Origin of the sequence: Photobacterium iliopiscarium, from assembly GCF_003026395.1 — a bacterium.
Taxonomy (GTDB): domain Bacteria; phylum Pseudomonadota; class Gammaproteobacteria; order Enterobacterales; family Vibrionaceae; genus Photobacterium; species Photobacterium iliopiscarium.
In genome coordinates this window covers 1-57,671 of record NZ_PYOO01000018.1, presented here as the reverse complement: position 1 = coordinate 57,671, position 57,671 = coordinate 1, and the positions used below count along the sequence as shown (strand labels likewise).

Genomic DNA, 57,671 nt, shown 5'->3' with positions numbered 1-57,671 from the left:
TGACACTATCATGGATTTTGAAAAAGGTATTGATACTATTGAATTAGGTGATTCATTACACGTAAAAAATATTCAGTCTTTAGCTGATCTGAATAATCATTTGAATATTATTGAGCAACAAGACAATACTGAAATTCAGATTTTTGATGATCATCATAAAGTGGTTCAAAACATCATTTTGAACGGCGTCAGCCATAATGATCTCTTTGGTGATAATGCCGCGAGTATGACTAACGAAGATAAATTAGATTCGTTACTTAATAGCGGTAACCTAGAGTTGAGCGATAATTTTGGTAATCAACAGGCCAATACTTTAACCGCTGATAATCAAGGTGAATCATTATTTGGTTTTGATGGTAATGATATTCTAGTTGCTGGACAAGGTAATGATATTTTAACGGGTGGTAATGGTAACGATATGTTCACATGGCATGAAACGTCGCTTTCTACTAAAACTGATACTATTACTGATTTTGAGTTAGGTAAGGATAAGATCGATATTAAAGATCTGTTATCAACTGAAGATGATAATCCTCGATCTGATATGGATATGTTATTAGATAATGTGAAGGCTAGCGCGGACGATAAAGGCAATATTACGTTAAATATTGATCATGGAAAGCAAGATATTATTTTAGAAAATATCAATCCACATCATGAGTTAGGTTTAGCTGATAGCGCATCTTCTGCTGATATTGTGTCATCCTTATTTAACCATAATGCGTTTCTCGTTGATAATACGCATTAACGACTAACCCAATAGAAAAAAGCAGCTTTAAATAGCTGCTTTTTTGTTTGAATAACGAGAAAGTAACATGAAAAAATTATTGATTGGTAGCCTACTTTTAGGTTCTAGTTCTGTGTATGCACAAAGTTGTCCTGTTGATGTGCCTAACCCTATCCATATTGATAAAGGCAGTGTGTCTGTTTATGAAGCAGGAAAGCCTAAGTTATTGATTGATGATAACAATAATTTATTTATTAATGGTCAAGAGGTTGATCTTAATGCGATGCAACAAAAAGCATTAACAGCATACAGTGATAATATGCAAACCTATTTGCCGCAGATGGCAGCGTTAGCCCAACAAGGGACTGGCTTAGCTTTAGCGGTTTTAAAAGATGTTTCTAGTAGTTTTGACTCACAAACAGCATTTTTAAAAGTACAAGATCTTGTTAACCAACTAAGTATGCAAGCCCAACAAAAATTTCATAATCAACAAGGTGAGTTTGTAATGCCTGCTGATGTGTTTAATAGTATGGATACGACGTGGAAAACTGAATTTGAAAATGCAATGCAACAAGTGACGGTTGAATCGATCTCAAGTGTATTGGCAGCACTGGCTGATGAAATGAAAAATGGCGATTTGGATTTTAGTCAGATGCAGACGAAATTTTCACAGCTAAAGGCCCAAATTACCGATACCGTGACTCAGCATAGTGGTGAAATGAAAGTGAAAGCCAATGATTTGTGCGGTTCAATTGAAGGGTTAGCAAAGCAAGAACAACAACTTCAACAGATAATTCCACAATTACAAAATATACCTATGTTTAAAATGTAATTGTGACAAAAGCTTAACCATAGTCAAAAATAGCACTTAAGGGTGCTATTTTTATTGGTATAACCACCTACACTTTATAGATAAGACTAAAAATTCATAAGCGTGAATCATTATTATATCTGTGCGCATACGAGTGTTAACTAAAGCCAAAGGAGTGCTAAATGTTAAAGTTATTGATTATTTTTGGACTATTAGCTTTTGCTTATTGGGTTATTCGTTATTTATCAAAATCGCAGCAAAACCAGATTGTAACGGGATTAGTGGCCGTATTAGGCTCTGCTGCGATCATTTTTATTGGCTTTGAACTGTTTCGTTAGAGCAAATCCGTTAATGCAACACCGATGCCCAGTCGTTGTTGTTTGTGGTTGTAATCAATTAGGTTCTCACCATAACCCGTTGAATATTTAGTATATCCTCGCAACTTACCCCATAAAGGGAAGGTCATACCAAGTTCACCATAGCCTTTGTTCGTCGAAAAATTTTGACGACCAGTAAAACTAAATTCGTAATCTTGCCACTTATAAACAGCATTAACTTCATAATGTCCCATAAAATCAATGATATCTGGGTTATCGTCTCCTTTGGGAGATGCTGGATTGTCTTTTTTATCTTCAGGAATTCGCCACCAAGGGCGTAGTGATAATACGAAATTCCCTTTTTCAACAATCAAATCAGTATAGACCCGGTTCCAGCTACGAGATAACCCTTGAGTACGGCCATTTGATTGATGTTCTATGCCTAACGTTATCCACGTATTGGCTTCAAAAGGTGTCCAAGGGGTTGGTGCGAGGTAAAATAGTTCAGGGCGATAGTTGGTTTCTCTAAATGGACGTGAGATATCTTCAGCATACACTTGCCAATATGATTTCAATGTAAACGCTGCAAATAAACCGTCATTGTGAATAAATAAGTCGTCATAATTTAATGGTGTTTTAAAACTTATTTGAAATTCTGCTTCAGCATTCTTCATTTTACCGCCCCATTGACTGTCCTTATAAGCAGAGTTGTTAATGCTGTCAGTCATTACGATCGGTAATAAATAATTCATGCGATGAGGCGTGATAACAAAGGGGTTTAATGCGTTGTCACGTTCATCTTGCAAACGTTGAGACATAAGTGATGGTGATGATTGCGAAGGGTCTGTAATGGTGACAGGTGCGGCTTTAGCTATATTGTCAGAGCAATGAGAGCGAATGTCACTCAATGTTAGTGTGCCATTTTGTGTTTTCACGGCATTTAGCAGGCAAGCATCATAATCTGGAGATGTACTAGCAATAGCTGTACTTGCTATGAATAATGAAGAAGTAAAGCAAACGGTATAAATGCATCTCACAATGATGGGTTATCCCTAAAAAATGGAAAATAAGACGTTACTAATTCTGTGTATTTTTTTTGTTTCCATTAGTGTACCTAATAAATCTTCCAAAGGAATAACATTAAGTTAGAAATTTGTAAAACAAAAACGCCGTCTTAAAAAAGACGGCGTTTATTATTAAATCATTAGTGTTTTATATTCAGTGCTAATTATGCACCAGTACGACTGCGTGTTGGCTTTCCATTTGGTCGTTGGCCACTAGGTTTGCCATTACGATTTGCTGGGCGGCCACTGCCACTTGCTTGAGTGGGTTTGCCATTACGATTATTACTCGTATTGGTCGTGTTATTATTGCTGCCACCACGATTGCTGTTTGTACTCGTTTGTGCAGTTCCGCCATTACGAGAGCCGTTTGCTTGAGGTTTGCCATTACCAACAGGCTTACCATTGCGGTTACTCTGAGGGCGTTTACCATCAGTGCGAATATCAGGTTGATTTGGGTTCTTGGTTGCAAAACGTTTAGAACCATGACGACCTGAACCACGACGCTCGGCTGGCGTCATTTCTGCTTCACTGCCAGCTTCTGGCACTAAACAGTTAGGACGATTACCGATGAGATACTTTTTCCCCATGGTAATTAACGCATCACGGATAAGAGGCCAGTTTAGTGGATCGTGGTAACGTAATAGCGCTTTATGAAGGCGGCGTTGACGTTCACCTTTAGCGACAAATAAATCTTCACGGCCTTTGTACTTCACTTTCTTCAACGGGTTTGTTTCTGAGTGATACATTGCCGTTGCATTACACATTGGTGATGGGTAGAAGTTTTGAACCTGATCACACTGATAATCGTTTTGTTTAAGCCATAACGCTAAGTTCAACATGTCTTCATCAGTTGAACCTGGGTGCGCTGAAATAAAGTAAGGAATAAGGTATTGTTTTTTCCCTGCTTCTTGGCTGTACTGCTCAAACATCGATTTAAAGCGATCATAAGTGCCCATACCCGGCTTCATCATCAGATCAAGTGTGCCTTTCTCTGTGTGCTCAGGTGCGATTTTTAAGTAGCCACCCACATGGTGAGTCACAAGTTCACGAACATATTCTGGTGATTCTACGGCTAAATCATAACGAACGCCTGATGCGATCATGATCTTTTTAATGCCTTTAACGCCACGAGCACTGCGGTATAAATCAATTAGATGCTGATGGTCAGTATTCAGCTTTTCACAGATCTTAGGGAAGATACATGATGGACGACGACAGTTTGCTTCAGCGCGTGGGTCAGAACAGCCTAAACGATACATGTTTGCTGTTGGACCACCCAAATCAGAAATAGTACCGGTAAAACCTGGAACTTTATCGCGAATATCTTCTAGCTCATGAAGAATTGATTCTTGCGAGCGGTTTTGAATAATACGGCCTTCGTGTTCAGTAATCGAACAGAAAGAACAACCACCAAAACAGCCACGCATGATGTTAACCGAGGTTTTAATCATGTCATAAGCTGGAATTTTTGCTTTACCGTAGCTTGGATGAGGTACGCGAGCAAAAGGTAATCCAAATACAAAGTCCATTTCTTCGGTAGACAATGGAATCGGTGCTCGGTTGATCCACAATTCACGATCAGCGTGTTTTTGAATTAATGCACGTCCAGAATAAGGGTTAGTTTCTAAGTGCATTACTCGGCTAGCGTGCGCATATAAAATACGGTCATTTGCCAACTTTTCATATGATGGCAAGCGTACGACTGTATTTTCAGCATCATGACGAGATGGGCGAACGTGAATAACTTGTGGTTGTTTTTCTTTTTCTTCTTTATTAGAAGCGCATGTCTCTTCGGTGGCATATGGATTTTGCATCACCATTGGACGACCAGGTTTTTCAATGCGTGATGAATCAATTTCCTGATAACGCTCAGGAATATCTTTGATCATTACCGCAGTGCCTGCAATGTTAGTTAATGACTTAATATCTTCGCCATTGGCAATACGGTGTGATACTTCAACTAGCGCCCGTTCAGCGTTACCAAATAATAAAATATCTGCTTTCGCATCCATCAATACTGAACGACGGACTTTGTCTGACCAATAATCGTAGTGAGCGAGGCGACGTAAGCTAGATTCAATACCACCTAAAACAATAGGCGCTTCTTTATATGCTTCTCGACAGCGTTGAGAATAAACTAAGACGGCGCGGTCTGGACGTTTACCACCTTCATTATTAGGCGTGTAAGCATCATCTTTACGTAGTTTGCGATCAGCGGTATAGCGATTGATCATTGAATCCATGTTGCCAGATGTTATACCAAAATAAAGATTGGGTTGACCTAACGCCATGAAGTCATCTTTATTGTCCCATTTAGGTTGGGCAATAATACCAACGCGAAATCCTTGAGATTCTAGTAAGCGACCAATGACCGCCATACCAAAACTAGGATGGTCAACATAGGCATCACCAGTAACAATGATAATGTCACAGCTGTCCCAACCAAGTGCATCCATTTCTTTTCTAGATGTTGGCAAGAATGGGGAGGTGCCATAGCATTCAGCCCAATACTTAGGATAGCTATCAATAGGAGTTACTTTAGTGTGCATGTTTTGACCTCTGTATTTTGAGGCGGGAATTATAGCGGCTCATAAAAAGGCTGGCTAGTGATTATAAATATTGATGTTAAACAAAGTTTTTAATAAATTGGCATTGGAGTTGTAATTATCGCTATTTATTGTGTGATATGAAGCACTAATATGAATGATTTTTTTGTAATAACAGACGTATTGAATGTTAAAAATAATCATCCAATACGTCGAAAACAGCAGTGTTAGGATGCCGCAACACTAGCTTGTAAACTACGTACATCTGAGCCATCAGGGCTTTGATACACGGCAAGCCCAAATTGAGGCAAAATGGCTAACACATGATCAAAAATATCTGACTGAACCGCTTCATAAAAAGCCCAGCGTGTATCATTAACAAAAACATAAATTTGAACGGGTAATCCCTGAGCACTTGGTTCTAACTCGCGTACAAGAAAAGTCATGTCTTGGCGAATTTTACTGTTTTGTTTTAGGTAAGCTTCTAAGTAGGCGCGAAATACCGTTATGTTAGTTAATTGAAGTGCATGTGCGTTACTTGTCGTGATTTCAGCATTTCTCTTGGTTATAAAGTCCGCCACATAAGGGATTTGCGATAATTTTTGTTGTTGCTGTTCATCGATAAATTTAATAGTTTCAATATCAATTAGCACTGAACGTTTAATGCGTCGACCACCAGATTCTTGCATTTGACGCCAGTTAATAAACGAGTCTTGTACTAATGCATAAGCGGGAATATTGGTAACGGTATTATCCCAGTTTTTTACTTTAACTGTTGTTAAAGAAACTTCATCAATACTGCCATTAGCACCATATTTATCCATTTGGATCCAATCACCCACTTTAACCATTTGGTTAGCTGACAGTTGAATACCTGCGACAAAGCCTAAAATAGTATCGCGGAAGACTAATAATACTAAACCTGTCGCAACGCCTAGGCCACTTAAAAAGTAAATTGGTGAGCGGTTAGCAAGCACTGAAATAGCAATAATAAACCCAATAAAAAAGATAATAAGTTTTGATAATTGAACAAAACTTTTTACCGGCAAATTACGGCTGATTTGGTTAATATCGGCCATATCATTAGTGGCATCAAGGAAGGCATAAGTACTTCTTACTAATACAATAATCAACCATAAGCTTAATGTGCGATCAATAAAGCTACTGAGGAGTGCATGTTTATCTAATACAAGTGGTATAACAAGATTGAGCACCATTGCAGGGATGGTTAATGAGAGCTTTTCAAAGACTTTATGCCGTACCATGACGTGTCCCCATGTTGCTTGGGAACGTTTAATAGCGGAGCGCAATATCGCGAGTAATCCCCAGCGAACAAAGACATAAGCTAAGAAAGCGACTACACAACAAAGTATCATAAAGACGGCGGTTGAAATGCTGTCTTGTGGTTGAACATTAATCCCAAGCTGTGACATGCCATTAGCAATGTCTAAGCGTATTTTATGGCTCAAAACGGAACTCCAAACTCACCTGTAAATAAAAATGTAAGTTGCTCGATATTGTCATTGGTTTGAGAACACATTGATAATGAATACGAGTATTTTTTTATAGTGATGTTTATCTTAGCATAATCAGAAAGGTACATTAGTGGTAGAATCTTAGAATACCAAGTCTGTATGTTCGCTTGAGCAATCAGTACGATATTAAAGAGAGTGTGGAGAAACAGGTGGCCAAAAAATATTATGTTGTTTGGAGTGGTCGTGAACCGGGTATTTACAGTGACTGGGCAAGTTGTAAGCAGCAAGTAGATAAATTTGCAGGGGCACGATATAAATCATTTCCAACCCAAGCTGAAGCGGTCACGGCTTTTGGAAAACCAGTGCAAATTTCTGGTTCATCACCACAATTTAAAAAAACAGCAGCAAAACGTACCACAACAAGTAAAGGTTCATTAACCAGTGAACAAGTCCATGCGTTAACGGCTGATGTTAAAATTTTCACGGATGGTGGCTGTGATCCTAACCCCGGCAAAGCGGGATCTGGATTGGCGTTATACCGTAATAACCAGCTAAGTGAGCTATGGTATGGCTTATATGAGCCGATGGGCACCAATAATACGGCCGAGTTAAATGCACTTCATCAAGCGCTGATCTTAGCCGAAAAGGTATTGGCTCAAGGGTCTACCGTGGCGATTTTTTGTGATTCAAAATATTCGATACAATGTATTACCCAATGGGCGATAACATGGCAAAAAAATGGTTGGAAAAAGGCTGGCGGTGAGATAAAAAACCTCGCGTTAATTCAACAAATGTTCACTCGTTACCAAGCATTAAAATCACAACTTATGATTCACCATGTCAATGGTCATGTCGGTATTGAAGGTAATGAACTTGCGGATCGAATGTCAATTTTAGCCGTCGATACTAAAGTTATTGATTTTTGTTTATATCAACCGCCTTATGATTTACCCGCTTTACTTGCACTTCGCGCAGGTTAATAAACCATCGGAATATTTATTGCTCAGTTACAAATTAATCTCTGCGTTAGCGGAATGATTTGCAATTGAGCTATTTATTATTAACGTAGAGCACTATTTAATATTTAGTTGGTTCTTTATTGCACGTTGTAGAAAATCATTTAATAACGTTAGTCGAGACGTTTGTCGTAATGACGGTTTATAAAGCATGAATAGATCAATTTTGGGTAATTGATAATCCGTTAATACTTGGACTAATATTCCCGAATCTAATGCTGCTTGAACTTGAAAGTTAGGTTGTATTGTTATTCCCGCACCTTCCATCGCCGCTGCGAGCATCGCTTGTCCACTATTGATTGTAAATCGCGATGAAATACGCGGTGAAAAATGATCGCCAGCTTGATTTTTAAAGCACCAACAATAGGCATTATAAGCTGTTGTGTGTCTCAAACATTGATGATGCTCTAATGCTTTTGGTTCTCGTGGAACACCGTGTTGTTGTAAATATTCTGGCGTAGCACAAGCAATCATCTCGAAGCTGCAAATTTGGTGTCCGACTAAAAACTCATAACCTTCAATACGATCATGAAAAATAAGATCGTAGCCATTTCGATGAATATCTGGTGGATTATTATCTAATGTTAAATTGATTTCTAATTGTGGATATTTTTGAATAAATTGACCTAATAAAGGGGAGAGTAGGCTAATACCTAAATTTACACCGCAATATATCTTCAATTTACCCATTGGCTCATTGAGATCCAGATAAATGTCTTCTTGGGCGGCTTTCATTTCCGATAAAATGTTAAGGCACCGTCGATGAAATTGTTCGCCAGCGGTGGTTAGCGCTTGAAAACGTGTTGATTTAGCGAGTAATTTAACACCTAATGACGATTCTAATCCGTGAATGTGCTTGCCTACCATTTGTGCGCTGATATCACGTTCTTCTGCGACTGCCGCAAATGAACCTAATTCAACCGCTCTTACAAAAATTTCAATGCTTGTTATACGATCCATTTTGGCAATTCCTAACAAAAAATTGTGATAATTTCTATCATTAGAAACTCACAGTTGTGATTGTATTCCATATTCGTATCTTTATTTAAGTCAATAATATGACTATGATTACACTTTATTGTAAATAAATTTTTTATTACTTATATAAACTCACAGTAGCGGACAACAACCATGCTAAATCTCGTACCTAAAGAGATTGCTATCGGAGAAATTTACTTTCCGCCTCTTCTGATTTCAGGTTTTATCGCAATTATTTGTACCTCTTTAACTGTCCGTCTTTTTAATACGGTTAAATGGTATCGATATGTATCAAACCCACCGTTAGTTGAGTTATCGATTGCAGTTATTTATACCGTGCTCATTAGTACGTTTATTTTTCCGTCATAATGATTTCAAACTATGTTAAGAGATCGTTCTAATACTCTGTAGTAATTTGAATATAATAGAGATAACCATGTTTAAACGCTTATTTATTACTAGTAGTTTTGTCATTATTGCGCTTGCTGCAATTGGCTGGAAATACCAACAATATATTATTAATCCTTGGACGCGAGATGGTTTAGTTCGCGCCCAAATTGTCCAAATTACACCACGAGTTACTGGGCCTATTATTGCATTGAATATAAAAAATAATAGTGAAGTAAAAACAGGCCAAGTTCTTTTTGTTGTTGATCCTCGACCTTATGAAATAGCAGTAGAAAAAGCGAAGGGAAATCGAGATCAAGCAAAAGCACAATTGCAGCGAGCACAAGATGAAGCAACACGAGAGCGTGAATTAATACACCGCCAACCTGGTGCTATTTCTCAAATGACATTAGTGCAGCAAAAAATATCAGTGAGATTAGCTCAAGCGGGCGTTGAAGCGGCTCAAGCGGTATATGATCAAAGTAAATTAGATTTAAGTTTTACTAAAGTGACAGCTCCTGTTGATGGTTATATTACTAACTTAAATGTAAATATCGGCACTCAAGTTGTCGCTAATCAACCCGTAGTTGCTCTTATTGATAAGCATAGTTTTTGGATTGAAGGATTTTTTAAAGAAACAGATATTAAAGATGTGGCTTCAGGTGATAAAGCGACGGTGACCTTAATGGCGTATGGCGATCAACCATTACAAGGCTCTGTTGAGAGTATTGGTTATGGTATTTCTCATAAAAATGGCAGTACAGGACTTTCTTTATTGCCAAATGTGAATCCAACATTTCAGTGGATCCGTTTAGCTCAACGTATTCCCGTTCAAATTCGTTTAGATAATATTCCTGATGGTATTCAATTTCGTATTGGTTCTTCTGCTTCTATTGTTATTCATAAAAACCAACAAAATCAGAGATTAATCGAAATGGTTAAGGGAATGCTATGAGTACAAGACGCTGGGTAATGCCATTAAAAGTTGCTACAGCTTTAACGCTATCCATCGTCATTGCTTTAGCTTTGGGGTGGAATAAGCCTTATTGGGCTGCTTTTGCTGTGATTGTAATGGCTGCAACAGAAACTAATGGTCATTCTTTAAAAAAAGGTCGTCATCGAATCATTGGTACGTTTGCTGGTGTTATTATTGCTTTCGTTTTAATTGATTTATTTGGTCAACAACCTTTAGCTTTTCTGTTGGTTTATTCTTTGATTATTGCTGTGTGCATCTATCAACAGACAAATCCTAAAAATGGTTATGCGTGGACTATCGGGTTGATGGTGTCATGCGTCATTATTGTGATGGGGAATTTATCAGCAGAACAAACCTTTGCTATTGCTGCACTTAGATTACAAGAAACCATTCTTGGCGTTATTTGTTTTAGCTTTGTTTTTAGTGTTTTTAGCCCTGTATCTAGTCGTATTGTGTTACTTAATACGTTACTAAGTAACGCTAAAACTAAGCAAGAAAAGATAGAACAAGCGATTATTGATATTCAATCGAATGAAATGTTAAGCCGTAATGTTTCATGGAGCGATAGTTTAAAATATTTAGCCCGTATCGATGATTTACTGCAAGCAGCGAAAACAGATAGTTATCAAATCAACAGTGAGTTTCCCATTTGGGAGACAATAAGAAATGAGCAAAACCAATGGGTTCTACTGGGTGGACATTTGTCTGAAGCCATTAATCTTATTGACGAAAAGTTTACGACGGAACAAAAACAAGCGTTAATCGCGGTATTAACAGCGCTCAAAAATAGATATATAAATTCAATCACCTTATTGAGTTATGTCGTTGAAAATCCACAGGCGACGAATCACTGCATTCGTCAGCATATGGTTGATAACACTTTATTTGTGGCTCCATTTTCATTGGATTCATTACTTAATTGTAAAGAATTACATCATGGTGCTTTAATGATGTTGGCACAAAACTTAGCCAAGATGGATACGTTGCAAGCGTCGATATACCAACATTTGACTCAAGCGATTTTGAGTGAAAGTCCATCAGATATAACGCTAAAAAAGAAATCATCATCTGCTTTGTTTAATATATCTTTAGATTCCGAACGACTTATTAATGTTTTTAAGATCTTAGTGATTTTTTGGATCAGCGTTGGCTTGTGGCTTTTTATTCCCATGCAAGGGGGAGTAATGATCGTGCTGTTAAGCCTTGTCTTTGGTAGTGTTGCTTTATCGTTACCCTTTGTAAGCCCGCGTTATATATTAATGCATATGATCGTTTGGTCTGTATTAGCATTATTCCAATATATTTTTATTTTGCCTCACTTAAGTCAACTTTGGCAATTAGGGTTATTTTATTTTATTAATGTCTTTGTACTGTGGTTTTATTTTAATCAACCGCAACAGGTATTTCATCGCTTATTGGGTTGTCAGAATTTGATGTTAATGACAACCAGTGCGATTCAATTAACACCGACCTATAGCGTAGGTACGTCACTGTTAACGATTACGCTGCTATCTATCAGTTTGTTGGTTATTTTCTGGGTTTATAATGGCATTTATTCAAGTCAGCCTGAATATGTGTTTTTACGTCAGCTTAGTCAATTTCGAATTCGATTACATTTCGGATTAAAAAAACTGGTTAATGAAAATGCGAATAAATTCCTTTCATTGAGTTTTTCAACACCAGTACAAGCGGTATCACTTGCAGAAATGGCGAGTACAAAAATTAGCTGGGCGAACTATGAGCAGATCGATCAAACGCAAGTAACAACATTACTTAACTTAGGTTATCGATCTTGTTTTTATTACCGTTCATTTACCGATAACTATGAACAATGGCAAGCAACGCAATACAATCAAAGCATTAATACGTTTATTATTGGGTGTGTTCAGGAGCTTATTGCGATCACTGGGGTTACGATGATCTGTGAAAATGTTGCTACAACACATGCTTCTAAGTTAGTCGTATTACAGAATAAGTTAACAGACTACAAAGATAAATTACCATCATTTTATGGTCAACTTACTCCAGATGAAATGGATAAAATTTACCAATTAATCACATCTCTTTTACTCTTAATGGGGTCTCTTGAGAATGTTACTGAACAAGTGATGAAACAGTCTTTATATCAATTAAAGTTTACGCCATTTGGATTATAAACAGCCTTTATCAGCTAAGGCGTGTAATAAACGATAAGTCATATAATAAGGTGTTTTAGTCGTTGTGATCGTTAGCGTAGATCGTGAGTGATGCCATAAAAAAGCCCACTGAGAATATATTATCAGTGGGCTTAACTCGTTAAATTATGGTGTGATAATAATTAAGCGTACATAGGTACTAATACCATCGTACCGATAATGACGGTAACTAAACCACAAAGCACCGGAACCACAGTACGTTTAACGACTTCAAATGGACTGATTTGTGCCATACCCGATGTTGCAACAATAACACCTGATACCGGTGAAATAGTACGACCTAGGTTTGATGCCTGTAGCATTGGAATAATCAAGAATGCAGGGCTTAAACCAAGCTTAACCGCCAACTGTGGTGCTAACTCAACAAAAGCATAGAAAGGTGCATTACCTGAACCTGTTGCAATTGCAGCAGCAACAGTTAACGCTGTTAGTAAGAGCATGAGTGCCACGCCGCCAGCACCTGCTTTGTCAGCAAGAGCGAGTAGGTTATCAATTGCCCCAATTGACATTAAGCCTTGCGCAAATACACCTGCTGCGACCAATAACATCACAACGCCTTTAAAAGCATCGCCCATACCAGCGTAACAAGCTTCAAGATTTTCAAGGGTTTCTTTACCATTGAAACGATTAGTAAAGAAATCAACTACGGCACCAATGACAATAGAAAGTACTACAATAGTATAAATATCAAGAGTTAGACCTGGAATGGTTTCACCGTTAAATAGGAAAACACCAAAAATAGGTAAGAAAGGTAAAATCGCATAATAAGCAGGTGCTTTGACTTCTATTTCAGAAATATCTAGCTTTTCCATTGGCGTATTATTTTTCTTATCAAGGTATTTGTTCCAGAAAAATGCAGCGACTGACATCACGATAATGGCACAGATAGAAACGGGTAATACAGTTTCTACTGCGAAAACATGTAAAGGTAAGCCTGATTTTTCTGCGGCCACAATTACATCACCAGAGGTTGGTGAAAGAATGATTGCGGCAGGTGAGGCACATACAGCAGCGGCTGCTGGACGAGAAATACCCATTGCGGTCATCATTGGGAATAAGGTTGCCATTAATAGCACCCCAAGACCCGTTGCAGAGCTTACTGCTAATGACATTAGACAGGCAACAATATAAGCCGCAACTAATAAAACATAAGGTGACTTAATAAAAGAAAGAGGTTTTGAAAATTGTTTTACAACAACATTGTTAGCACCAATATGGGTCATATATGTTGCGAAACCACATAACAACATAATTTGTAAGCCAAGACCACCGTTGCGGTATTGGAGCATATATTTAACATACTCAAGTGAGTCTGTTAGTAAATTCCCTGTTGATGTAATGCCTTTTGGCAAGACCGTGTGTCCTAAAAATCCAGCTAGAATTAATAGAAGAATACCCGCAACAAGAAGTACACCTGCTGCTTTATATCCTTTTACTATGTAATAGCCAACAGCAATGGTGATCACCAAACCAATTAACAATTCCGTCATGGAAACTCCTCTCCTTAAAACTAAAAAAATATGTATTTATGATGTTTTTTTGCATATTTTTCATAAATTACGTGAGTAATGTAGCGAAAAAAAAGCTTATGAACGACTGTTAAGCAATCAATATATGATCTCATCCATATTTTTATTGGTAATGTTAATTTTTTGGTTTTATTTTTAAGGTTGAATTGACGGATAACTGTTTTTTATCTGTTAAATTTAGCAAGGTAGAATGCGGTTTTACATTAATTGGCTATTGTTGGCATTGTTGTTTTACGTATTCAATGAAAGCTTTATTGGCCAGTGATAAATAGCCTTGTTTACGCCATGCCATTGCAAGGTCTAGTTGGATCGGATCTGAAAAAGGGATGGGGATCAGATGTGGTTCATGATCGGTGACTAATTCAAGCAGTGCTGTAATGGCAAAATCATGACGAACAATTTGTAAAATCATTGGCAATAGATTAGTTTCAAATGAAATTTTAGGCGTTAAATTATGCTGTTCACAGACATGATCGAGCATTTCACGATGGAAATAGCCTGATTTAAATGCCACTAATTCTTCGCCAAAAAAGTCCTCAAAACTTAAGCTTTTTTTCGTTATAAAATCATGCTGTTCACTGACAACAGCCACCATTTGTGAACGTAAAAGATGTTCGATATGTAAACTAGAAGGAACGTTATGATTAATAATAACCCCTAAGTCTAGTTCGCTATCAATGAGCATTTGCCGAATAGATTGAGTGCCTGCTTCTACAATGGTTAATTTTAAATTTGGATAATGACTTTTAAAGCCCATTAATATTTGAGGGAAAAAATACGATCCCAACATGCTGGGTACACCTAGCCGTACCTCTCCTTTTTCTAAACCACGTAACTCTTTCATTGCAAGGGTGGCATCGTCTATTTTTTGTAGAATTTGTTTAGCATGTATCAGTAAAACTTCACCTTCTTGGGTTAGTGTGACTTTGCGTTCATTTCGATAAAACAACGTTAGATCTAATTGTTGCTCTAATTTTTTGATAGCAACACTGAGTGCGGGTTGCGCGATATGCAATTGTTCAGCGGCACGAGTAAAGTTTTTAGTCGCCGCGAGTTGCGTAAAATAAGTCAGTAAACGAGTATCCATAGCTATAGTTTTTGGTTATCACTGTAATATTAATTATATATTTTATTTATTATGCTGCTGTTGTTATCGTTTTGTCACGTTATGTTTGGTTGTGAGAAATAACGCATTGTTATTTTAATGATATAGCACACTCAAATGGATTTTTTAATGGTGAAATCATGATAGAAACAAATACATTGGCCTATAAGAAGACCAGTTTTGCATTGGCATTAGGCTCTTTTATCGTTTTTTGTAATTTGTATTTGTTCCAGCCGATGTTGCCATTAATGGCGACTGAATTTTCCGTCTCGGCAACACAAATCAATTGGGTCTTAGCCGCGGCAACATTAATGTTAGCGGTATGCCTTATTCCATGGGCTATTGCATCTGAAATTGTGGGTCGGCGCATGATTATGGTGATCAGTTTATTGCTGATGCCAATTGTTGGCGTAGTAATGGTTTTTGCTCATGATTTATTTGCACTTACTTTAGCTCGAGGGGTCATGGGCATTTCAGTTGCTGGTTATATTGCCGTTGCTGTTGCTTATATGGCGGAAGAGTTTAGTCCGAAAGCGTTAGTATTAGCGGTGGGGGGCTATATTAGTGCTAATTCATTAGGCGGAATTGCTGGACGATTATATGGCGGAATAATTGGCGAACAACTAGGCTGGCATTGGGCTGTGTTGGGTATGGCTGTTATGAGCTTTATTGGTGCGGTCGTCGTGATTAGATTATTGCCATCACAGCAACACTTTATTCATCACCACCGCCGTCTTCGTATCCATGCTTATCAAGTGATCGCGCATATTAAACAACCGATATTATGGCTAGCAATGCTGATTGGTGGTGTGAATTTTGCTCTGTTTGTTAATCTTTATTCGGTAACAGGATTTAGATTGGTTGCTGCACCGTTTAATTTGCCTTTAAGTTGGGCGTCATTAATCTTCCTTTGTTATCTCAGTGGCACCATAACATCACGTTTGAGTGGGCGTTGGGCAAGCCGATATAGTCCGTTATCAGGTATTATTTTAGGGGGTGTTTTAAGCCTAAGTGGTCTGTGGTTAGGCTTAATTGAATCACGCGTCACCATATTGATTAGCTTGCTATTATTAAGCTCTGGTGCATTTTTCACTCATTCATTAGCGTATGCTTGGGTGAGCCAACATGCCAAAGTCGCAAAGGCAACCGCCACTGCGCTATATTTGGTTCATTATTATGTTGGGAGCAGTTTAGGCGGTTTCTTCTTGATATATTGTTGGCTACATGGTGGTTGGGATACCGTTGTTATTGGTGGCACATTGTTATATATGGTGATGTTTGTTTGTTGTGGATTATTAATTAAAGCGAAACAACAGTCTGTTTTACCGTTACAGCTCAATTAACGTGATTTATAACGATCAATCAATTGTGATGGTTAATTTATAATGACTGCTTTCACCTCGACGAGCAAAGGCACGGTATTGACCAATACGAACACTGTATTTACCGCTGTAAGGTAATATGTATTCACCATTATCATTTAGGTCAGCTGAAAAGGGGGTTAAATCGGCAAGTCTCTCAAGTTTTTTGTCTAAGAGTACAACCCATAATTTGGTGCTTTTAGTATCAAGCGTAACGTTTAAATGCTGGCCTTTTTTGGCATAAAAAACATAGTTATTGACATCATAGCCCGCTGTTGTTGCGACATATTCACCGTTATTGGTGTTTGCTTTAAAATGGACGGTTTCATGGCTATCTGCGGCAATGGCCATGAAAGAACAACTGCTTAAAATGAGTGCTGCAAAAAGTAATCCTAACGGTTTTATGTATAACATAATATGGCTTCCTAAATATTTGATGAACTAATCTCGTATTAGCTATTGAACGAGTTAAAAGTACGCAGTATTTAATCGGGGAAAAATACTGCGTATATGATGAGTATTATCAAAAATAGAAGATTGGTAAAGTGATGTTTAATCAGCGAGTGCCATTGCGAGCAAACTGATCGGGTGAATTGTTGTTAAATCAGTGTTTTCTTCAATTTGCCATTTGCAGGTTTCACAATCAGTAATGGCATAGTCAGCGTTAGCACTGCGTATTTTTTGAAATAAATCCTCACCAATTTTCATAGATGTATCATAATTTTCAGTTTTAAAACCATAAGTACCCGCTAAACCACAGCATTGACTGTCTAATACTTCAAGCTCTAGCCCAGGGATCATTTTAAGTAATTCAATAGTGTATAAACTACCGCCAGTACGCTCAAGATGACAGGGTGTGTGGTAAACCACTTTTTTATTAACGGGTTTTAGTTTAGGAGTCTTGCCGTTCATAAATGCTTTGAGTAAAAAACGGGTAACATATTCAATCCGATCGGCAACTTTTGCGTTATCAATCTTTAATACATGCGGATATTCTTCACGTAAAGTAAAAGCACAGGTTGAAGAGGTTGAAACAATGGTTGAATTATATTTTTCAATAACCGCTTCAAAACTTTGAGTGTTAAGTAATGCATTTTTCTTGGCTTTATCAAAGAAGCCATTTGCAATTAATGGTACGCCGCAGCATTTTTCTTTATCCAATAATTGCACCCCAATATTCATGGCATTCATGACTTTTACAAAATCTTGACCTAACAGTGGATTATTATAATTTACATAACAACCGTGAAAGTAATGTACTTGTTGTGGATAGTGAGTTTGATCCGCACAGTGCTTTTTATACCATTGGCGGAATGTGCCATGAGAATATTTAGGTAATGTTTTATGATCATGAACACCAATGGTTTTGTGCATGATTTTTTTAACGGGCTTTAGGCCTGTAATTGCATTAATGATAGGGGCGAACGGTGTCGCGACAGTACCCATTAAATCGGTATGACTTAATACAAAATCACGGATTGTTTTAATATGAAGTGCGTGTTTCGCATGTTTACTGCGTGCAACTGCAATCATGTCACCGATTTTTACACCAGAAGGGCAAGCGGTTTCACAGCGTTTACAGTTGGTGCACAACTTAAGCATATCATCATAAAATTCAGCACTTTTAATTCGTAATCGTTCACCATCTGGACCACATTGTTTAGGGCCGGGGTAATTAGGATTTGCTTTAGCAACAGGGCAATAAACGGTACATACGGTGCATTTAATGCATTGGTCAAAACTGGTATCTTGCTTGAGCATTAGATATTGCCCTCTGCTAATGATGGAAAAATTGCTGTGGATGTGTGTTTGTCGTGTAAGGCGATCATTGATTGCGCAGCATGAAAACCCGTGCTGATAGCAACACCACTGCCACTACCTTCAAAAACAGGGTTGTAATGGGCTAAAATAGCGCCTGCACAGTAAAGGTTAGTAATTACATTGCCATTAAGGCTTGGTTGTAATTGTTGATTCGTTTCAACACCCATTCCTAGAAATTGATGCGGTTGGTCACTGAAAAATTGCGGTTGATACCAGTGCTGGTGGTTAGTTGATGCTAATGGCGCAATGTCTAACCCAAAAATAGCTTCCTCAATATGATGACGTTCAGCGTGTAAACCACGGCTAAAGAAGCTACCACTGGCTAATAAATAATGATTAGCGACTAACGGCATATCACCGTGATGACGCGTAAAAATACGCTGGAGTTGGTTATTTTCAAATTCGCCATGAGTGACTTCATCACCGGCAAGGATCAATCCACCTAATGATTTATAATAACCTTTCATTGCATCTTCCAAACGTATACCCAGTAATGATGGCGGCATCGTTGGAATTTCACATAATGTGTAACCAGTTAATTGTTCAAGTTTGCTAATAACTTTAAGACCTGTCCCATTACCAAACACGGCAGGAAGAACCACTAAATCAGCCTCACCAATGGTATTTTTCATGGCTAAGGCAAAACGTTGTAATTTAGTGTCGTCAGCTAAGACACGAGAAATATCAATTGAACGATACTCACACGGATTACGTTGCATTAATTCTGCTTCAGGCAATGCAATGGCGGCAGTGGTAATGTCCACGTTAGCAAAGTGGGGCAGTAGACGTAAATTATCAGCCGCCAATTGGGGTTGAAAATCACGGAAACCATCAATTGTAACTAATGCTAATTTACGCAATGACTTAGCGGGCTCAAACATAGGAAAAGGGTGCACTGTTGCTTGTGATAACCATGTAGCCTTAAAGGTTCCCATTGGGGTAATACGCAAATGGTTACAATTATCCGTTTGATGGTGCAGTTCAATGCCAATATTCGCCATTGTTTGCTGATACCAATCAATGGCTTGGCGAGTAATATCACCCCCTAATTTACTGTAAGGATGTAGCGGGGATTGATGGGATAAAGTATCAAATTCATCAAAAGGGTAATGTGTTGTTGTGCCATTAGGTAAACGACTTAATACATCAATTGAGCCTGAAGAAAAATGCAGCGCACTTTGACCTGCGGCAATAACAGCAGTTTTGAGTCCAGCTTGAGCACAACGAATAGCGCAGGTTAAGCCAGCAACACCACCACCAATAATTATATTATCAAATTTCATTATTTTTCCTCGCAGATTGGATTGATAGTGTTGGTAGATGTAGATGCTGGTGGAATATCACTCACACCAAATAAACCCTCATAGATCCAATAAGAGAACTCACCTTCGCGCAGCGCATCACCCCAAAAAACAGGTTTAATACCTTTCCAGCGTTCTTCAAGAAAATCACTTAGAATATGGCTGGCGTGGTTGCCATCAGTATTACCATATTCAGCAAATAAACCAGCAGCACGATAAGAACATAATTCACCTTGGCAAGGTCCCATCCCGACACGGGTACGGCGGCGTAAATCGACTAAATTATGCACATCCAGTTGCTTGATGGCATATTCAACTTCACCACAGGTCACCATTTCACATTCACAAATAATGGCTTGGCTTTTTTTGCTGTCAGTTAAAAATTGCTCAGCACGTTCTCCATGACGGTAATAGGCAGATTGATAGACAGGTTTAGCTAAACTAGCGGTATGCCTAATGGCTTTGGGTTGTTCAGAACCGGGTAATGGTTGTTGATGAGTGGTGCAAGGGGTGGTGTTACCCAGTTTTTTAGCGATAAGATCGGTTGTCCATTCAGCCATCATGCGGTAAGTCATTAACTTACCACCCGTGATAGTAATAAAACCGTCCATACTATCGCGTTCAGCATGATCTAATAGTACGATCCCGCGGCTAATATTACGCCCACTAGTATCACCATCAACAGCAACTAATGGTCGCACGCCCGCATAAGCCCGTAATACCCGAGTATTAGCCATAATCGGCGCTAGTTTGGCGCCTTCTTTTAAGAGAATATCAATTTCTCTGCTAGTGACATGTAAATCATCAATATCTTTATAATCAATACGTTCAGATGTTGTACCAATTAATGAGATGGTATCACCAGGGACTAAAATATCGGCATCAGAAGGTTTACGACAACGGTTGATCACTAAGTTATTAATTCGATAATCTAAGATCAATAATGATCCTTTAGCTGGGAACATCGTGATATTAAGATCGCCATATTCACAGATTTGTTGTCCCCAGATCCCGGCGGCATTGATAACTTGTTGAGCTCTAATTTCAAAGTGGGTATTGGTTTTTAAATTTAAACATTTAACCCCTTTAACGACGCCATTGTGTTGAATAAGCGCGGTGACAAAAGTGTGATTAAAAAGTTGTGCACCGTGTTCAATCGCATCAAGCGCATTGGAAGAAGCAAGGCGAAAAGGGTCAATTGTACCGTCGGGGACCTTTACCGCACCAATAAGCTGTGGATTACAGTTAGGCTCTAATCGTAATGCCTGTTGTGGGGTTAATTGTTCAACGTCAATATCGGCACTTTGACAGGCACTGATAAATTGTTGTTGAAATTGCAGATCGTCATCGGGGAGGGAAATAAATAATCCCTGCGTATCTTCTACACAATGGCGGGCAATATTTTTAAGAATACGGTTTTCAATGATGCACTCTTTAGCTGATTCTGGATCAGTAACCGCATAGCGAGCACCTGAATGAAGTAAGCCATGATTACGGCCGGTTGTACCAGAGGCTAAATCGTCCTTCTCAATTAAGATACATTTGATACCGCGCAGGGCGCAGTCACGCATTATTCCTGTTCCTGTTGCGCCACCACCGATGATCACAACCTCTGTTTCTAACCAAGTCGTCATGTTCGCTTCGCTTATCGTTATTGAATATATTGTTAGCGTTGATAACGCCCACTATTTTAATAGGGATAATATGCCACTAAATTACATAACGTTTGGTGAGCGATCGCACACAAATGAGCGAACGAACATTTTTAGCGTTCCTTTTTGTTCATTGAAGTGTTGTTTTGATAATATAAAGCCAATGGCTGTCAATGAATTGTGGGTAATTGTTAACAGAAGGCTATCATTCGCATCTTGCTGTGACTTGAGTATAATTGTGATCCTTTTATTTTTAATTGATGCTTATTATGATCGGCTATCTCGCATTTTTAATTCCAGCACTGCTTGGTGCGCAATGTATTCTTACGTTAGTACTCACCAAAGGGGAGATTTGCCCTGGCCAACGAGGGCGAGTGCATAAAATGTTGCCAGTACTGCTTATTGGTTGGTTATTGGCTGCCATTAGTCAAGTATGGGCAGTACTACCTTTATTGAGTTTGTTATTCTTTACTGTCAAAGTAAAAACCAGTAAAACGCGAGATTCAGGACCATTAAAAGTACTTTATGGATCTAATTTACTGGGTTTTATTAGTTGGATTTTTCTATTTCCTATAATGGATATGCCGGAAGTATTGCTAAGTTTAGTGGCGATGGCTTTATATGGTAGTTTACTTGCTCATGTTTTATTGACGTTCTCACGTACACGTTTACAGGCTTTCCACCGTATATTGCCGTTTGTTGGTTTTATTAGTGCCATCGTTTCGGTATTACTCTTAGTTTGGAAAGTGATTTTTATGGGAGAGGCTGCAACAGCACCTTATACGGTTGAAATTGTTGTTGCATTATTATGTTTAGTTGCTGCAATGCTGGTGTGGACTGGGCATATATTATTAAATAAAACGGTCAATAAATGGCAGTTATTAGCGGCGGCTGCGCTACTTACATTTTCTGCGGTAATGCAATTAACGTTATTCTAATACTTAAATTATAAGTGTTATGAGCCTTTATCTTGGTAGAGATAAGGGCTTTTTTTATATTTATTTTTTACGAAAAGAAGAAAGGATCACATATCGTCTATCCTTAATAAATAGGTGCAATGTGAGTTGTGATCATTAAGCCACAACAAAGTGGTAAGGGGGAATAATGGAAATCAATAATTTACTTGGTATGGATACCCATATTGTGATTGGTATCGTTAATGAGCGTTTACGATTAGAGTGTCATTCAATGGCAGAATTAGCATCTCGTTATGAACTAAGTGAGGCCGAGCTTTCTGAAAAAATGGCTCAACAAGGTTATCATTACGATCCGTTGAATAATCAGTTTAAGTAAATAGCGATGGCATTATGCAAGGTGTTAAACCGTTTTAATGCCTTGTAAATGCTGCTGACATTGCTGTTTCGCCGTTGCAAAAAAAGCCTCTAAATAATGATGTTTTTGTTCTGAAGCTCGTACCCCTGCAAATAAACGCCGCCATAATCCCTTACCTAATGGTTTACTAACAATTAATCCTTGATGCACAAAATTATCAACCGCCCAATTCGGTAACGCCGCGACTCCCATTCCTGCTGATACCATCTGAATTAACATTAAACTATTATCTGCTTGTTTCCATGCTAATGGCTCAATGCCTGCGGGTTGTAGAAAGTGTTTAACTATATCTAGTCGGTTACGCTGAATGGGATAACTGAGTAGGGTTTGATCTGCAAGATCAGCCGCCACAATATGTGATTTAAAAGCTAATGCTGATTGTGGCGCAACGATTAAACACATTTCAAAATCAAACAGTGGCTCATAATGAATTTCATGACGAGGTTGAATATCGGATGTGATGACTAAATCTAATTCACCTTTTGCAAGGGCAGGGATTGGCTCAAAACTAAACCCTGATGAAAAATCAATATCCACATCTGGCCACAAGACTTGGTACTGTTTTAATGCTGGCATTAGCCATTGAAAACAAGAATGGCACTCAATTGCTATCTGTAATCGACCGGCTGTTTGGTGTCTACAGCTAACTAATTCTTGTTCTGCTGCTTGTATTGTAGGTAAAACGTTATCCGCTAAAGCCAATAGTATATTTCCTTCTGCTGTAAAGCGTACTGGGCGTGTTTTGCGTAAAAAAAGCGGATTACCTAAACGTTGTTCAAGATCTTTTAATTGATGAGAGAGCGCTGATTGCGTTAGGCATAAATTATTGGCTGTTGCGGTGAGTGAGCCCGTTGTTCTTAATACTGTTAATGTTTTTAGATGTTTAAGTTCAATCATGTTCCATCCTTGGATCTTTGCGACATAAATTGATTGTTTTTTAATCTACGCTGTTAATTGGTAGCTGTAAACATCTAGACGTCTAAATGTCCACTTTAATGGTTAATTAGATGAATTACCAGTATTCCAAGGTGAAATAAATTCATGATCATTATGAGATAAATCACCTTGTTGTCAGTGTTGTTGTCCGTCACTGTGTTAATTAATCGACGTCATCTTAGCCATTGTTTTTATATGGATTTATGGTTGATAAAATATTGAATTATAGGGATATAACAATGACAATAGCATCAAATGAAACGACCACAGCAGCAAAAACAGTCACTCATATACTTGGCTATCCACGGGTTGGAAGTCAGCGTGAATTAAAGTTTGCTCAAGAGCGTTATTGGCGTGGTGAGAGTGATCAAGCACAACTGAAACAGGTTGGAAAAGACTTACGTCATCGTCATTGGAATGATCAAATTAAAGCCGGACTTGATTATGTTGCGGTTGGGGATTTTGCTTGGTATGACCATGTGTTAGGAACCAGCATGTTGCTTGGACATATTCCAACACGCCATCAACAAGGTTTTCCTGATTTAGATACGTTGTTCAGTGTTGCACGTGGTAAAGCACCAACAGGATGCACTTGTGCTGCCGCTGATATGACGAAATGGTTTAACACTAACTATCATTATATCGTGCCTGAATTTACAGCGGAAGATAGCTTTAATGTCAGTTGGCAACAGTTGTTTGAAGAAGTCGCTGAGGCAAAAAAAGCGGGTCATAATGTCAAACCCATATTATTAGGCCCTGTGTCTTATTTATGGCTAGGAAAAGAAAAACAACAAGGGTTCGATCGCTTAACATTACTGCCACGATTGTTGACGGCCTATCAGCAAATATTGACTAAATTAGCGGCATTAGGTGTCGAGTGGGTACAGATTGACGAACCAGCACTCGCCCTTGAATTGCCGCGAGAGTGGGCCGCGAGTTTTAAATTGGCTTATCAAGTGTTACATGGTGGGCCTAAGTTATTATTGACCACGTATTTTGATGATATTAGTCACCAATTAGCTGTAATTTCGCAGCTTAGTGTTGATGGTTTACATATTGATTTATCAGCAGCACCTGCACAATTAACGGCCGTTGCTGAGGCCATTCCTGATCATTGGGTATTATCTGCTGGAGTGATCAATGGGCGTAATGTGTGGCGAGCTGATCTAGCTGAATGGCTAACGTGTTTACAACCAATTAAACAACAATTGGGAGTGAATTTATGGCTGGCAAGCTCTTGCTCGTTATTACATTGCCCGCTAGATGTCGATAGTGAAACAGATCTCGATGCCGATGTTCGTCAATGGCTCGCTTTTGCGAAACAAAAATGTGGTGAAATTACGTTATTAGCCCAAGCGCTTGATGGTGATCAGAATGCGATTGCCGAATGTGCTGCTTATAGCGCTAGTATAAAAGATCGTCTGAGCTGTGAGCGAGTGAATAATCTGCAAGTACAACAACGGACAGCGGCAATTACGCCTCAATGGGCTGAACGTGATCTTCCTTATTCTGAACGGGCGATTCAACAGCAACACGCGTTACAGTTGCCATTATTACCGACTACGACCATTGGTTCATTTCCGCAAACAACGACGATTCGTAGTCAACGTAGTGATTTTAAAGCAGGGCGTCTCACTGAGTCTGATTATAATCAAGCGCTACAAGTACATATTCAAGAGGCAATTACTCGCCAGCATCGTTTGGGGCTTGATGTTCTCGTTCATGGTGAAGCCGAACGCAATGATATGGTGGAGTATTTTGCAGAGCAATTAGAGGGCTTTGTAGTGACGCAATATGGATGGGTGCAAAGCTATGGCTCGCGTTGTGTAAAACCTGCAATTATTGTGTCGGATATTTATCGCGCCCAGCCAATGACCGTTGAATGGATCCGTTATGCCCAATCATTAACGACTCAACTGGTGAAAGGTATGCTAACTGGTCCTGTAACGATATTAGGTTGGACGTTTGCGCGTGAAGATTTATCACGGGAAGCGATAGCAAATCAAATTGCTTTAGCGTTACGGGATGAAGTTACTGATTTGCAGGCCGCTGGAATTAAAATTATTCAAATTGATGAGCCAGCAATAAGAGAAGGGTTACCGCTAAAACAAAGTCAATGGCAAGAGTATCTCGATTGGGCAGTCAAGGCGTTTAAGATCTCAGCCGCAGGGGCTGCACCACAAACACAAATTCATACTCATATGTGTTATAGCGAGTTTAACCAGATTATTGCGTCTGTTGCAGCATTAGATGCTGATGTGATAACGATTGAAACATCACGATCAGATATGGACCTACTCAAGGCGTTTGAAGCGTTTGCTTACCCTAATGAAATCGGTCCTGGGGTGTATGATATTCATTCACCTAATATTCCAGACGTCGATACGATAACGGCATTAATTGATAAAGCCGCGACATTAATTCCGATTGAGCGTTTATGGATCAATCCTGATTGTGGTTTAAAAACGCGGAATTGGACGGAAACTGAAGCCGCCTTAACCAATATGGTGACTGCGGCATATATTCTGCGTGAAAAATATCACAAGGTTAATGCTGCATAATCTGTGAATAATAAAAAAGCCGTTTACACAGCTTTCTTTGTTATCGAAAGCGTGTAAACAGCTCTTATTTTTATTGAGAGGCGATTATTTTGCTGTTGTTGCTGTAACATCACGAGCAAACGTTAATGTATGCTTTGCGTTAGTCATCGTCATGGTATCACCTGAAATGCTAACTTTATTCCAATCAGAAAGTGATTGTGTGAACGTTTGTTCAATCTTCATTTCACTGTCTGGGCATAACATCATTGTCATTCCCATTTTTTCAATGCGGAATTTGCCATCTTTTACTTCAGCTTGACCAAAGTAACGGTTACAACCCGCATGACCATTAGCAGCAAGATCTGCGGCTAGTGTTAAAGTGGGTGCTTGAGCCGCTTCTGGTTGAGCAATATCTTGATTATCAATCTGCACCAAAGACCAGTTACCATTAGCAAGTTCATTGCCTGTTACTGGTTGTGGTGTTTTAGTAGTAATGCCTGTTGTAGAACATGCAGCTAACATCATTGGGAGTACCAGTGCAGATAATAGGCGCTTTTTCATTATAGTTAATCCTGAACAGTAATGTTGATGAGTGAGCAAAAGTGCAAACATGTAAAGGTTTGCTTGGCAGATAATTGCCACTTATTTTAAAAGCATGTTCATTAACGATCATGCAAATTGTGGGAATATTGAATAAAAAACTATGTTGATTCAATACTTGCTCACGGTAATTATACCTAGTTCTTACTTAATAACGTCGATTTATTTGTTACTAAAGGTATATTTGTGACTTGTTTAAAAATAGATTAGTGAATAAGTGAATTTTTATCAATAATTCGATAAACAGAAGGGCACGTAAGTCGTGGCCCTTCTATAAATGATGTATTGTTAGTGATTATGCAATTTTAGACTCAATGGCTTTTTCAACCATATGTAAATGCACATCTTGTTGTGGGAATGGAATTGAAATACCTTCACGATCAAAGCGCATTTTAACTTCTCGTGTAATATCCCAATATACATCCCAATAATCATCAGTTTTAACCCAAGGACGAACAATAAAGTCAACGGATGATGAGTTTAATGTATGTAGCTTAATGTTTGGTTCTGGGCTACGTAAAACAGAAGGATGAGATTCAACAATTTCTTGTAATACACGTTCTGTTTTTTCGATATCATCACTGTAACCAATGCCGAAAACCATATCAATGCGACGTACTTTTTCATGAGTTACGTTTTTAATAATATCGCCCCAAATTTTACTGTTGGGTACGATAATTATTTCATTACTGAACGTTTTAATGGTGGTATTCACTAAACTCATGTGACTTACTTTGCCTGTAATACTACCAGCTTCAACTAAATCACCGACATCAAATGGGCGGTAAATCAATAACATCATTCCTGATGCAAAGTTAGATAATGTATCTTGCAGTGCAAAACCAACAATAATACCAGCAACACCAAAACCGGTTAGGATTGGAGCAAGGTTTAAACCTACTTGTGAAAGTGCAATTAAAATACCGATAGCAAATACAATTTTGCCCGACATTGAAATAAAGAACTCTTGCATAAGCATCGACATTTTTAAGTTCTTTGTCGATACGGCTCGGGTTACCATTTTACGAACAATATTTTTTAATGTTTTGAATGCAAAAATAATAAAAATAAAGATAATGACTTTAAAGATCATTTGCGGCAAGTTTTCAAATAGCCACGAGCTAAGGTCAGTGGTCCACGATGTAACGATTGACCACATGACTTTGCTGTTTAGTAAGTCATCAGTGACATTACCTGTTTGTTCAAATAATAACCGTTTGTATTCCGCTGTATCCAGCCCCATACCATCAGCAAGTTTAACTAAATCGGTTAAGTTTTTAGTGTCGCTACTGACTTGGCGCTGCGATAAAATTTGGGTAACTTGTAATGCTTTTAATTCCTCACCTGTCGCTGATTTTATTTGCTTATCGTTTAACTCTAGTGCTTGGCTACCAAAAGTTAATGATGCAGACATGAAATCAAGACGATGTTCAATATTCTTTTTGAGTGCTTTAACCGAGTTAGGTTGTGGTTTACCTAAACGCTCCATCCATTGGTAATTTTCCCATTCATCATTAAGAACGAGAATGATAAAATCACGGCTTTCAGTGAGGGCTTTTAATGCAACTAATTTATCCGTATCTTTTGCTTTATCGAGATCTTTTTGATCGCGTTCAACTTTAGTTTGTAAAAATTTTTCAGCTTCAGCTGCAAACTTTATTTGTTGTTCTACTTGTTTTAGTAGTAGTTTTTTATCCGCTTGCTTATCGTCAATTAAATCAGTTAATGTTTGTCTTAATTCTTTGTTTTTATTAAGTAATTGCAAACGAACCACATCAAGTGATGAGCCTGTGGTTGATGTTGCTTCTTTTGCTAATATGCTTAATTCAGCATTAAGCTTTTGAAGTTGTTGATATTCTACGTTAATAGGTTGTGTGTTTGTTGGCTGTGGTTTTGTATCAGCAAAACTTAATGTAGAAACGAAGATAAGCATTAGTACCAGTAAGCGCATGTTGCGATAAACTCCTGCTGGTGATGTGAAAAATATGGCGTTATCAGTATTTGATAACAAGCGATTTATTGTCATTAGACAAGTGTAAGCAGATTATAGCCAAATCGAGGGTTACGGCTATAGATATTCAATGTTATAGATAAAAAACTTATAAAGGCAGATTACTGTTGTGACTTAATGAACTTATTTCCCTTAGATAAATAAAGGGGAATTTATGGTAAATCTTGTTGACATAAAAAATGATATTGTGTGAAGGACCATGTCCAATTAGGCATCCAAGATTCTTGGATAAGAACTATAACCATATCGTTTTTTTTCTGGGAAGGGAGCAATTGGCGTAATAGTGGATAGCTAGATCTATCGACAATAAAGAGATTACAGTCACTATTAAGGATTTCATTCATCAATATGTTTGGATCCGCTTCTTTTATGGGCGGATATGTCTTAATATTCATACGGTTAAATTGATCTGCAAATAAATTATTTACAGGTAAATTATTAATTAATAGTGCGACTGATTGGATTGGAATATTGGTTGATGTTAATACGTTTATCCACGATGTTACTTGTTGTATGGGTAGCTTATAGCACATTCTCACGCCTTATAATATATATTAATCTTGAGTGATTGATCTGTATAAATAAGGTTAGCTTATAATTTTTAAGGTACTGTCATTATTGGGTTAATTTCACATTTAAGTGATGATAATCGTAAGCCTGTGCTATAGCGTCATTATTCTTGAACTGTACGTTCATTAAGGTTATCGCGTACAATTTGGCTGTTTTCTTGTGCGTAAAAAAGTACTTGGAATTGTGTGTCTTCTGTTAAAAATTCTACTTTATGCCAATATTGCGGTGGACTAATTGCGGTACTACCTGCTTTTATAATAATTTCTTGTTCAATATCACCACGTCGATCTTTAAAACCGTAGAATTTTAACTGACCTTGTAATACAGATATTTTGCCATAGACACCTGCACGGGTGTTATGCAGATGAAGAAACATTTTTGGAATATTTTCAGGTGTAAAAATAGGTGTAGATTTATAATTTACATAATCACTTGGAATAGCTGTCATGAGAATCTCCTTGGATTAACGATAGTGATTTCATAAAACATAACTATAAAATACATTTTTAATATTAAGGTTGCAATGGCTTTGTTATTATTGTGGCAATGATTGTTTTTTATACAATGCGGTTGGTTTTAAATAAAAAAGCCCCTTCATAAAGAAGAGGCAAGTTGTACCATCGCTATTATTATTTTTTACATACCACTAATTTAACCAAAATCACCGTTTACATAACCACGAGTACGATCGTCTGCTGGGTTAGTAAAGAGATTTTGCGTTTCATCATGTTCAACTAATTCACCCATTAAGAAGAATGCAGTGCGATCTGATATACGACGTGCTTGTTGCATTGAGTGGGTAACAATCACAATCGTGAATTCTTTTTTAAGGGTTTCCATTAAATCTTCGATTTTTTTAGTTGCAATCGGATCAAGGGCTGATGTTGGTTCATCCATTAATATCACTTCAGGTTTCATCGCAATAGTACGTGCGATACATAAGCGTTGTTGCTGACCACCAGAAAGACCAAAAGCATGTGATTTTAAGCGATCTTTTACTTCATCCCATAAGGCAGCACCACGCAATGATTGTTCAACGATGGTATCTAAAGTTTTTTTATCTTTGATGCCTTGGGCGCGTAAACCATAAGCAACATTTTCATAAATACTCATGGGAAATGGATTGGGTTTTTGAAATACCATCCCGACTTTAATACGTAACTGAGCGACGTCGATATTGCCATAGACATTTTCATCATCAATGGTTAATAAACCTTTAATGGTTACGCCTTCAATTAAGTCGTTCATACGATTTAGACAACGTAACAAGGTTGATTTACCACAGCCTGATGGTCCAATAAGCGCGGTAACTTGGCGGTTAGGGATCGGTAAATTGATTTTCTTTAATGCTTGGTTTTGACCGTAAAAAAGATCCAGATTTTCAATATTAAATTTGTTCATGTTTATATCCTCAGAATTTAGTAAGTCGCAGTATTAAAACGGCTAGCGATAAGCTTGGTAATTAGGTTAATTACAAGAACCACAATAATGAGCACGGTCGCGGTACCATAAGCTTGGTTCCATTCGTGTACGGTGTAGAGTTCTTGCGTTAGCTTGTACAGGTGAACAGTAAGCGTACGTCCTGAGTCAAACACACTCTCTGGAATACGTGCCACCATGCCTGCTGTCATAAATACCGGTGCAGATTCACCAATAACACGACCGACGCTGAGGATAATAGCGGTTACAATTCCTGGCATTGCACTAGGAAGGATAAGTCGCCAAATAGTATAAATTTTAGATGCACCCAAACCGTATGAACCTTCACGGTAAGTTTGTGGTACGGCCATTAATGCTTCTTCAGTGGTACGAATAATCACAGGAAGAATCAAAATACTTAATGTTAATGCACCGGATAAAATTGAATAGCCGAAACCAAGAATAACCACAAAAAAGGTCATACCGAAAAGGCCATAAATAATAGAGGGAATACCCGCTAAAGATTCAGTACAAAAACGAATAACTTTAACTAAACGGCTACCTACTTTTGCATATTCAGTAAGATAAATCGCGGTCATGATCCCTAATGGTGCCGCAACAGAAATTGATGCGAGTACCATATAGAGTGTCGAAACAATCATTGGCCAAATGCCAGATTCTTTACCGATGGTAGTGTAATTTGAGCTAATAAAAGACCAATCGACATGAGAGAGGCCATTACTGAGGATGTACCACATAACCCATAATAAAAAGCCAACCGTCACTCCCGCGGATAACCAAATAAGAGCGAGTGATAAGCGGTCTTTTAGTTTTTGTGCTGCTGGATTCGCATTTTCTAATCGACTCGTTTGAGTTGATAAAGTATGACTATTATTCATTGTGAATTACCTCGCTCGCTCACGGTTTAGGTAAAGAAGCGCACCGTTTAGGGTCATAATAAACACTAACAGCACAATACCTGTCGCATACAGTGCGCTGGCGTGAATACCGGTTGCGTAAGACATTTCAATCGCGATGTTGGCGGTTAGCGTTCGTGCTGATTCAAGTAAACCTTCTGGCATTGCCGGGGAGTTACCCATAACCATGATGATTGCCATTGTTTCACCGAGTGCGCGTGCTACGCCTAAAATAACGCCAGTCATAATGCCAGAGCGTGCAGCGGGGATGATCAGTTTGAAAATAGTGAACATTGATGATGCGCCAAGCGCTAACGATCCTTCTTTGTAAGCACGAGGAACAGCACGAATGGAGGTTTCAGAAATAGTGATCACGGTGGGAAGGATCATTACTGCAAGTACAATGATTCCCGCTAAAATGGTATTTCCCGCAGGAACATCAAAGATGTCTTGAATGAGTGGCACAATAATAACTAATCCAAAAAAACCATAAACAACAGACGGAATACCGGCTAAAAGTTCAATCATTGGACGAATGAAACTTGCCAGTGGTCTTGGTGCGACTTCGGCAATAAAAATGGCGGTTAAGATGCCAATGGGTACCCCTATAACGACAGCTCCTGCGGTCGAAACCAATGATGCGACAATCATCGGTGCAATGCCGTAAAGTGCGGGGGGTAACCAATCAGTGCCAAGGATAATGCCTGTAACACCAGAATAGGCAAAAGCCGCATAACCTTCACGGAAAATAAAGTAGCCAATAGTAACGAGTGATAATATACCGATAGCGGCACTAAGCATAAAAAGGTATTTAAAGAACATTTCGCGCCAGTCAATACGTTTTTTAGACTTTAGCAACGGCATATCCTTGATTGATTTTTCAATATTTGCGATGGTCATAATCTACACTCCAGAAAGGATACCAATGAGTAGCCTATTTCTGAGAAGTCAAAAACGCTCAACTCACACAGGTTGAGCGCTAAAATAAAAATTAGTTAATTGAGATGAAGCCTTTATCTGCAACAATTTTTTGCGCGGTTGGTGATTGAACCCATGTTAAGAAATCCAATGCTTCTTTTGAGGGGCGACCTTCTTTGTAGACCACAATAAATGGACGTTGCACACTATAATCACCGGCTTTAATTGCCGCGACTGATGGTTTATGTCCATCAATTGTCAGTGCTTTCACTGTGTTATCAACAGAACCTAGTGAAATGTAACCAATAGCAAAGGGGTTATTTGCTACCGTTGTTTTTAATTGACCATTACCACTAGCAACTTGTGCTTTTTGGGAAATAGCAGAGACTTTGATACCGTTAATCTTTTTCTTTAACGACATGATGTCTTCAAATGCACCACGAGTGCCCGATGCGGTATCACGGGTAGCGACAACGATAGGTTTATCTTCACCACCCACTTGTTTCCAGTTAGTGACATTGCCTTTGTAGATCTCAGTGATTTGTTCTTTGGTTAGATCGGTGACCGAGTTACTGTTATTCACCACCACGGCAATACCATCACGAGCGATCACGACTTCTTTTATTTGTGGTGATTCTTCTGCGGTTTTTAAGTTACGAGATGACATACCAAGATCTGCCGAACCATCGTGAGCAACACGAATACCTGCTGATGATCCTGGTCCTTGAACTTCTACCGTGACATCGTTAGATTGCGCATAAGTTTCACCCAATACTTCCATGAGGGGAGAAACAGAGCTAGAACCTACAACAGAGACAGTCTCGCCAGCGAACGCTGCAGAACTAACAACCAGTGAACTTGCAACAACAACTGCGCCGATAATCTTTGTTTTCATTTTCCTAATCCTTTCTTGTTGGGCAAAATGCCAATAGGTTTGAATGAACAGGACAAAGATTAAAAAAGTTATGTGACATTAATGTTTCAGAAGTTTGAACAGTCGATGAATGTTGTAATAAAAAACAGTGATGTTTGTAGTGATATATTTCATTTGCAGGTGTTATTTATCAGCTAAAAAAGGAATCAATATTCACTAAATACTGGGATAACATATACTATCAACACCAAACTGCATTATTGGCGACATTAATATTGATGTATTTCAGTTGCCTTGTTTTTTATTAAAGATAAAGGTTGTAGATGTTAAAAAAAGCACAGCAAATGATTGTTTTCAATGCACTTACTAAACAGCAAAGCTTTACTAAAGCTGCGCAGTTATTGGATATATCTAGAACCCAAGTCAGTAAGTTGATTCAGCAACTTGAACAACGACTAGGGGTACAACTGGTACAACGAACCACTCGATCTTTTTCATTAACAGAAGCTGGACGTTTGTTTGCTAAGCACTGTGAAAAAGTGGTGGAGGAAATAAATGAAGCAGAAAGCGAGTTATTTGGGAGTGAAGATAATTCTCAAGGCTTGCTAAGAGTGGGTATTGCACAATCTTTTGCTTCTAACCATGTTGCCCCTTATATCAATGAGTTTCATGCCCAACACCCATTAATAAATTTAGAATTGAGTTTATTTGATTATCGGGTTGATTTGATCGCAGAGCAGCTTGATCTGTGGATTGGATTTATGGACTCGCCACCAGAGGGATTTGTGGCTCGGCATTTGAGTAATTGTGATTTTGTGCTGGTGGCCAGCCCTGAATATCTAGCTACTCACGGTGTGCCATATCAACCGAGTGATTTAGCAGAACATAATTGTATTATTTATTTTAGTCGTGAACGTAAAGATAATGTTTGGAGCTTTAGTCAGCAAAACCAGAATCTAGATATTAAAGTGACAGGTAATTATCGAGTAGATTCTGCTGATGCGATTCGTGATGCAACGATTGCCGGTAATGGTATTGGTTATTTAGCCACCTATCTATTAACGGATGAGATTCGAACAGGTAAGTTAATTCGATTAATGCCTGATTGGCAACTTACACAACATATGCCGTTGTATGCAGTTTATCCAAGACATAAATTTTTACCTAACAAGGTAAATCTTTTCATTGAATTTATTCGACGCCATATCGATGTGGGTAATATTTTGTGTAAATGGTAATGATGTAAAAAACAGCGATCAAACGCAAACGGTTGGCTAAAAGTAAGATGATTAGGTTTGAAATTGTCACCATTAGGGATAATAGTATCCCTCACAGGAACTAATCTAATGATTTTCGTTTGCTTAGCTTAAAAAAAAGGCAAATTAATGGAATTTTGTTAAATTACTGTTGTTTGTTATAACAATTTGATCCTTGTCACAGTTTTTTTTATGAATACACTCTCTCCGCAATCGTTTACTACACCAAACATTGGGGAATGACTTTGCATTATCTTATTGGCATGCTCGGTATTATTACTATTTTTATCGTTGGTTTTTTGTTTTCAGAAAATCGTTCAGCAGTTAATTGGCGCAGTGTCTTAGGGGCTTTTTGTATCCAAGTCGTTTTTGCTGCCTTTATTTTGTATGTGCCTGTCGGCCGTGTGGTGTTAAATAGTGTTTCTGGCGCAGTATCTGGTGTGATTGATTACGGTCATGAAGGTACATCATTCTTATTTGGTCAGTTGGCTCAATTTAAACTGGGCTTTATTTTTGCGGTTAATGTCTTACCTTCTATTGTCTTCTTTTCGGCATTAATTTCCGTATTATATTACGTTGGCATCATGAAATGGGTGATTCGTGGTATTGGTGGTTTGTTACAACGCTTACTAGGTACTACTCGTACTGAGTCAATGTCTGCGACGGCGAATATTTTTGTCGGTTCTGTAGAGGCTCCATTGGTTGTACGTCCATTCCTTGCGCGAATGACACGTTCTGAATTATTTGCAGTAATGGTAGGTGGATTAGCCTCTGTTGCTGGTGGCACCATGGTCGGTTACGCTGGGTTAGGGGTGCAATTAAAGTATCTTATTGCAGCAAGCTTCATGTCAGCTCCCGCAGGATTGATGATGGCAAAACTGGTTGTGCCGCAAACCGAAGGCGTGCACAGCATGGAAGACGAAGATGACGGCGAAGAAGATGAACCCGTTAACTTAGTTGATGCCGCTTCTCGTGGTGCATTGAGTGGTTTACAAATTGCAATGGCTGTTGGTGCCAGTTTATTAGCTGTGATCAGTTTAATTGCGATGGTAAATGGTGGTTTAGGCCATATTGGTCATTGGATTGGGATTGATAATTTAAGCCTCAATTTAATTTTTGGCTATATTTTTGCACCTGTGGCATGGTTAATTGGTGTGCCTTGGTCAGAAGCAACGACTGCGGCAAGTCTTATTGGTACTAAAATTGCTGTGAATGAATTTATTGCATTTGCAGAATTAATGAAACCAGAAACATTGGCTAAATTGAGTGAACATTCACAGGCCATCGTGACATTTGCACTTTGTGGTTTTGCAAACCTAACGTCTATTGCCATGCTAATGGGTGGGTTAGGCGGAATCGTGCCTCAACGTCGTCCTGAGATTGCTCGTTTAGGTATGAAGGCGATTTTTGCAGCAACTCTCGCTAATTTGATGAGTGCAACACTTGCAGGTTTATTTCTTCCTGTTTAAGAGTACTATATTCCTATTATAAAATTAAAATAAACAGAGAGCTTGGCTCTCTGTTTTTGTTTCGAAGATAACGTACTGATAGTGGGAAAATAATCAATGAAATCTGACAGTGATAAACTTATAGCTAAACATGAACAATTGATTCATAGTGAAGGGCTAACAGTATATTCACACACGCAGCGAGATGATGGCGAGTGGATACAGCATTCATTGATGATTGACGGCTATAACGTGCCTTTTAAGTTTAAACGTAAAGCAAGATATAGGACACTTACTGGTGCAAAAGTAAATATGACCTATTATGTTGATTCAATGATTGTGGCAGGTTTAGAATTTGAAATAATGAAAGTTGTCCGCATTAAGCGTTATTAATATTCACAAGGAAGATAGAATGAATTGGTATTTTGCCGTTATTCGTAAATATGCCCAATTTCAAGGGCGTGCGCGCAGAAAAGAATTTTGGTTTTTTACTTTAATTAACGCTTTTATAAGTTTAGCTTGCAGTCTTATTGATACAACATTGCAGTTACCGACGTTGATGGAAGGTTATGGTGTGCTAGCTGCGTTATATGCAGCCTTTGCCTTTATACCGACTGTTGCCGTTACTGTCCGTCGTTTACATGACCAGAATCGTACTGGTTGGTGGGCATTAATTATGTTAGTTCCGATTGTTGGTATTTTAGTGCTGCTTTATTTTATGGTACAAGACAGTACCAAAGGTAACAACCGCTTTGGTAGCAATCCAAAACAGAATGATCATTCAACACTAAGCGTCTAAATCTGTTGATGTCTTGGCTAAATGAATACGACCCAGTCTTCGGATTGGGTTTTTTTGTCGAATAAAAATAGAAATAGAATCATTCATTCCATTCCTGAACAATGTGCTTTAGTATGATGCTATTAGTTGACCAAACTGTTTTGACCGAAACAGTCATTATATTCTGACCGAATATGGCTAATAAATTGAGTTTCATCGTTTAGGAGTACGATAATGACACAAGACCATCAATATGAACCCCCCTCATCATCATCGATATCGCATGTTTCTTTTTCTAATGCGGTATGTACTGTAATGGCTTTTTCTTCTGCCTCTTATTTTAGTTTCCGATTTAGTAACGGTTCTCTGTAGCCGCACTTGTTATTGATTACCAAATCACAGGTTATTACTACTGTATCTAATTATAGATATATGGATTACTACATCTAACAATAAGAAAAGAGAAAAATATGAATACTAAATTATTAGGAAGTTCGCTAATTATTGCGGGCACAGCGTTAGGTGCGGGCATGCTTGCTATACCGATGGTATTAGCACAGTTTGGTTTGCTATCTGGCTCTTTATTAATGCTGCTTATTTGGAGTGGTACGACTTATGCTGCTTTATTATTATTAGAAGCTAGCATTAAAGTCGGTGGTGGTTTAGGCATGAATACCATTGCGCGAAAAACATTAGGCAAAGGTGGTCAATTAGTCACTAATGGGTTGTTATATGCGTTATTAGTTTGTTTATTAATGGCTTATATCATTGGTGCTGGTGATTTAGTACAAAAATTGGCGGTAGGTTTTGGCTTTGATCTGTCAATGTTACAAAGTCAGATCATCTTTACTGTGTTAGCCGGAGGTATTGTTGCTGCTGGTACGGGGGTGGTTGATAAGCTTAATCGTGTTTTATTTTTAATCATGATTGTCGTATTAATTATTACCTTATGCGCATTGATACCCGGTATGAGTTTTAATCACTTTTTTGAAGCCAGTAATAATAGCAATATTGATTTAATTAAAACCAGTGCGGTGTTGTTTACGAGTTTCGGTTTCTTTCCCGTAATTCCTTCATTAGTGTCATACAATGACAAAGCAAGCCATAAGCAATTAAGAAACATGGTGCTATTAGGCTCATTGATTCCCTTGAGTTGTTATCTATTGTGGTTATATGCGGTTGTTGGAAGCTTGTCAGCAGAACAACTGGTGAAATTTGATAATGTCTCTGTATTGATTGATGCATTGAGTGCTCGATTCTCTGGCATACACATCATTTTGTCGGTATTTACTGGCTTAGCATTATTAACGTCATTTTTAGGTGTAGCTATGTCGTTGTTTGATCAGAATGTTGATTTGTTCAGACAGAATCGTGCTGTAACCTATGTTTTAACGTTTATCTTACCGTTGCTTGGGGCTATCTTTGCTGCGAATCAATTTTTATCTGTTTTAAATTATGCCGGATTAATTCTTGTTTTTATTGCTGTATTTATACCGATGCTGATGATTCACAATATAAGAAAAACGGTTAAAACAGAGCAAAATGATGATTATCAAGTAGCCGGAGGAACAATGGCGATGCTAATGAGTTTACTTTTTGGGTGCTTTTTAATTGGTGCTCAGATTATTTAATCAGTAAGCAATAGACATGAAACGCTCATTTTTTATCAGTGGGCGTTTTTTGTTTTTAAAACAAAGGATTGAATCTATTTAGAAAGGGTAGGGTAGCAGATTGACCGATCTGGAATACCCTTTAAAGCACTTTATATGACCAGTATAAAGCTTAATCATTAAATCCTAAATCTACTTGGAGTACGACCTAACATCGTAAGTGATTGATAGAATTAACTGAGGTAATCATACAAAGTTTCAGTAATGAGGGCTATCATCAAGGCGTTTTTAGCAACGCGGATTTTTTGCTAAAAGTGTAAAGATTTAATTACACAATGTATCTTTGGGATCTAATCTTGCTGTTTTTTAATTAGGTGAGTGATTAGGGTTGTTTTATTTTCTAATAATTAGAATGGTTGCAGGTATTTGTAGATGCTATGGGATAAAGCTTTAACAGTTGCTAACGATGCAAGAGAAGCACAAGTATTGCTGCCTATTGCGACCATGAGCTCGGTTGTTTCTGAGCAGGGAATTGATTTTTTTATTAAGATCATGAATGACAATCTTACTAAAAAAATGCAACAGGGGCAGACGGGAAAGAATCCATTTTTGCCTTACGATGAGCAAATGTTTGTCGATACTGTTGGTCATGAACATGTGTGTTTATTAAATAAATACCCGGCGGGAGAGCCACATTTACTTATTTGTAGTAAAGCGTTTGTTAATCAATCATCTTTACTTGATCTTTATGATTTTTCTGCATGGATTCAAGGTGTTACTTATCCTAATGTGCTTGGATTCTTTAACTCAGCATCAGAGGCGGGTGCGAGCCAACGTCATAGGCATATGCAGTTAATAAAAACAGTTGTACCATTAGAAGATATGATTTTATCCGGTAAGTTACCGTTTAGGCATAAATTATTTACTTTTGATCGTATTAATAGTGAAAAGGCGTATTTTTGCTATTTAGCTGCGATGCATGATTTAGGATTAACACCTAACAATGTTACTCTTAATATTAATGAACCCATTGAGTGTTTGCCTTACAATATTTTATTGACACAACATTGGATGTTAGTGATTCCTCGGCTAACAAATCATATTGGTGATATTTTTGCTAACGCACTGAATTACTCAGGTTGTTTTTTAGTAAAAGATCAGCAGCAATATGATTGGTTAACAGATTATGGTTGTTTACGATTATTAACTGAATGTGTGGCGCCATAGAAAGAGAATAGGTGGGAGTATCAATCAATACTCCCGCTTTGATGGACTTGGCATTTGTATTACAGCTAAGAAGCGTTTTGGATAACCACTTTTATAGTAGTTGGTCTCAGTAACGCCAAAGTGCTTTTTAGATGATGAGCTATGAATAAATTTAAGTAGACCTGGTTTTACTTCCGTAATTATTCCTGCATGACCTGGTTTTTTTATCTTTAGATTAGTACCTGTAAAAACAATAAGATCACCAACTTTTGCGTTCTGTAATGGTATCGAGTTCTTTAATAGTCCTGTATATCTAGCCGTTGTTCTTGGAATGGCAATATTAAAATTTTTATAAACATATTGAATAAATCCTGAGCAATCAAATCCTTTTGGTGTTGTTCCGCCCCAAACATAACGTGTGCCTATATATTTTGTTGCGAACTTGATCATTTTTTGTTGTTCTATTGCAGTGGTTGATCTTGAGTGATTTATGTCGTTTTTATGTAATGTACTGATTTCTTTAATAGCGAGAGGCGCTGCATTGACTTGTGATTCACAAGTGACAATCAATAATAAAGATAATATGATGTTGGAATATACGTTCATGGTATTTATTGTTTCTATATTAATAATATTTATTTGTGATTGGTTTTATAATAATGATTTATTGTTCGCTTACAATAGATATTAAACATTATTATTTTTGATTAATATCAATTTGAATTTTATGGTTAGGTATAGTCTAGAATCCTTGTTAATGTATATTAAGTTATAAGTGTTTAGTATATCTCATTAGTTAAATGAGAGTTATTTACTATGAGATTTTATATGTCATACAAAAGATGTCACAATATGTATTCAGCTTTTATTAGAATACTATCTGATAATTTATCAAATACAATGCATTTGCCTTTTTTGTTATTAATACTTTTTTTTTCAACAACTGTATTAGCAACACCAACTTTGACTATTTGGTCTTCACATCAAAATCGTGATTTTTTAACGGTAATGACAAATAAGTATAAAAAAAGTCATGATGTTAATATATCAATTGTACAACTTGATCCATCAGAAATAAAAGCCGAAATTTTACTAAGTGCTCAAGATGGAGGGTTACCTGATCTTGTCGTTATACCTTCTGACTTTTTAGGCTTACATAAAATGATGAATTTATCGGCAATTCCTGACGATTGGTATACGGAAAAATTGAGCCATAAGGTTAGATCTACGATAAAATTAGATGATAAATACTGGGGAATACCTCTTATTCAAGGTAATTTTTTACTTTTATATTACAATAAAAAATATGTTGCACAGCCTGCGACAGATTTTAACGATATTATTTTAGCAAAAAAACAATTTTTAGCTAAAAAGGTTATGCCAATAGGGTGGAATTACAATGATATGTATTACTTTATACCCTTCTTGTCAGCCTTTAATGGTTGGCCTATTGTTAATGGGGAAATTACACTCAATACACCCGCGATGATTAAAGCATTAAAATATTACCGTTCATTGGCAGATCAAGGCATTATTGATCGAAATTGTGATTATCGTTGTGCTCAGGCGGATTTTATTAAAGGTAAAAGTGCATATTCTATTAATGGTGATTGGGCATATCATGATTTAAAAACAATGCTTGGAAATAATCTAGGTGTGGCTGTCTTACCTAAAGTTGATGGTAAAATAATGCACTCAATGGCGAGTACGTTTGTTTTGGCTATCCCTAGTAATTCATTGAAATCAGAAGAAAATAAACAATTAGTTAAGCAGTTTGTTGAGTTTGTTCAACAGCCAAGTAACCAACAAGCTGTGTATGAAAAAACACGGTTATTACCTATATCTATGACGTATTATAGGCAACTTAAAGCAAAAGCGCAGGGGGATAATTTGGTTATGTTTCATCAAATGGCATTAACGAAAATTATGCCATCAACGCTAGAGATGGCTATTTCATGGCAGGCGATAGCGATAGGCTTTCAACGCTACCAAGCAGGTGCAACAGCAGCATATGCTGCTGCACATATGCAAAAAATGGCGCAGGAACAGCTTAAATATTTGGATAATAATTGATGAAGTTACGCTTAAAATCATCATTAGCATTATTAATGTTAATTATTGCTGTTGTACCTGCTGCTATTGTTGGTGGATTACTTTTAAAGCAACAGTCAGATGTGGAAGCGAATTACCGTATTGGGATGTTAGATCGATTATCTAACACGATAAAGCAAGAATTTGATTATCGCTTTTCATTACTGTCGACAAGTTTAGATGTGTTGTCACGAGATAGATTATTTGTTCAAGCGATTGATAATTTTTTCCTTGCCGGGCATGTCAGTAGTTCATTGGGAACATTGGTTAAAAATACGCCATTAATTCAAGCCGCTTATCTGGTTGATGATCAATGGTCTGAAATTGAAAGTTACAATGGTATTCATGGTTTATCTTCTTTTTCAAAATTAAAAGATGTTCTTACGTATCGTTTATCAAACTATAGTGGGAAAGGTCGACAATGGGTTTTTTACTATAATGACGAAGATTTGATGTCATTAAAATATAATCCAACGCGTCGAGGAATTATTATTGGTGTACCTATTTTTCAATCGATGACGAATGGTTTAAAACGTACGCCTTTAGGGTATTTAATTATAGTTGTTCCAATTGAAAATATTATAAAAGTATTACAGCCGTATTTAAAAGATGGTGAACGCGTTGTTTTACAAAATCATTTTTCGGGAGCTGGCGATAATAAAAATGATATGAGTAATATTATTATTGCTCAAGGGGAAATAGATAAAAACACCCCAACAATAAATAAAACAATAAATATTGAGTTAAAAAATAAATATATTTCAGAACCTATTGAATACACAATGAAAGTATATATGGATAAATATTTAGGTGAAAATCCATATATTAAATCTTTGAAGTATATTTCATTTTTTGGTGTGGTTATTATATTACTGTCACTTTTTAGTGCTGGTTTGACATACCGTTGGATTGCTCGACCATTAGGTGGCTTAATGGACGTTGTAAGAGCTTATTCTCGCGGTGAGTATAAACAGTCAGATGAAAAATTACGCTTTGCTGAATTCTTTATGGTTGAGCGATTAATTCGTAATATGGCCAAAACAATTCGAGCTCAAATGGCAGATCTGGCTGCGACGAATAAAGAATTAAATATAGCATATTTAGAAAAAGAACAAGCAAACTTACAGCTAGTGAATTTCAATGATCAATTAGAACGGAAAGTTGAGGATAAAACGTTAGCGCTTAGTCGTTCATTATTGCGTGAAAAAAACCGTCGTTCAATGTTGCAATCATTATTGTCGTTTAGTCATGAACTTCAGTCAGGGAATATTATTGAAACAGTAATGACACAAGTTGTTGCTTTATACCCGATGGCTGGTTGGGCAATGAAAAGCTATGCTGATAATGAAGTGACATGGGCTTGTGAAAATATTGATCAGTCACGCTTAGAAATGCCAGATATACAGCCTGAAGGACATTATAGTGATTATTATTGTGTGTCTAATAACGGTAGGTATTTACATTGTTTTAAGATTAAAAATAGCCAGAATGACATTACAGGTATAATAGTAATGCAATATATGGCATTAGAACATGATGACTTTGAAGTGATTTCTTTATTTATTCGCCAATTATCAATTGAATTAGAAGGCCGGTTATTAAATGAAGAGCTGGCGCGAATAGCAGTTACTGACTCGTTAACTGGATTAGCGAATAGAAAAGCCTTTGATCAAGATTTAGAAGAACATATTCAGCTATTTGATCGTTACCCAGATCGCCATTTCGGTTTATTTATGTTGGATGTTAATGGATTAAAACGCGCAAATGATCGTTATGGTCATAGCATGGGTGACGTATTATTAATTGAGACCAGTAAATTATTAATGGAAACTTGCCGGCTGACAGATAAAGTTTATCGTCTTGGTGGTGATGAATTTGCTATTATTTTAGAAACGGGTGCTTGTGATAGCTGTGGTATTTTATGGCGTCGTTTAGAAAAAGTACGTGATCAAATTAATTATGCATGTTTACCTAATGGCAAACGGGTTGAAATTCATTTTGCGGTTGGGTATGCGAGTACGGATCAGTATCCCGCGGATCAAATTTGCTTAGTTGCGGATAAGGCAATGTATAAAGATAAACGTAATTTTTATGAGCAAGCAGGGATTAAACGATAACAAATATAACCACTGCGATAATATAGATTATTGCAGTGGTTTTTTATAAGTAAAATACTTATTTATGGTTTGAGAAGTTATTACCCTTTGCCATACGATCATATAAAATCACATTAACTGCCGCAGCAAGATTCATACAGCCTTTGGTTGGAACATAAATAGTTTCACGACAAAAATCAGTAATTTCTTTTTTCAATGTGCCATCTTCTGGACCAAAAATATAAAAAGCACGTTTGGGATGCTTATATTCAGGCAGGGGTTTAGCATCATCAATTAAATCCACGGCAACAGGTACGCAGCCAACAGGAATGATTGCTTTTAGATCTTCAACACCAATCAAAGGAATATCAAGCGCAACATTTTTGGTATCAGTACAAAATTGTGCCGCATGATCATAACGCGTACCAGTATAAAAGACAGAGTTGACACCATAACAGCCCGCTGCACGCATAACTGAGCCGACATTTTCAGGTGTTTTAGGGTTAAAAAGGCCTACGCAAGAGTAACCCTGACTTTTTTTGCTCATATGTACATCTACTTAAGAAATTGAATCGAGATTGTATACCTAAATGCGATATTTTTGCAGTAAGGATAGTTATTTAGGAGAGAACAAAACAGGAACTGAGGTTCCTGTTTTTGTATGAGGTTTTATTTACCGCAACATTTTTTGTATTTCTTGCCGCTGCCACATGAACAAGGGTCATTGCGGTTAGGTGTCTTGTCAAACATTGTCGTTATTGGTTTGTTTAATGTTGCCGTTAATTCTGTAATATCTTCTTCAACGTCAGCATTGATTGTAAATGTTGCGAAAAGCTGTTGCTCTGCAAGTTCTACTTCTAGCTCTTGTTGGCGTGCTTCTGTGTTCACGATCAATGTGAGTGGGTTGGTTTCCGTGCCAAGCTTAGTTTCGCGCTTCGTATTGTAGCCACAGCTGCTGTGCTTTGGTTTTTTTTCGATGCGGCCTTTATAGAAAAATTTAGACATGGGATAACCTGTTTGCTATGAAATATTAGCGGCATCATTGATTGAATGAGTACGCTTAATAACTAAAAAGCCACCAAATTTAAGGTGGCTGAAATTGCGGGCATAATAACCGCCATTGTGTGCGTTATCAAGCATTGAGCTAAAGCTTAAGTAATAAAAGTAAATGACCATACGAACGAATAATGTGGTATTCGATATTTACTTATCTACGGTTATTGAAGTAATCGATTGCATTGGTGGCGTTTTCTCTTCACACTTAAACGGTTTAATTAAGATCAGTAGCGTAGTCGTGAGTGGTTAGCATTTATTCTTTCAATGAAAAAACCTATCAAATTAATAGGTTTTTTCGTCTATCACTGCTGATAATAATTGTTAATATACTCAGTATATACAGAATAAGCAGTGATAAATTGTCTGATATGTTAATGTATTAGCGATAAATGCGATGATTAGATGTAACATATTGACTGATAAGATTATTAATGTATAACAAAGTTTTCCAATTTTTATCACGAAAAATGCATAAAAAGTTGAAAATTACGGCATAATAACGCTCGTTATACCAAGCAATTGATTGCTATACCAGATCGAATGATCTGTAAATAAATGGGAACATTACATGGTTAAACCAGAAAATAACGCAATTGTAATTTTTGGTGCGTCAGGCGATTTGACTCATCGAAAATTGATTCCTGCGTTCTATCATTTATACGCTAATGGTTTATTGCCAGAAGATTTCGCTATTTTAGGTGTTAGTCGTACGGTATATAGCGATCAGGAATTTCGTGATAAACTGCGTTCTGCATTAGAAGAAAATGAAAAGACAGATGCAGCGATATTAACGGAGTTCTGCGAGCATTTATACTATCAAGCATTGAATACTTCCGATGCTGATCAATATACAGTATTAAAGCAACGTTTAGACATATTCAAAGATACTCATCATACTCAAGGTAATGCAGTTTTTTATCTTGCAACGCCACCTAGCCTATATGGTGTTATTCCTGAGTGCCTTGCGGCTCATGGTCTTAACGATGAAGCTGACGGTTGGAAAAATCTGATTGTTGAAAAGCCATTCGGTTATGATCTTGAATCTGCTATTTCGCTTGATAAACAAATTCATGCTTGTTTTCAAGAGCATCAAATTTACCGTATTGACCATTATCTGGGCAAAGAAACGGTACAGAACTTATTAGTTTTCCGTTTTGCTAATGGTATGTTTGAGCCATTATGGAACCGTAATTTTATTGATTACGTTGAAATTACAGCATCTGAAGCGTTAGGCGTTGAAGATCGTGGTGGTTATTACGATGGCGCAGGTGCTGTACGTGATATGTTCCAAAATCACTTATTGCAAGTATTAGCAATGGTCGGTATGGAATCACCAGCAGCAATCAATGCGGATTCTATTCGTGATGAAGTGGTTAAGGTGATGCAAAGCTTTAAGCCATTATCAGATGATGATCTACAGCAGAATTTAGTTTTAGGTCAATACACGGAATCTGATGTTCGTGGCAAACACCTTCCAGGTTATCGTCAAGAGCATGGTGTTGATGATGAATCTCGTACTGAAACCTATGTCGGTATGAAGATGTTTATCGAAAACTGGCGTTGGAACGGGGTGCCATTTTATGTTCGCACTGGTAAACGTTTACCGACGCGTGTTACTGAAGTCGTTATTCACTTTAAGAAAACACCGCACCCAGTCTTTGGCGCTAATGCACCAGAGAACAAATTGATTATTCGTATTCAACCTGATGAAGGTATTTTAATGAGCTTCGGCCTTAAAAAACCAGGTGCAGGTTTTGAATCTCAAGAAGTGTCAATGGACTTCCATTATGACAAACTTGAATCAATGAATATGTTGACTGCTTATGAGCGTTTATTGTTAGACTGTATGAAACAAGATGCAACATTGTTTGCCCGTACTGATGCAGTAAAAGCATGTTGGAAGTTCGTACAACCGATTCTTGATTATAAAGAACAACCTGAGCACCTATTTGGTTATGCTGCGGGTACTTGGGGACCTAAAGAAGCGGATGAACTATTAATTAATGATGGTCGTCAATGGCGTTTCCCATGTAAGAATTTAGCTAATACTGATTATTGTGAGTTATAAGCATGATGAATTATAAAGTATTTGCGACACCACACGATGTAGTGATTTCTCTTGCTGAAACAATGCAAGCGATGAGTTTACAATCGCAAGCGGTACATATTTCATTATCTGGTGGAAGTACCCCAAAATTGTTATTTAAAGCGTTAGCGCAAGCGCCTTTTGCTGAAAATATTCAATGGGATCATCTTCATTTTTGGTGGGGTGACGAACGTTGTGTTGCTCCAACCGATGCTGAAAGTAATTTTGGCGAAGCGAATGAATTGTTATTCAAACACATTACAATTCCTGTTGCGAACATTCACCGTATTCGTGGTGAAGCTGAGCCGATTGCTGAGTGTGCACGTTTTGCCACAGAAATGGATGCAGTGATTCCACATAAACAAGGTTTACCTGCATTTGATTGGATTTTATTAGGCATGGGTGGCGATGGTCATACTGCTTCTTTATTTCCATATCAGACTAATTTTGATGATCCTGCATTAGCAGTGATTGCCACTCAACCACAAAGTGGTCAGCAACGCATTTCAAAAACGGCACGTTTACTTGAAAATGCTGACCGTATTACGTATTTGGTATTGGGTGAGAGTAAGGCTGAGGTCTTATCTGAAATAAATAGTACACCGTCGGATGAACTTGCTTATCCGGCAGCAAAAATTAAAGCCTCTCATGGCGAAACAGAATGGTATTTAGATGCAGCAGCAGCAACGTTGCTAGCACAAGGAGAATAATATGAAAGGCGATATTGGTGTTATTGGTTTAGCGGTTATGGGTCAAAACTTGATCCTTAATATGAATGACCATGGTTTTAAAGTTGTTGCGTTTAACCGTACCGTTTCTAAAGTAGAAGAATTCCTTGAAGGTCCTGCAAAGGACACTAACATCATCGGTGCTACGTCATTAGAAGATTTAGTTTCTAAGTTAGAATCACCACGTAAAATCATGTTAATGGTACGTGCTGGTGATGTTGTTGATGCATTTATAAATAAGCTTGTACCACTGCTTGATAAAGGCGACATCATAATTGATGGCGGTAATTCAAATTACCCAGACACTAACCGCCGTGTCGCAGAACTTGAAGCGAAAGGTTTATTGTTCGTAGGTTCTGGTGTTTCTGGTGGTGAAGAAGGTGCACGCTTTGGTCCTTCAATCATGCCTGGTGGTTCTGAAGCAGCATGGCCTGCAATCAAACCTATCTTCCAAGCAATCTCTGCAAAAACAGCAGCTGGTGAGCCTTGTTGTGATTGGGTGGGTAAAAATGGTGCAGGTCACTTTGTTAAGATGGTTCACAATGGCATCGAATATGGTGACATGCAGTTAATCAGCGAAGCATACCACTTCATGAAGTCTGGTTTAGAGCTGTCTCATGATGAAATGCAAGCTATTCTTCAAGAGTGGAATAAGACTGAGTTAGATAGCTACTTAGTTGAAATTACAGCTGAAATTCTTGGTTATAAAGATGAAGATGGTCAGCCTCTTGTTGAAAAAATTCTTGATACTGCGGGCCAAAAAGGTACAGGTAAGTGGACCGGTATTAATGCACTAGATTTAGGCATTCCACTAACACTTATTACTGAAGCAGTATTTGCACGTTGTGTTTCTTCAATGAAAGAGCAACGTGTTGAAGCTGAAAGCTTATTTGGTAAGACAATTGCTAAGATTGATGGCGATAAGAAAGAGTGGGTTGATGCATTACGTCAAGCACTACTTGCATCAAAGATTATTTCTTATGCACAAGGCTTTATGTTAATCCGTGAAGCATCAGAAGAGTTTAACTGGGATCTAAACTACGGCAACGTGGCACTTATGTGGCGTGGTGGTTGTATTATCCGTAGTGCATTCCTAGGTAATATTCGTGATGCATACGATACAAACCCAGAAATCAAATTCCTAGGTTCAGATACTTACTTTAAAGATATTCTATTAAACAGCATGCCAGCATGGCGTAAAGTAGCATCAAAAGCGATGGAAATTGGCCTACCAATGCCAACAATGACATCAGCATTAACCTTCCTTGATGGCTACACAACAGCAAGCTTACCTGCGAACATGATTCAAGCGCAGCGTGATTACTTCGGTGCTCACACCTATGAGCGTATTGATCAGCCTCGTGGTCAGTTCTTCCATACGAACTGGACGGGTACTGGCGGTAATACAGCATCTACTACTTACGACGTATAATGTCTAAGTAATCGATATAATTAAGCCATCGTTTTTACGGTGGCTTTTTTTATGCATGATGTATTGTGATGAATCTAGATTTAACTTGCTATACGTTGGCAATAGAGTAATGCGCGTAATTCCATATTTTCAGCTTCAAGCGCCACTATTTGTTTATGAGCTTCTGTGCGCATATCTTCATTTGTTTTTCGTGTTTTTTCAAAAATATCGCTCAGGGCACTAAACAATTCTTCTCCAGCAAGCAGCATCTCTTTACCGCTGATTTCAATATTATAAGAACGTAATAAATCACGGGCATAAGTGGTTAAGTCACCTTTGGCACGACCGATTTCTTTGTCAATTAATGGGCAAGTGTGAGGGTAAGAGAAACCTGACATATTCTGTACCTTTAAAGTCAAATATCCATAAAATATAATTGTTATAAACCTCCATGCCTATAAGATGATTTTCGCTCACATTTTCAAATTGATCAATATATGCACAATAAGTTTGCTAAAAAACAGCTAATTAATCAGATTTTGTTTGTTTATAAAGCGTTTTTGGTGGTTTTTTATTTTTAATTGATGGGAAGGGTAAAGATAAAAGTATGCCATTGTAGTCATAAATACCCCCAACACCGTAATAATGAAGGGGGTGTGCATGGCTTTATGGTGATTAACATACCTTTGAATGATTAAGGTATGTTAAGGGGTCTTGATGAGTGTTAATCAATTAATTGATATTCTTGGCGCAAGATCTCAATAATTTCATTTTTTGGATCTTGGCTTAGAGTAATCGGTTGTCCGGTGATTTTTTCTGCGATATTAGTGTAGATTTTAGATATCTGCATTAATATATCTTGAGGTAAAGCATTGTCTGCGGCTAGTGCAAAACGTTCAGGCATGCGTTCTTTATTTAATAAAACATCTGGATCTGGAAAGTAATTCAGTAATACTTGACGGAAATCTTCTTTCGAATTCTCAACAATCTGTCCGTCACGATAAGCGGCACCATCCCAAATTCGTGATGAATCTGGTGTACCCACTTCATCCATATAGATAAGTTTTTCATTTCCGCTAGCATCTGTAACGTAGCCAAATTCAAATTTAGTATCGACAAAAATTTGATCTAATTTTGCTAATTCGTGACTAATAACTGTAAAACCATCGGTTAATAGTTTTTCGTAATAGTTAATATCATCAGTATTTCGGAAATTAAAGGCTTGGTAGTTATTGATGAGATCTTGACGAGTCACGTTAACATCATCAGCTTCAGGTACATTAGGAATGTCTTTTAGGATACCTTTGGTTGAGGGGGTCATTAGAAGCTCTGGAAGCTTTTGATCTTTTTCTAGGCCTTCTGGTAGTTCGATACCACAGAAATTGCGTTCACCTTGCGTGTATGACCGCCACATTGAACCTGTGATGTATTGACGACAAATAGCTTCAACCATTACCGGTTTTGCTTTTTGTACAATCCATACAAAAGGGTGAGGGATATCAAGAATATGACTATCGGCTAACCCATTATCTTTAAATAGTTTAAACCAATGATTTGAGATTGCATTGAGTGCCGCGCCTTTTCCAGGAACACCTTTCAAACCACCTTCACCATGCCAAATACAGTCAAATGCAGAAATACGATCACTGATAATCATAATAGCAAGAGGCGCATCAGGTTGAACGTTGTAGCCTTTTTGTTGAATTAAACGACGACTGTCTGCATCTGTTAGCCAATAAACAGAGCGTACTTTTCCACTATGAACGGGTTTGTCGGTACGGATGGGAAGGTCGTTATTGATGGCAAGAACTTGATTAGCAAGGCTCATGGTGAAATTCCTATTTCAAAATGATGGCATCGAAATACAGAGTGTTTAAGATAAACGTTACCTCAAGCACTCATCTTATCCAGCATAATACTCGGTTCATTGTTCGACTACCAGCAAAAAAGCAAACGATTGCTTTTGGGTTTTAAAATGCTTTAAATGTAAAGTATGGCGGTGGGATACCATACTTTATTTTATGAAGTAGTGTTTATTGGGGATTAGAAACGTTGATAAAAAGCATGCAAATCACGGGGCGTAATATAAAACATGTGCAACAACCATTGCTTAGTATCATTGAGATTGAACCAAACAGGCGTAAATTGGAAATGACTCCAATTAGTGACAACTTGTAATGCTCCATCATAGCTTGGCGCTAGATCAAATAAGATAACAATGGCGATAACCTGAGCAAGGCTAATAAATGGTTTGGTAAAGGCAAATGGTTTAAGTGCTGTACCAAATGATGATTTAAAGCGTTTATTTGACAGATCGACGCTGTATATTTCATCTAAAACTAAATGTACGATGCCGCCAAGTAACACAAACCCGCCAGCAAACCAACTGTCTGTCGCTGTGTGGCCGAGTAAAACGCAGATATGTACGCAACATAGCGCAATCAGGGTCACAAATGAAATAGAGTGACATGCGCCACGGTGAACCGTACAACGGTCAAATACCGCTTTGCCAAAATAACGAATAGTAATAAATAATGATACGACATAAAGTATTAATTCAACCATGGCTACATGGGTATAAATATGGCTGATGAGTAAAAAACAACAAAATCCGGCTAAGAGTGTAAACAATGCTTTCATTGACGTGGAATGGTCTGAATCTATGTCAGGTAAAAGCCCACCGATGGTACCAAAAAAGGTCATCCATAGTGCAATGCTGGGGCTAATATGATCAGCCGACAACAATGTGGTTGCTGTTAAGCCACTAACAATTGCTGCAATTGTGAAATGGGTTGAGAAATTTGCCAAGAAAAATGAATTCCAACTGGATACATATACAGGTATTTATCACTGTTAGTTATCATAGTTCAATATTTATCACACTTTTAGTGCAATTTATGAAAGCAATTGAGTGAAAAAGAATCAGTTTAGTGTTTTGTTGCAATTAGAATGGATAAATTACTTTATTAAATAAGAGCCGGAAAGTGTGAAGAGAGTAGCTATATACATGATAAAAAAGTAATAGCTACTCGTCATTAAAGTGCTGTTATTAACCGGCAATCAGCGCTGAAATAATACCGATAATACCACCAAAGACACCGCCCCAAATAACCAGCCAACCAAGGTGTTCGCTGATCATTTTTTGAACCATTTCCTTGACCATTTTAGGGGTTAGTTCATTTAAACGCTGGTCAATAATATCTTCAATTTTACTTTCAATATCATTTAATGTTTCAGGTTTCACGAGTTGTTGTTTAAGTGCGGCTTTAAAATCATCTTGTTGACTGATTTCTGTTACTGATTGCTGCATTTTTTCAATAAAAGGTTCACGTAATGGCTCCATGGCTTCGGGGCCACCCATCATGGTGATCATGCCGCCAAATGATGAATTCATAATAACATCAAGTAATGAATCAAATGTTGGCGCAAAATTAATTTTTCCGATAATGGGTTGCATATCTAGCGCTGTGGATTGATCAGTATCTTGGTTTAAAAAGCGGCTAATATTCTGTTGAGTAAAAAACTGTTCCATCATTAATGCTTTTATAGCGGCTTTAAAGGCTTCAAATCGGGCTGGGATAACACCTGAACCATAAAGACCGGGTACTTTTTCAAATAACATGTAGATGGCAAGCCAGTTTGTTAATGCACCGGAAAAAGCAAATAAGCCACAGTAAAGAATGATATGTTGATTGCTAATATAACCAATAAATAAAAGGAGAAGAGAGAGGGCATTAGTCATGAAACTTTTGTTTTTTAGCATGTGTAGTTCTTAGTAGTTATAACACCGATAATTACGGTCATAGGGTGATCAGTAAATAGCATTTTGCCATTGATAATTGGGGCAAATTCTAACAACAGAAATAGACTAACGCTACATTTGTGTTCACTCACTTCAATCGTCGGTTTACGATTTAAACTTTACATGGCAATTGCTATACTCGCTCGCTATGCGTTTATTGCCTTACTGAGTATTTTTAATGACCCGTTTTACTGCTGAACAAACTGCCTTTATTCATCATCAGTCAGGTAATGCACTGTGTGTAGCTGGCGCTGGAACGGGAAAAACAACAACCTTAGTGGGGGTTGTTGAACATAAATTACAATCGATAGCAGCAGAGCAGATGCTGGTATTAATGTTTAACCGCGATATTCGCACTGACTTTAAGGAAAAACTGGCGCAGATCCCGTTAGCTGCGCGCGTACCTGTCCATACCTTTCATAGTTTTTGTTTTCAGTTATTAAGACAGTCGGGTTATTTATCGGCGACGGGTTATCAGATTGATTTTAATAATGGTGACAGTGATAAAACCATTGCTAAACTTGTCTTACGTCAAATGGCAGCGCAAGAGAAATCGTATCAAAAGCAGCAGACGTTTAAAGATCCTCGCACTATTGAATTGCTAATGAGCTTCATTGGATTAGTGAAAGCGCATATGTTGCCACCTAAAGAAGTCTTTGATCTGTCTGAAATTAACAGAGAGTATGCCTTTATAATTGAAGCATTTTGGAATTTTGAAACTGTACGTAAAGAGCGTAAACAATTATTTTTTGATGATTGGCTAGTTGAAACCATACAGCTTTTAAAAAATGATAAGGCTCTGCGTCATTATTATCATCAGCAGATTCAATTTATGATGGTTGATGAATTTCAAGATATTAATACTGCGCAATATCAATTATTAAAATTATTATTATCACCACAAGCACAACTGGTAGCCGTGGGCGATGTTGATCAATGTATTTATAAATGGCGGGGCAGTGCTCCACAATTTATGCTTAATTTTGAACAGGATTTTGCGCCAGCTATGACGTACAGTTTGTCGCATACGTTTCGATTTGGGCATAGTTTAGCATTGGCTGCGAGCCATTTAATTGCCAATAATAAACAAAGGTTTCATGATTTTCAGACTATTGCTCATGAATCAGTTGCTGATACACCCGTTGAAGTGATTGGTACTGCGCGTCAAGTGGGTGAAATAGCGCAATCAGTGGCTGATTTTATTCAGCAAGGTGGTCAACTTGCTGAAGTTGCTATTTTGGTTAGGCGTTGGTCACAAGCGATGCTATTTGAGCTGGCTTTTTTAACTAAGAAAATCCCTTACCATATGCCTATTGGTTCGGTACTGGCCCATAGTCGTGAAGTAAAGTTGTTAATGGATATTATGATATTAGCAACTGGGCGTTTTTTAACGTTAGTGGATAACGATAAAGCCAATTTATTGTTTAATTTATTGTCATTTCCACACTGCTATGTGCCAAATAAAAGTTTACGACCATTGTGTGAGTTTTTATCACAGCGACCAAGTAGCGAATGGCCTGCATTAATAAAACAAACTGAAAAAATTCAACCAACACTTAATTTAGAAACTTTTAGCGATCGGATCGAATTGTTATTAATGCTGCAACGCAAAGGCAATTTTAAAGCGCTGGCGGTTTATAAGCAATATCGTCGAGACAGTGAGCTTGATAATTGGATCTGGAAAACAGAAGCAACCGCAACAGAAATAGAAGAAGCGGTTGAGCGCTTAGACAGTGTTGAAACCGTATTAGAGTCAATGGATCAAAATTGTGAGAAGGCCTTACAGTATTTTGAATATTATACTCAACAGTCTGCGGCTGAAAATCAAGCACAACATAATAATAGTGTACAACTCACGACAATATTTAGAGCAAAAGGTTGTGAATACAGTCAGGTGCATTTACCTTATTGGGATAAAGATGCCTTTCCTTATGTAAACCGATCATCATTAGGTATTTCAGCTGATACCGAAGAGGAGCGTCGGCTTGCTTATGTAGCGATAACACGCGCCAAGCATAGCGCTAAAATATATTATACGGTTGAGAATACCAAGAAAGATCATTATGTTCGTAAAGATAAAAATGCCAGTCAATTTATTCTAGAATCAAAGGCCGATGTTGCTCAGGAAATTGGCCCTCAACTTTATCATGATGGTGAGCTGCCATACCATAAATCACCTGTTGTGCAGGGGTATTATCGTCGGTTGTCACGTATTGATGACATGCAATTACCGCCGAAGGTCGCTGCTATTTCTTTGCCTGACATCAATGCAGCAGGAGAAGGTGCTTATAGCTATGAATGGGCATTGCAACAGCCGATGTCGGATAAGGCAGAAAAGCTTATTCGTAGTATGGTGAAAGAGAAATCAAAGAAGTATTTAGAGACAGAAGTGATACGTATTATTCGAGACTTAAAACAAGCGGGCACGGAGAAACAAAAGGTACTCATTAATCGGCTGATTGTTGTTGCCCGTGCCAAGGCGCGCAAATATAGCTAAATATTTGTAATAGAGGAGTGCATTATGATTGGGTCATTAATGTTCGCGGTTAGATCGCGCTTCACGTTGACCAAGGTTCTGTTGAACTGCAAATTCAAGTCGTTCACGTAATTGACGTGACTTTGCTTCAGTATTGATCAACCCCAAGGATTGTAATAATTTTCTGACCATGATTAAAACCTATTAATTTACATTAAGACAATAAATCACACTTAATTATTTAGGTATGGTTGTCTTAAATTATTAGATAATTAACATCGTCCTTGAGCTTCCTATTGCTCCATTATATCGTCTGTTTAAGTAAACAGGACCCTATTGATATAAAGAATGTTAAAACTTTAATAAGCATAACGAATTAATTTGTATTAAAACATTATGCTTTTTGTTGATTTTATTGCATGATTTTTTTACTGTCAAAGTAATATTAAGCTTCAAGGTAAGAAGGGGATAAAATGCTAAATAAGACCCAGATCACACTTTTGTTGACTGGTTTTGCCATTTATCAACCACTAAAGCTGCAATTAAATCACCTTCAACATTGACTGCTGTTCGGAAAGTATCCAGCGGACGCTCAATAATTAATAGAATAGCGATTGCTTCTAGTGGAATACCGACAGCAAGCAGAACTAATTGCATACCAGACATTGATCCTGATGGCATTCCTGGGGCACCAATTGATGACACCATCGCCATAATGAAAATCATAATAAGCCCTGATGTTCCTAGCTCTATACCATAAAGTTGGGCTAGGAAAATGGCCGCAACACCTTCAAAAAGAGCTGTTCCATCCATATTCATGATCGAACCTAACGGCAATACCATACTACTGGTAGGCTGCGATATACCTAAATCTTCTTGCGCTGTTTGTAATGATAACGGCAATGTAGCAGAGCTTGATGATGTGGCAAATGCCATCGCCATAGGGGCTGAAAGGGCGCGAAATAAGGTTGAATATTTAATCCCTGTGAACACTTTCGCCAGTAATGGTAATACGATGCCGCCGTGCACTAAGGTCAGTGAAAAAACTAATAAAGCAAATAATGCTAATTCACCAAAAATACTATTGCCACTTTGTATTGTAAATTGAAAGACAATTGCAAATACGGCTAAAGGTGCCAGCTTTATAACCGCAGAAACGACGCGATTAATCGCAATATTGAGCCCTGAAATAAGCTCAAAAACAGGATGCTTTGATGGTAAGCTTGCTAATAGTGCAACACCAAGTAACAGGGCAAAAACAACAATGGCTAATAGGTTGGTAGTTGCTAGCGCTTGAAATGGATTCACTAATGCCATGCTAAATAATTTCTCAGCAATCGCACCACCAGAAGAAGCACTATTATCAATTAGCTGAACATGGTTACCAATGGTGACTTGGGCGGTGTCTATTAAATGTGGCCATTTAGGGATAGCAAGTGAGATGCCAAGGCCCAAGCAGATCGCGAGTGTTGATGTTAAGCTATAGAAGGCAATTGTCTTATAACCTAATGTTTTCAAACGAGATGTAGATCCAATGCTCGTAATGCCTTGTAACAATGAAAATAAGACAACGATACCGACTAACATTTTAAGTAAGCCGATATATGTTGTTTTAGTCAGCATCAATAATTTGAATGTAGTGGAATGCTCAAAATTAGCAGATAAGGGCAATAAAGAGGCAAGACTCCATGCTAATAGAGCGGCAATCATTAATTGAAAAGGTAACGATTTGAATAGACGACGGTTCATAGAAAAGGTCTCTGTTCGGTGTTCGTTTCGTAACGATAAAATAAAAAGAAGAATTTGGTATTAAAAGGCTTATTAGTTATTTTGGGTTTACATATAGAGCGCCTAATCCAAAGGATGCGTTAAATATAAATTGTAGTGTAAAAATAAAAACGCTCTGACACAGAATGTCAGAGCGTGGCAAGGGCCATACTCAATTAACGATTATTTGGATAATATCCAAATAAAGTAGAAGAAAACTAAAATATAGTATCGTTAATGAGTTAATTGCTAATCCATTAGCGTGTGGTATTGGACAAGTGAAAATACAAAACACATCATTCCCTTCACATATCATAATACAAAGGGAATGTTGCTTTAATCGAGGAAGTAATTACTTACTTATCGAAGTGAATAACCGTACGGATACTCTTACCTTCGTGTAATAGGTCAAAAGACTTGTTGATGTCTTCTAGGCCCATGTTAAATGAGATGAAATCATCAAGCTTGAATTCACCCGCCAT

Annotated in this window: 52 protein-coding genes and 1 pseudogene (1 of these 53 running past the window's edge); 24 read left to right on the top strand and 29 right to left on the bottom strand. The window is 37.8% G+C overall.

The window, feature by feature from the left end; translation table 11 throughout:
* From C9J51_RS17770 to C9J51_RS19550, 3 genes are all read left to right on the top strand, one after another.
* The coding region annotated (locus tag C9J51_RS17770) for an Ig-like domain-containing protein (protein ID WP_146149926.1) crosses the window boundary (this coding region is incomplete at its 5' end): on the top strand, positions 1–748 show 748 of its 5,052 nt. 4,304 nt of the annotated region lie to the left of the window's left edge.
* 67 nt (positions 749–815) lie between these two features.
* Positions 816–1,559, top strand: a complete 744-nt coding sequence (locus C9J51_RS17765; protein WP_045040681.1) for a DUF2884 family protein — start codon at positions 816–818, stop codon at positions 1,557–1,559.
* 161 nt (positions 1,560–1,720) lie between these two features.
* The gene (locus C9J51_RS19550) at positions 1,721–1,876 is read left to right on the top strand and encodes a hypothetical protein (protein WP_045037939.1); all 156 of its coding nucleotides are present in this window, start codon (positions 1,721–1,723) and stop codon (positions 1,874–1,876) included.
* On the opposite strand, the gene C9J51_RS17760 is transcribed toward C9J51_RS19550, so the two are convergent.
* The 3 genes from C9J51_RS17760 to C9J51_RS17750 form a co-directional block, all read right to left on the bottom strand.
* Positions 1,873–2,892, bottom strand: coding sequence for a phospholipase A (locus C9J51_RS17760; protein WP_052668205.1), 1,020 nt, complete (start codon positions 2,890–2,892; stop codon positions 1,873–1,875). The two genes, C9J51_RS19550 and C9J51_RS17760, sit on opposite strands and share 4 nt — an antisense overlap.
* Positions 2,893–3,083: 191 nt before the next feature.
* Positions 3,084–5,468, bottom strand: coding sequence for a YgiQ family radical SAM protein (locus C9J51_RS17755; RefSeq protein ID WP_045037938.1), 2,385 nt, complete (start codon positions 5,466–5,468; stop codon positions 3,084–3,086).
* Positions 5,469–5,692: 224 nt separating this feature from the next.
* A complete protein-coding gene (locus C9J51_RS17750; RefSeq protein WP_082301538.1) occupies positions 5,693–6,934 on the bottom strand; it encodes a mechanosensitive ion channel family protein in 1,242 nt (413 codons plus the stop codon).
* 215 nt (positions 6,935–7,149) lie between these two features.
* Here C9J51_RS17750 and C9J51_RS17745 point away from each other — a divergent pair, with 215 nt between their 5' ends.
* Positions 7,150–7,920, top strand: coding sequence for a ribonuclease H family protein (locus C9J51_RS17745; RefSeq protein WP_045040680.1), 771 nt, complete (start codon positions 7,150–7,152; stop codon positions 7,918–7,920).
* 93 nt (positions 7,921–8,013) lie between these two features.
* Here the strand turns inward: C9J51_RS17745 and C9J51_RS17740 are convergent, their stop codons facing one another.
* Positions 8,014–8,916, bottom strand: coding sequence for a LysR family transcriptional regulator (locus tag C9J51_RS17740; protein ID WP_045040679.1), 903 nt, complete (start codon positions 8,914–8,916; stop codon positions 8,014–8,016).
* Between the two features lie 171 nt (positions 8,917–9,087).
* Between C9J51_RS17740 and C9J51_RS19785 the strand changes: the two genes are divergently transcribed.
* The 3 genes from C9J51_RS19785 to C9J51_RS17725 all read left to right on the top strand — a co-directional run bounded on the left by C9J51_RS19785 (position 9,088) and on the right by C9J51_RS17725 (position 12,453).
* Complete coding sequence (locus C9J51_RS19785) at positions 9,088–9,303, top strand: DUF1656 domain-containing protein (protein WP_080159154.1); 216 nt, start codon at positions 9,088–9,090, stop codon at positions 9,301–9,303.
* 67 nt (positions 9,304–9,370) lie between these two features.
* On the top strand, positions 9,371–10,276 hold the full coding sequence (locus C9J51_RS17730) for an HlyD family secretion protein (protein ID WP_045040678.1): 906 nt from the start codon (positions 9,371–9,373) through the stop codon (positions 10,274–10,276).
* Positions 10,273–12,453, top strand: coding sequence for an FUSC family protein (locus C9J51_RS17725; protein ID WP_052668202.1), 2,181 nt, complete (start codon positions 10,273–10,275; stop codon positions 12,451–12,453). The genes C9J51_RS17730 and C9J51_RS17725 overlap by 4 nt, the downstream gene beginning before the upstream one ends.
* Before the next feature lie 161 nt (positions 12,454–12,614).
* Here the strand turns inward: C9J51_RS17725 and dcuC are convergent, their stop codons facing one another.
* Together dcuC and C9J51_RS17715 are read right to left on the bottom strand one after the other, a co-directional pair.
* Positions 12,615–13,982 carry an anaerobic C4-dicarboxylate transporter DcuC gene (dcuC, locus tag C9J51_RS17720; RefSeq protein WP_045037933.1) on the bottom strand — a complete coding sequence of 456 codons (1,368 nt, stop codon included), beginning with the start codon at positions 13,980–13,982 and terminating at the stop codon, positions 12,615–12,617.
* Between the two features lie 250 nt (positions 13,983–14,232).
* Positions 14,233–15,108, bottom strand: a complete 876-nt coding sequence (locus C9J51_RS17715; protein ID WP_045037932.1) for a LysR family transcriptional regulator — start codon at positions 15,106–15,108, stop codon at positions 14,233–14,235.
* Positions 15,109–15,266: 158 nt separating this feature from the next.
* Between C9J51_RS17715 and C9J51_RS17710 the strand changes: the two genes are divergently transcribed.
* On the top strand, positions 15,267–16,469 hold the full coding sequence (locus C9J51_RS17710) for an MFS transporter (RefSeq protein WP_045040677.1): 1,203 nt from the start codon (positions 15,267–15,269) through the stop codon (positions 16,467–16,469).
* Positions 16,470–16,484: 15 nt separating this feature from the next.
* Here the strand turns inward: C9J51_RS17710 and C9J51_RS17705 are convergent, their stop codons facing one another.
* The 4 genes from C9J51_RS17705 to glpA form a co-directional block, all read right to left on the bottom strand.
* Positions 16,485–16,901 (bottom strand): hypothetical protein, encoded by a 417-nt coding sequence (locus C9J51_RS17705; RefSeq protein ID WP_052668200.1) that lies wholly within the window; start codon positions 16,899–16,901, stop codon positions 16,485–16,487.
* 138 nt (positions 16,902–17,039) lie between these two features.
* Positions 17,040–18,248, bottom strand: coding sequence for an anaerobic glycerol-3-phosphate dehydrogenase subunit GlpC (glpC, locus tag C9J51_RS17700; protein WP_107237879.1), 1,209 nt, complete (start codon positions 18,246–18,248; stop codon positions 17,040–17,042).
* The gene (gene glpB, locus C9J51_RS17695) at positions 18,248–19,591 is read right to left on the bottom strand and encodes a glycerol-3-phosphate dehydrogenase subunit GlpB (protein WP_045040676.1); all 1,344 of its coding nucleotides are present in this window, start codon (positions 19,589–19,591) and stop codon (positions 18,248–18,250) included. The genes glpC and glpB overlap by 1 nt, the downstream gene beginning before the upstream one ends.
* Positions 19,591–21,243, bottom strand: a complete 1,653-nt coding sequence (gene glpA / locus C9J51_RS17690) for an anaerobic glycerol-3-phosphate dehydrogenase subunit A (protein WP_045040675.1) — start codon at positions 21,241–21,243, stop codon at positions 19,591–19,593. Before glpA ends, glpB begins: the two co-directional genes overlap by 1 nt.
* Before the next feature lie 287 nt (positions 21,244–21,530).
* On the opposite strand from glpA, the gene C9J51_RS17685 reads away from it, so the two are divergent.
* Positions 21,531–22,199, top strand: coding sequence for a hypothetical protein (locus C9J51_RS17685; protein WP_045040674.1), 669 nt, complete (start codon positions 21,531–21,533; stop codon positions 22,197–22,199).
* 166 nt (positions 22,200–22,365) lie between these two features.
* Positions 22,366–22,554 (top strand): DUF4250 domain-containing protein, encoded by a 189-nt coding sequence (locus C9J51_RS17680; RefSeq protein ID WP_045040673.1) that lies wholly within the window; start codon positions 22,366–22,368, stop codon positions 22,552–22,554.
* A 24-nt stretch (positions 22,555–22,578) separates the two neighbouring features.
* On the opposite strand, the gene metR is transcribed toward C9J51_RS17680, so the two are convergent.
* Positions 22,579–23,490, bottom strand: a complete 912-nt coding sequence (gene metR / locus C9J51_RS17675) for an HTH-type transcriptional regulator MetR (RefSeq protein WP_045040672.1) — start codon at positions 23,488–23,490, stop codon at positions 22,579–22,581.
* Positions 23,491–23,768: 278 nt separating this feature from the next.
* Here metR and metE point away from each other — a divergent pair, with 278 nt between their 5' ends.
* Positions 23,769–26,090, top strand: coding sequence for a 5-methyltetrahydropteroyltriglutamate--homocysteine S-methyltransferase (gene metE, locus C9J51_RS17670; RefSeq protein WP_045040671.1), 2,322 nt, complete (start codon positions 23,769–23,771; stop codon positions 26,088–26,090).
* A gap of 84 nt (positions 26,091–26,174) precedes the next feature.
* On the opposite strand, the gene C9J51_RS17665 is transcribed toward metE, so the two are convergent.
* The 8 genes from C9J51_RS17665 to C9J51_RS17630 all read right to left on the bottom strand — a co-directional run bounded on the left by C9J51_RS17665 (position 26,175) and on the right by C9J51_RS17630 (position 33,399).
* Positions 26,175–26,630: an META domain-containing protein gene (locus C9J51_RS17665; RefSeq protein ID WP_045040670.1), complete on the bottom strand. Its 456-nt coding sequence runs from the start codon at positions 26,628–26,630 to the stop codon at positions 26,175–26,177.
* Between the two features lie 334 nt (positions 26,631–26,964).
* Entirely contained in the window at positions 26,965–28,620 is a 1,656-nt protein-coding gene (locus tag C9J51_RS17660) for a mechanosensitive ion channel family protein (RefSeq protein WP_107237873.1), read from the bottom strand.
* 212 nt (positions 28,621–28,832) lie between these two features.
* Positions 28,833–29,213 (bottom strand): hypothetical protein, encoded by a 381-nt coding sequence (locus C9J51_RS17655; RefSeq protein ID WP_045040669.1) that lies wholly within the window; start codon positions 29,211–29,213, stop codon positions 28,833–28,835.
* A gap of 140 nt (positions 29,214–29,353) precedes the next feature.
* Positions 29,354–29,698, bottom strand: coding sequence for a DUF1971 domain-containing protein (locus tag C9J51_RS17650; RefSeq protein WP_045037919.1), 345 nt, complete (start codon positions 29,696–29,698; stop codon positions 29,354–29,356).
* A gap of 203 nt (positions 29,699–29,901) precedes the next feature.
* Positions 29,902–30,651 (bottom strand): phosphate ABC transporter ATP-binding protein PstB, encoded by a 750-nt coding sequence (gene pstB / locus C9J51_RS17645; protein ID WP_045040668.1) that lies wholly within the window; start codon positions 30,649–30,651, stop codon positions 29,902–29,904.
* A 17-nt stretch (positions 30,652–30,668) separates the two neighbouring features.
* On the bottom strand, positions 30,669–31,568 hold the full coding sequence (gene pstA, locus C9J51_RS17640) for a phosphate ABC transporter permease PstA (protein ID WP_045040667.1): 900 nt from the start codon (positions 31,566–31,568) through the stop codon (positions 30,669–30,671).
* Positions 31,569–31,574: 6 nt separating this feature from the next.
* Complete coding sequence (gene pstC, locus C9J51_RS17635) at positions 31,575–32,486, bottom strand: phosphate ABC transporter permease subunit PstC (protein ID WP_045037916.1); 912 nt, start codon at positions 32,484–32,486, stop codon at positions 31,575–31,577.
* Positions 32,487–32,577: 91 nt separating this feature from the next.
* Positions 32,578–33,399, bottom strand: a complete 822-nt coding sequence (locus tag C9J51_RS17630; RefSeq protein WP_045040666.1) for a phosphate ABC transporter substrate-binding protein — start codon at positions 33,397–33,399, stop codon at positions 32,578–32,580.
* Between the two features lie 302 nt (positions 33,400–33,701).
* On the opposite strand from C9J51_RS17630, the gene C9J51_RS17625 reads away from it, so the two are divergent.
* The 7 genes from C9J51_RS17625 to C9J51_RS17600 all read left to right on the top strand — a co-directional run bounded on the left by C9J51_RS17625 (position 33,702) and on the right by C9J51_RS17600 (position 39,697).
* The gene (locus C9J51_RS17625) at positions 33,702–34,616 is read left to right on the top strand and encodes a LysR family transcriptional regulator (protein WP_045037914.1); all 915 of its coding nucleotides are present in this window, start codon (positions 33,702–33,704) and stop codon (positions 34,614–34,616) included.
* Between the two features lie 257 nt (positions 34,617–34,873).
* On the top strand, positions 34,874–36,103 hold the full coding sequence (locus tag C9J51_RS17620) for a NupC/NupG family nucleoside CNT transporter (protein WP_373455644.1): 1,230 nt from the start codon (positions 34,874–34,876) through the stop codon (positions 36,101–36,103).
* Between the two features lie 96 nt (positions 36,104–36,199).
* On the top strand, positions 36,200–36,475 hold the full coding sequence (locus tag C9J51_RS17615; RefSeq protein WP_045037912.1) for a hypothetical protein: 276 nt from the start codon (positions 36,200–36,202) through the stop codon (positions 36,473–36,475).
* Positions 36,476–36,494: 19 nt separating this feature from the next.
* On the top strand, positions 36,495–36,881 hold the full coding sequence (locus C9J51_RS17610) for a DUF805 domain-containing protein (RefSeq protein WP_045037911.1): 387 nt from the start codon (positions 36,495–36,497) through the stop codon (positions 36,879–36,881).
* 213 nt (positions 36,882–37,094) lie between these two features.
* Complete coding sequence (locus C9J51_RS19545; protein ID WP_156137080.1) at positions 37,095–37,232, top strand: hypothetical protein; 138 nt, start codon at positions 37,095–37,097, stop codon at positions 37,230–37,232.
* 98 nt (positions 37,233–37,330) lie between these two features.
* Complete coding sequence (locus C9J51_RS17605; protein ID WP_045037910.1) at positions 37,331–38,491, top strand: amino acid permease; 1,161 nt, start codon at positions 37,331–37,333, stop codon at positions 38,489–38,491.
* Between the two features lie 411 nt (positions 38,492–38,902).
* Entirely contained in the window at positions 38,903–39,697 is a 795-nt protein-coding gene (locus C9J51_RS17600) for an ATP adenylyltransferase family protein (protein WP_045037909.1), read from the top strand.
* Between the two features lie 24 nt (positions 39,698–39,721).
* Here the strand turns inward: C9J51_RS17600 and C9J51_RS17595 are convergent, their stop codons facing one another.
* Positions 39,722–40,282, bottom strand: coding sequence for a C40 family peptidase (locus tag C9J51_RS17595; protein WP_244907483.1), 561 nt, complete (start codon positions 40,280–40,282; stop codon positions 39,722–39,724).
* Between the two features lie 246 nt (positions 40,283–40,528).
* On the opposite strand from C9J51_RS17595, the gene C9J51_RS17590 reads away from it, so the two are divergent.
* On the top strand, positions 40,529–41,749 hold the full coding sequence (locus C9J51_RS17590; protein ID WP_244907484.1) for a sugar ABC transporter substrate-binding protein: 1,221 nt from the start codon (positions 40,529–40,531) through the stop codon (positions 41,747–41,749).
* The gene (locus C9J51_RS17585; RefSeq protein ID WP_052668197.1) at positions 41,749–43,884 is read left to right on the top strand and encodes a diguanylate cyclase domain-containing protein; all 2,136 of its coding nucleotides are present in this window, start codon (positions 41,749–41,751) and stop codon (positions 43,882–43,884) included. Before C9J51_RS17590 ends, C9J51_RS17585 begins: the two co-directional genes overlap by 1 nt.
* A gap of 58 nt (positions 43,885–43,942) precedes the next feature.
* On the opposite strand, the gene C9J51_RS17580 is transcribed toward C9J51_RS17585, so the two are convergent.
* Together C9J51_RS17580 and C9J51_RS17575 are read right to left on the bottom strand one after the other, a co-directional pair.
* On the bottom strand, positions 43,943–44,410 hold the full coding sequence (locus C9J51_RS17580; protein ID WP_045037906.1) for an RNA methyltransferase: 468 nt from the start codon (positions 44,408–44,410) through the stop codon (positions 43,943–43,945).
* Between the two features lie 122 nt (positions 44,411–44,532).
* On the bottom strand, positions 44,533–44,868 hold the full coding sequence (locus C9J51_RS17575; RefSeq protein ID WP_045040665.1) for a PBPRA1643 family SWIM/SEC-C metal-binding motif protein: 336 nt from the start codon (positions 44,866–44,868) through the stop codon (positions 44,533–44,535).
* A gap of 619 nt (positions 44,869–45,487) precedes the next feature.
* Between C9J51_RS17575 and zwf the strand changes: the two genes are divergently transcribed.
* Genes zwf through gnd form a run of 3 tightly spaced genes read left to right on the top strand, consistent with a single transcriptional unit; the run spans position 45,488 to position 49,165 of the window.
* On the top strand, positions 45,488–46,987 hold the full coding sequence (gene zwf, locus C9J51_RS17570; protein ID WP_045037905.1) for a glucose-6-phosphate dehydrogenase: 1,500 nt from the start codon (positions 45,488–45,490) through the stop codon (positions 46,985–46,987).
* A gap of 2 nt (positions 46,988–46,989) precedes the next feature.
* The gene (gene pgl / locus C9J51_RS17565) at positions 46,990–47,715 is read left to right on the top strand and encodes a 6-phosphogluconolactonase (protein WP_045040664.1); all 726 of its coding nucleotides are present in this window, start codon (positions 46,990–46,992) and stop codon (positions 47,713–47,715) included.
* Between the two features lies 1 nt (position 47,716).
* On the top strand, positions 47,717–49,165 hold the full coding sequence (gene gnd / locus C9J51_RS17560) for a decarboxylating NADP(+)-dependent phosphogluconate dehydrogenase (RefSeq protein WP_045037903.1): 1,449 nt from the start codon (positions 47,717–47,719) through the stop codon (positions 49,163–49,165).
* Positions 49,166–49,245: 80 nt separating this feature from the next.
* Here gnd and C9J51_RS17555 read toward each other — a convergent pair whose 3' ends face one another.
* The 4 genes from C9J51_RS17555 to C9J51_RS17540 all read right to left on the bottom strand — a co-directional run bounded on the left by C9J51_RS17555 (position 49,246) and on the right by C9J51_RS17540 (position 52,907).
* Positions 49,246–49,542, bottom strand: a complete 297-nt coding sequence (locus tag C9J51_RS17555) for a hypothetical protein (RefSeq protein ID WP_045040663.1) — start codon at positions 49,540–49,542, stop codon at positions 49,246–49,248.
* 326 nt (positions 49,543–49,868) lie between these two features.
* Positions 49,869–50,972 (bottom strand): phosphoribosylaminoimidazolesuccinocarboxamide synthase, encoded by a 1,104-nt coding sequence (locus tag C9J51_RS17550; RefSeq protein WP_045037901.1) that lies wholly within the window; start codon positions 50,970–50,972, stop codon positions 49,869–49,871.
* Between the two features lie 215 nt (positions 50,973–51,187).
* Positions 51,188–51,952, bottom strand: coding sequence for a metal-dependent hydrolase (locus C9J51_RS17545; protein ID WP_045037900.1), 765 nt, complete (start codon positions 51,950–51,952; stop codon positions 51,188–51,190).
* Between the two features lie 241 nt (positions 51,953–52,193).
* Positions 52,194–52,907: a DUF445 family protein gene (locus C9J51_RS17540; RefSeq protein ID WP_045037899.1), complete on the bottom strand. Its 714-nt coding sequence runs from the start codon at positions 52,905–52,907 to the stop codon at positions 52,194–52,196.
* Positions 52,908–53,124: 217 nt separating this feature from the next.
* Here C9J51_RS17540 and C9J51_RS17535 point away from each other — a divergent pair, with 217 nt between their 5' ends.
* A complete protein-coding gene (locus C9J51_RS17535) occupies positions 53,125–55,443 on the top strand; it encodes an ATP-dependent helicase (RefSeq protein WP_107275257.1) in 2,319 nt (772 codons plus the stop codon).
* A 36-nt stretch (positions 55,444–55,479) separates the two neighbouring features.
* On the opposite strand, the gene C9J51_RS19720 is transcribed toward C9J51_RS17535, so the two are convergent.
* The 3 genes and pseudogenes from C9J51_RS19720 to C9J51_RS17525 form a co-directional block, all read right to left on the bottom strand.
* Positions 55,480–55,614, bottom strand: coding sequence for a hypothetical protein (locus C9J51_RS19720; RefSeq protein WP_258177816.1), 135 nt, complete (start codon positions 55,612–55,614; stop codon positions 55,480–55,482).
* Positions 55,615–55,914: 300 nt separating this feature from the next.
* Positions 55,915–57,171, bottom strand: coding sequence for a dicarboxylate/amino acid:cation symporter (locus C9J51_RS17530; protein WP_045040662.1), 1,257 nt, complete (start codon positions 57,169–57,171; stop codon positions 55,915–55,917).
* Positions 57,172–57,545: 374 nt separating this feature from the next.
* A pseudogene (locus C9J51_RS17525) lies at positions 57,546–57,671 on the bottom strand (S-(hydroxymethyl)glutathione dehydrogenase); the annotation flags it as partial.

Bases quoted from the DNA above. Each gene is read 5' to 3' on its own strand.
- C9J51_RS17730 (WP_045040678.1), top strand. From the start codon at position 9,371: ATGTTTAAACGCTTATTTATTACTAGTAGTTTTGTCATTATTGCGCTT.
- dcuC (WP_045037933.1), bottom strand. From the start codon at position 13,982: ATGACGGAATTGTTAATTGGTTTGGTGATCACCATTGCTGTTGGCTAT.
- C9J51_RS17595 (WP_244907483.1), bottom strand. From the start codon at position 40,282: ATGAACGTATATTCCAACATCATATTATCTTTATTATTGATTGTCACT.
- C9J51_RS19545 (WP_156137080.1), top strand. From the start codon at position 37,095: ATGACACAAGACCATCAATATGAACCCCCCTCATCATCATCGATATCG.
- pstB (WP_045040668.1), bottom strand. From the start codon at position 30,651: ATGAACAAATTTAATATTGAAAATCTGGATCTTTTTTACGGTCAAAAC.
- C9J51_RS17710 (WP_045040677.1), top strand. From the start codon at position 15,267: ATGATAGAAACAAATACATTGGCCTATAAGAAGACCAGTTTTGCATTG.
- C9J51_RS17590 (WP_244907484.1), top strand. From the start codon at position 40,529: ATGTATTCAGCTTTTATTAGAATACTATCTGATAATTTATCAAATACA.
- C9J51_RS17765 (WP_045040681.1), top strand. From the start codon at position 816: ATGAAAAAATTATTGATTGGTAGCCTACTTTTAGGTTCTAGTTCTGTG.
- metE (WP_045040671.1), top strand. From the start codon at position 23,769: ATGACAATAGCATCAAATGAAACGACCACAGCAGCAAAAACAGTCACT.
- C9J51_RS19785 (WP_080159154.1), top strand. From the start codon at position 9,088: ATGCTAAATCTCGTACCTAAAGAGATTGCTATCGGAGAAATTTACTTT.
- zwf (WP_045037905.1), top strand. From the start codon at position 45,488: ATGGTTAAACCAGAAAATAACGCAATTGTAATTTTTGGTGCGTCAGGC.
- C9J51_RS17705 (WP_052668200.1), bottom strand. From the start codon at position 16,901: ATGTTATACATAAAACCGTTAGGATTACTTTTTGCAGCACTCATTTTA.
- C9J51_RS17680 (WP_045040673.1), top strand. From the start codon at position 22,366: ATGGAAATCAATAATTTACTTGGTATGGATACCCATATTGTGATTGGT.
- pstC (WP_045037916.1), bottom strand. From the start codon at position 32,486: ATGACCATCGCAAATATTGAAAAATCAATCAAGGATATGCCGTTGCTA.
- gnd (WP_045037903.1), top strand. From the start codon at position 47,717: ATGAAAGGCGATATTGGTGTTATTGGTTTAGCGGTTATGGGTCAAAAC.
- C9J51_RS17650 (WP_045037919.1), bottom strand. From the start codon at position 29,698: ATGACAGCTATTCCAAGTGATTATGTAAATTATAAATCTACACCTATT.
- C9J51_RS17715 (WP_045037932.1), bottom strand. From the start codon at position 15,108: ATGGATACTCGTTTACTGACTTATTTTACGCAACTCGCGGCGACTAAA.
- C9J51_RS17660 (WP_107237873.1), bottom strand. From the start codon at position 28,620: ATGCGCTTACTGGTACTAATGCTTATCTTCGTTTCTACATTAAGTTTT.
- C9J51_RS17605 (WP_045037910.1), top strand. From the start codon at position 37,331: ATGAATACTAAATTATTAGGAAGTTCGCTAATTATTGCGGGCACAGCG.
- glpC (WP_107237879.1), bottom strand. From the start codon at position 18,248: ATGCTCAAGCAAGATACCAGTTTTGACCAATGCATTAAATGCACCGTA.
- C9J51_RS17740 (WP_045040679.1), bottom strand. From the start codon at position 8,916: ATGGATCGTATAACAAGCATTGAAATTTTTGTAAGAGCGGTTGAATTA.
- C9J51_RS17600 (WP_045037909.1), top strand. From the start codon at position 38,903: ATGCTATGGGATAAAGCTTTAACAGTTGCTAACGATGCAAGAGAAGCA.
- C9J51_RS17615 (WP_045037912.1), top strand. From the start codon at position 36,200: ATGAAATCTGACAGTGATAAACTTATAGCTAAACATGAACAATTGATT.
- C9J51_RS17555 (WP_045040663.1), bottom strand. From the start codon at position 49,542: ATGTCAGGTTTCTCTTACCCTCACACTTGCCCATTAATTGACAAAGAA.
- glpA (WP_045040675.1), bottom strand. From the start codon at position 21,243: ATGACGACTTGGTTAGAAACAGAGGTTGTGATCATCGGTGGTGGCGCA.
- C9J51_RS17535 (WP_107275257.1), top strand. From the start codon at position 53,125: ATGACCCGTTTTACTGCTGAACAAACTGCCTTTATTCATCATCAGTCA.
- C9J51_RS17725 (WP_052668202.1), top strand. From the start codon at position 10,273: ATGAGTACAAGACGCTGGGTAATGCCATTAAAAGTTGCTACAGCTTTA.
- C9J51_RS17530 (WP_045040662.1), bottom strand. From the start codon at position 57,171: ATGAACCGTCGTCTATTCAAATCGTTACCTTTTCAATTAATGATTGCC.
- C9J51_RS17665 (WP_045040670.1), bottom strand. From the start codon at position 26,630: ATGAAAAAGCGCCTATTATCTGCACTGGTACTCCCAATGATGTTAGCT.
- glpB (WP_045040676.1), bottom strand. From the start codon at position 19,591: ATGAAATTTGATAATATAATTATTGGTGGTGGTGTTGCTGGCTTAACC.
- C9J51_RS17575 (WP_045040665.1), bottom strand. From the start codon at position 44,868: ATGTCTAAATTTTTCTATAAAGGCCGCATCGAAAAAAAACCAAAGCAC.
- pgl (WP_045040664.1), top strand. From the start codon at position 46,990: ATGATGAATTATAAAGTATTTGCGACACCACACGATGTAGTGATTTCT.
- C9J51_RS19720 (WP_258177816.1), bottom strand. From the start codon at position 55,614: ATGGTCAGAAAATTATTACAATCCTTGGGGTTGATCAATACTGAAGCA.
- metR (WP_045040672.1), bottom strand. From the start codon at position 23,490: ATGATTGAACTTAAACATCTAAAAACATTAACAGTATTAAGAACAACG.
- C9J51_RS19550 (WP_045037939.1), top strand. From the start codon at position 1,721: ATGTTAAAGTTATTGATTATTTTTGGACTATTAGCTTTTGCTTATTGG.
- pstA (WP_045040667.1), bottom strand. From the start codon at position 31,568: ATGAATAATAGTCATACTTTATCAACTCAAACGAGTCGATTAGAAAAT.
- C9J51_RS17620 (WP_373455644.1), top strand. From the start codon at position 34,874: ATGACTTTGCATTATCTTATTGGCATGCTCGGTATTATTACTATTTTT.
- C9J51_RS17625 (WP_045037914.1), top strand. From the start codon at position 33,702: ATGTTAAAAAAAGCACAGCAAATGATTGTTTTCAATGCACTTACTAAA.
- C9J51_RS17540 (WP_045037899.1), bottom strand. From the start codon at position 52,907: ATGCTAAAAAACAAAAGTTTCATGACTAATGCCCTCTCTCTTCTCCTT.
- C9J51_RS17685 (WP_045040674.1), top strand. From the start codon at position 21,531: ATGATCGGCTATCTCGCATTTTTAATTCCAGCACTGCTTGGTGCGCAA.
- C9J51_RS17630 (WP_045040666.1), bottom strand. From the start codon at position 33,399: ATGAAAACAAAGATTATCGGCGCAGTTGTTGTTGCAAGTTCACTGGTT.
- C9J51_RS17610 (WP_045037911.1), top strand. From the start codon at position 36,495: ATGAATTGGTATTTTGCCGTTATTCGTAAATATGCCCAATTTCAAGGG.
- C9J51_RS17755 (WP_045037938.1), bottom strand. From the start codon at position 5,468: ATGCACACTAAAGTAACTCCTATTGATAGCTATCCTAAGTATTGGGCT.
- C9J51_RS17585 (WP_052668197.1), top strand. From the start codon at position 41,749: ATGAAGTTACGCTTAAAATCATCATTAGCATTATTAATGTTAATTATT.
- C9J51_RS17655 (WP_045040669.1), bottom strand. From the start codon at position 29,213: ATGTGCTATAAGCTACCCATACAACAAGTAACATCGTGGATAAACGTA.
- C9J51_RS17580 (WP_045037906.1), bottom strand. From the start codon at position 44,410: ATGAGCAAAAAAAGTCAGGGTTACTCTTGCGTAGGCCTTTTTAACCCT.
- C9J51_RS17550 (WP_045037901.1), bottom strand. From the start codon at position 50,972: ATGAGCCTTGCTAATCAAGTTCTTGCCATCAATAACGACCTTCCCATC.